This window comes from Calothrix sp. FACHB-168 (assembly GCF_963889195.1).
Taxonomy (GTDB): domain Bacteria; phylum Cyanobacteriota; class Cyanobacteriia; order Cyanobacteriales; family Nostocaceae; genus Aulosira; species Aulosira anomala_A.
Genome location: NZ_CAWPNJ010000030.1, coordinates 1 through 57,671 on the forward strand (window position 1 = coordinate 1; position 57,671 = coordinate 57,671).

General features: G+C 39.9%; 39 protein-coding genes. 18 read left to right on the plus strand and 21 right to left on the minus strand.

The annotated features are described in order from the left end of the window. Positions 1-738 precede the first annotated feature (738 nt). Both AACW45_RS18230 and hpsJ-A read left to right on the plus strand, forming a co-directional pair. Positions 739-1,566, plus strand: a complete 828-nt coding sequence (locus tag AACW45_RS18230; RefSeq protein ID WP_190628230.1) for a PEP-CTERM sorting domain-containing protein — start codon at positions 739-741, stop codon at positions 1,564-1,566. Positions 1,567-2,777: 1,211 nt separating this feature from the next. Beyond that, positions 2,778-3,503 (plus strand): HpsJ-like protein, cyanoexosortase A-associated, encoded by a 726-nt coding sequence (gene hpsJ-A / locus AACW45_RS18235; RefSeq protein ID WP_190628232.1) that lies wholly within the window; start codon positions 2,778-2,780, stop codon positions 3,501-3,503. A gap of 152 nt (positions 3,504-3,655) precedes the next feature. Here hpsJ-A and rpe read toward each other — a convergent pair whose 3' ends face one another. Then, on the minus strand, positions 3,656-4,363 hold the full coding sequence (rpe, locus tag AACW45_RS18240; RefSeq protein ID WP_096646755.1) for a ribulose-phosphate 3-epimerase: 708 nt from the start codon (positions 4,361-4,363) through the stop codon (positions 3,656-3,658). A gap of 247 nt (positions 4,364-4,610) precedes the next feature. Here rpe and AACW45_RS18245 point away from each other — a divergent pair, with 247 nt between their 5' ends. Together AACW45_RS18245 and AACW45_RS18250 are read left to right on the plus strand one after the other, a co-directional pair. Further along, positions 4,611-6,206 carry a S8 family serine peptidase gene (locus AACW45_RS18245; RefSeq protein ID WP_190628234.1) on the plus strand — a complete coding sequence of 532 codons (1,596 nt, stop codon included), beginning with the start codon at positions 4,611-4,613 and terminating at the stop codon, positions 6,204-6,206. A gap of 282 nt (positions 6,207-6,488) precedes the next feature. Further along, positions 6,489-7,817, plus strand: coding sequence for a serpin family protein (locus tag AACW45_RS18250; RefSeq protein ID WP_190628236.1), 1,329 nt, complete (start codon positions 6,489-6,491; stop codon positions 7,815-7,817). A gap of 180 nt (positions 7,818-7,997) precedes the next feature. Here the strand turns inward: AACW45_RS18250 and AACW45_RS18255 are convergent, their stop codons facing one another. Beyond that, positions 7,998-9,176 carry an AI-2E family transporter gene (locus tag AACW45_RS18255; RefSeq protein WP_190628238.1) on the minus strand — a complete coding sequence of 393 codons (1,179 nt, stop codon included), beginning with the start codon at positions 9,174-9,176 and terminating at the stop codon, positions 7,998-8,000. Between the two features lie 366 nt (positions 9,177-9,542). Between AACW45_RS18255 and AACW45_RS18260 the strand changes: the two genes are divergently transcribed. Together AACW45_RS18260 and AACW45_RS18265 are read left to right on the plus strand one after the other, a co-directional pair. Continuing rightward, positions 9,543-9,917 (plus strand): hypothetical protein, encoded by a 375-nt coding sequence (locus AACW45_RS18260; RefSeq protein WP_190628729.1) that lies wholly within the window; start codon positions 9,543-9,545, stop codon positions 9,915-9,917. 290 nt (positions 9,918-10,207) lie between these two features. After that, positions 10,208-11,632, plus strand: a complete 1,425-nt coding sequence (locus tag AACW45_RS18265) for an LCP family glycopolymer transferase (protein ID WP_190628239.1) — start codon at positions 10,208-10,210, stop codon at positions 11,630-11,632. Positions 11,633-12,016: 384 nt separating this feature from the next. On the opposite strand, the gene AACW45_RS18270 is transcribed toward AACW45_RS18265, so the two are convergent. Then, positions 12,017-12,169 carry a hypothetical protein gene (locus tag AACW45_RS18270; protein ID WP_190628241.1) on the minus strand — a complete coding sequence of 51 codons (153 nt, stop codon included), beginning with the start codon at positions 12,167-12,169 and terminating at the stop codon, positions 12,017-12,019. A gap of 451 nt (positions 12,170-12,620) precedes the next feature. Here AACW45_RS18270 and AACW45_RS18275 point away from each other — a divergent pair, with 451 nt between their 5' ends. The 6 genes from AACW45_RS18275 to AACW45_RS18300 all read left to right on the plus strand — a co-directional run bounded on the left by AACW45_RS18275 (position 12,621) and on the right by AACW45_RS18300 (position 17,963). Continuing rightward, positions 12,621-14,030 (plus strand): nicotinate phosphoribosyltransferase, encoded by a 1,410-nt coding sequence (locus AACW45_RS18275; protein WP_190628243.1) that lies wholly within the window; start codon positions 12,621-12,623, stop codon positions 14,028-14,030. Between the two features lies 1 nt (position 14,031). Further along, positions 14,032-14,634, plus strand: coding sequence for a nicotinate-nucleotide adenylyltransferase (locus tag AACW45_RS18280; protein ID WP_190628244.1), 603 nt, complete (start codon positions 14,032-14,034; stop codon positions 14,632-14,634). After that, the gene (locus tag AACW45_RS18285) at positions 14,595-15,341 is read left to right on the plus strand and encodes an NUDIX hydrolase (protein WP_190628246.1); all 747 of its coding nucleotides are present in this window, start codon (positions 14,595-14,597) and stop codon (positions 15,339-15,341) included. The genes AACW45_RS18280 and AACW45_RS18285 overlap by 40 nt, the downstream gene beginning before the upstream one ends. A 98-nt stretch (positions 15,342-15,439) precedes the next feature. Beyond that, complete coding sequence (locus AACW45_RS18290; protein WP_190628731.1) at positions 15,440-17,149, plus strand: NAD+ synthase; 1,710 nt, start codon at positions 15,440-15,442, stop codon at positions 17,147-17,149. Between the two features lie 345 nt (positions 17,150-17,494). Further along, positions 17,495-17,761 (plus strand): toxin HicA, encoded by a 267-nt coding sequence (locus tag AACW45_RS18295; protein WP_096646763.1) that lies wholly within the window; start codon positions 17,495-17,497, stop codon positions 17,759-17,761. Next, the gene (locus AACW45_RS18300) at positions 17,745-17,963 is read left to right on the plus strand and encodes a type II toxin-antitoxin system HicB family antitoxin (RefSeq protein ID WP_096646764.1); all 219 of its coding nucleotides are present in this window, start codon (positions 17,745-17,747) and stop codon (positions 17,961-17,963) included. The genes AACW45_RS18295 and AACW45_RS18300 overlap by 17 nt, the downstream gene beginning before the upstream one ends. A 606-nt stretch (positions 17,964-18,569) precedes the next feature. On the opposite strand, the gene AACW45_RS18305 is transcribed toward AACW45_RS18300, so the two are convergent. Then, entirely contained in the window at positions 18,570-19,481 is a 912-nt protein-coding gene (locus AACW45_RS18305) for a CAP domain-containing protein (protein ID WP_190628247.1), read from the minus strand. Positions 19,482-20,315: 834 nt separating this feature from the next. On the opposite strand from AACW45_RS18305, the gene AACW45_RS18310 reads away from it, so the two are divergent. The 3 genes from AACW45_RS18310 (at position 20,316) to AACW45_RS18320 (ending at position 26,011) form a co-directional block, all read left to right on the plus strand. Continuing rightward, positions 20,316-21,068: a peptidylprolyl isomerase gene (locus AACW45_RS18310; RefSeq protein WP_190628249.1), complete on the plus strand. Its 753-nt coding sequence runs from the start codon at positions 20,316-20,318 to the stop codon at positions 21,066-21,068. Beyond that, the gene (locus AACW45_RS18315; protein WP_190628251.1) at positions 21,065-23,986 is read left to right on the plus strand and encodes a peptidase domain-containing ABC transporter; all 2,922 of its coding nucleotides are present in this window, start codon (positions 21,065-21,067) and stop codon (positions 23,984-23,986) included. Before AACW45_RS18310 ends, AACW45_RS18315 begins: the two co-directional genes overlap by 4 nt. Before the next feature lie 114 nt (positions 23,987-24,100). Beyond that, complete coding sequence (locus tag AACW45_RS18320; RefSeq protein WP_190628253.1) at positions 24,101-26,011, plus strand: HlyD family efflux transporter periplasmic adaptor subunit; 1,911 nt, start codon at positions 24,101-24,103, stop codon at positions 26,009-26,011. Between the two features lie 342 nt (positions 26,012-26,353). Here AACW45_RS18320 and AACW45_RS18325 read toward each other — a convergent pair whose 3' ends face one another. The 13 genes from AACW45_RS18325 to AACW45_RS18385 all read right to left on the minus strand — a co-directional run bounded on the left by AACW45_RS18325 (position 26,354) and on the right by AACW45_RS18385 (position 48,225). Further along, entirely contained in the window at positions 26,354-30,073 is a 3,720-nt protein-coding gene (locus AACW45_RS18325) for a lectin-like protein (RefSeq protein ID WP_190628255.1), read from the minus strand. Positions 30,074-30,628: 555 nt separating this feature from the next. Continuing rightward, a complete protein-coding gene (locus AACW45_RS18330) occupies positions 30,629-31,573 on the minus strand; it encodes a S1 family peptidase (RefSeq protein WP_190628257.1) in 945 nt (314 codons plus the stop codon). 75 nt (positions 31,574-31,648) lie between these two features. Continuing rightward, positions 31,649-32,431, minus strand: a complete 783-nt coding sequence (locus AACW45_RS18335) for a S1 family peptidase (RefSeq protein WP_190628258.1) — start codon at positions 32,429-32,431, stop codon at positions 31,649-31,651. Between the two features lie 28 nt (positions 32,432-32,459). Beyond that, positions 32,460-33,062 carry a COP23 domain-containing protein gene (locus AACW45_RS18340; protein WP_190628260.1) on the minus strand — a complete coding sequence of 201 codons (603 nt, stop codon included), beginning with the start codon at positions 33,060-33,062 and terminating at the stop codon, positions 32,460-32,462. A gap of 71 nt (positions 33,063-33,133) precedes the next feature. Then, on the minus strand, positions 33,134-33,571 hold the full coding sequence (locus AACW45_RS18345; RefSeq protein WP_190628262.1) for a hypothetical protein: 438 nt from the start codon (positions 33,569-33,571) through the stop codon (positions 33,134-33,136). A 198-nt stretch (positions 33,572-33,769) separates the two neighbouring features. Then, entirely contained in the window at positions 33,770-34,186 is a 417-nt protein-coding gene (locus tag AACW45_RS18350; protein WP_190628263.1) for a hypothetical protein, read from the minus strand. A 453-nt stretch (positions 34,187-34,639) separates the two neighbouring features. After that, a complete protein-coding gene (locus AACW45_RS18355) occupies positions 34,640-35,122 on the minus strand; it encodes a hypothetical protein (RefSeq protein ID WP_199330935.1) in 483 nt (160 codons plus the stop codon). A 155-nt stretch (positions 35,123-35,277) separates the two neighbouring features. Next, complete coding sequence (locus AACW45_RS18360; RefSeq protein WP_190628265.1) at positions 35,278-37,845, minus strand: CHAT domain-containing protein; 2,568 nt, start codon at positions 37,843-37,845, stop codon at positions 35,278-35,280. A gap of 76 nt (positions 37,846-37,921) precedes the next feature. Continuing rightward, complete coding sequence (locus AACW45_RS18365; RefSeq protein ID WP_190628267.1) at positions 37,922-41,701, minus strand: two-partner secretion domain-containing protein; 3,780 nt, start codon at positions 41,699-41,701, stop codon at positions 37,922-37,924. A gap of 115 nt (positions 41,702-41,816) precedes the next feature. Then, a complete protein-coding gene (locus AACW45_RS18370) occupies positions 41,817-42,614 on the minus strand; it encodes a DUF928 domain-containing protein (RefSeq protein WP_190628268.1) in 798 nt (265 codons plus the stop codon). Positions 42,615-42,687: 73 nt separating this feature from the next. Then, entirely contained in the window at positions 42,688-45,087 is a 2,400-nt protein-coding gene (locus AACW45_RS18375) for a CHASE2 domain-containing protein (protein WP_190628270.1), read from the minus strand. 254 nt (positions 45,088-45,341) lie between these two features. After that, positions 45,342-46,541 carry a DUF1822 family protein gene (locus AACW45_RS18380; protein ID WP_190628272.1) on the minus strand — a complete coding sequence of 400 codons (1,200 nt, stop codon included), beginning with the start codon at positions 46,539-46,541 and terminating at the stop codon, positions 45,342-45,344. Between the two features lie 154 nt (positions 46,542-46,695). Beyond that, complete coding sequence (locus AACW45_RS18385; protein WP_190628274.1) at positions 46,696-48,225, minus strand: hypothetical protein; 1,530 nt, start codon at positions 48,223-48,225, stop codon at positions 46,696-46,698. A gap of 240 nt (positions 48,226-48,465) precedes the next feature. Between AACW45_RS18385 and AACW45_RS18390 the strand changes: the two genes are divergently transcribed. After that, a complete protein-coding gene (locus AACW45_RS18390; RefSeq protein WP_190628276.1) occupies positions 48,466-49,062 on the plus strand; it encodes a Uma2 family endonuclease in 597 nt (198 codons plus the stop codon). 40 nt (positions 49,063-49,102) lie between these two features. Here AACW45_RS18390 and AACW45_RS18395 read toward each other — a convergent pair whose 3' ends face one another. The 4 genes from AACW45_RS18395 to AACW45_RS18410 all read right to left on the minus strand — a co-directional run bounded on the left by AACW45_RS18395 (position 49,103) and on the right by AACW45_RS18410 (position 53,581). Beyond that, positions 49,103-49,681 carry a Uma2 family endonuclease gene (locus tag AACW45_RS18395; RefSeq protein WP_190628278.1) on the minus strand — a complete coding sequence of 193 codons (579 nt, stop codon included), beginning with the start codon at positions 49,679-49,681 and terminating at the stop codon, positions 49,103-49,105. A gap of 153 nt (positions 49,682-49,834) precedes the next feature. Beyond that, complete coding sequence (locus tag AACW45_RS18400) at positions 49,835-50,587, minus strand: TspO/MBR family protein (RefSeq protein WP_190628280.1); 753 nt, start codon at positions 50,585-50,587, stop codon at positions 49,835-49,837. A gap of 17 nt (positions 50,588-50,604) precedes the next feature. Continuing rightward, entirely contained in the window at positions 50,605-51,936 is a 1,332-nt protein-coding gene (locus AACW45_RS18405; RefSeq protein WP_190628281.1) for an aromatic ring-hydroxylating dioxygenase subunit alpha, read from the minus strand. Positions 51,937-52,567: 631 nt separating this feature from the next. Then, positions 52,568-53,581, minus strand: a complete 1,014-nt coding sequence (locus AACW45_RS18410; protein WP_190628283.1) for a zinc-dependent alcohol dehydrogenase family protein — start codon at positions 53,579-53,581, stop codon at positions 52,568-52,570. A gap of 121 nt (positions 53,582-53,702) precedes the next feature. Between AACW45_RS18410 and AACW45_RS18415 the strand changes: the two genes are divergently transcribed. Together AACW45_RS18415 and AACW45_RS18420 are read left to right on the plus strand one after the other, a co-directional pair. Beyond that, positions 53,703-55,964, plus strand: coding sequence for a tetratricopeptide repeat protein (locus AACW45_RS18415; RefSeq protein WP_190628285.1), 2,262 nt, complete (start codon positions 53,703-53,705; stop codon positions 55,962-55,964). 914 nt (positions 55,965-56,878) lie between these two features. Continuing rightward, positions 56,879-57,586, plus strand: coding sequence for a calcium-binding protein (locus AACW45_RS18420; protein ID WP_190628287.1), 708 nt, complete (start codon positions 56,879-56,881; stop codon positions 57,584-57,586). Positions 57,587-57,671: the final 85 nt, after the last annotated feature.

Sequence of the window (57,671 nt, forward strand, 5' to 3'; positions counted from 1 at the left end):
CACCCCCAGCCCCTCTCCCACCGGGAGAGGGGAGCAAGAGATTTAATTCCCCTTCTCCTGGGGGAGAAGGGGTTAGGGGATGAGGGCGAAAGTTTTTGTACAACACGCGCCGTATATAGCTTTTAACTTAAGTTGACACCAATGGGTCACCCCGCCCCTACAATTTGGGATAATTTATTTTTTGGAGTTCCCTTAGGTGAAAATCTAACCACACTTTACTACTGCGATAGAAAATTTCCGGATAAATTACCTTAAGTTTAAGTAAATTTTATATTCAATTGTGTTCGTTAACCCTTTCTTAATCTATACTTATCCAGCTTTGTAATATTTTTGGCGAAAAAACTGCCTTAAAGTTTTCATAAACTTCGAGATAAGTAGTTGATTTTACTGATTATTTTATATTAAAAAATACTGATTCCTGGTGAATTGTAGAAGTCTGGTTTGACAGTTTAGAAATCTCATAGATATCAAATAGTCTTTTTTAGAGGCTATTTGAAAAGTATTTGACTGTGATTTTAAGTTATTGATTCCCTCTACCAATAGGGTGCAAAGAATTAAATTCTCCTAGAGATAAGGAGATATACAACATTTTGCTAACGACAAGAAAGTGTGGATTATATCCTCATCAAGTCGCTAGCTCATCGATAAATAGTGCAAAAGTTTTGATTGTAGAGCTAATTTGTACCTAAAAGTACATTTAGCAGCCAATTTGATAATTTCGTGATGAGCAAAAGTGTAATGACTAAATTGAAAATCAGAAAAAAATTGTGGAAAGTTGCAACAATAACTTTTCTAGGTTTTGCAACTTTTCAAGCAGCAGATTCAGCACAAGCTGCAACTTTAGATCTCACCTCCCCCACAAGTAAAGGCGTTCTACCTACAGAAATTACTTCAGTCGGTGGAGTAGTTTTGGATATTGTTGGTGAGAATAATACAAGGGTAACTAGCCAATTAGGAGCCAGTCAATTATTCAGAGGTTATTACGATCGTGGTAACCCAAAAAACTATCGAGGTAATCCTGGTACTATTGGTATCGACAACAATTTTACAGAATCAATCATCAACAAACTTGGGGGAGGAATTAAAGAACTGGCTGTTCGGTTCACACTTTTTGATGGTGATTCTGGCACAGGGACAAAGGATAAAGATCCTGGTACTGAAAATCAACTACTTTTAAATAACATTGACTTTGGTTATTTTGGTCAAGTTAGTACTAAACAAACTGATGCTTTAGGAAATGTAACTCCTGGCGATCCAGGCGGTATTGGTTTCCGGAATAATAAATTAGATACAGGCTGGTTCTATGTTACGAATGCATCAACTCTGAGTAACTTTTATACTAGCCTTTTAAATAAACCGAAAGTCGTTTATCAACTTCGTGATACCGATCCTTACGACAACTTTTACGACTTTAAACAGGGAATTGATTCTACTTTTATTAAAGTTAGCCCAGCGCAATCTGTCCCAGAACCTATGACTATTTTTGGTACATTGACAGCTTGTGCTTTGGGTATCACATTGCGTCGCAAACAACAGCAGCAACAAAAAAGCACAATTAATACATAGTTGTGTTTACATTATCTATTTGTTCATATCTGTGATGGGTTGCGGAATATTACAGCAGTTTTCATGCATTTGAACCACAATCGTAGTAGGGGCACGGCGTCCACAATCTTCTCCTATATACAATAATCTTACTGGTGCCGTGCCCCTACAGTGTGGTCTATTTAGCTGAAAATTTCTGTAAGAGAAGATTTTGAATTTTGTACTTAATATTCCCGCCAATCTTTTTTTTGCAACGTTTCGTAATATAGTTTGGTTTATCTATACCAACTTACTTAAAAAGTCAATAAGTATAAAATCATACGAACGATCTAATATTTTCCTAGTCCCTCCAGATTTTAGCTAAATTTATCGAAAATTTATCAAAATTTCATCAAAATTTCTCCGTAAAATCTCTTATTTGTGTGTTGTAACTCTTATGTCAAGCGGATTGAGGATGTATAGCCAATAGATTTATTAAAACCAATGAAATTAAAGATTGTATTAATATTCAGCAAAATTCTTGATGAGAAATAGAGAATTACGTAAGAATAATTACAGGTCAGCTAGCATACATACTTACAATAATTACCACAACCAAGATAAAACAAAGATGAAGTACTTCACTAAGTGTTATCAATGGCTGTATCCTCAAGAAACAGAATTATAGTATCAGGGCTTGAAAGCGTTAAAACTTTTATTGATGAGTAAAGACTGTCATTAGCTTTTATACTTTTTACTCTAGGGCTTTTTACGCTAGGGCGATCGCAGTGCTGATTTTGGTGTCATACTACCTGTTCCTACTCTTGGAGTAGGGATGAACTAACTTTATGATGTTGCGGAGTTTTAAAGGTGATGGCTCTGTGGAAACAACTGCGAATTATGTTTTTGGCTCTAACTTTAGGTAGTGTCCTCTTCGTTTTAGTGAAGATTTTTTTGACAAAGCCAGTTACTAAGCCAAAACCAGAACAGTCTCAACGCGAATCTCGGAATGTTGCGTTGTGTAAAGACCACCTATGCATAGCTTCAAACTCTCAGACAGACAATAATGCTTTTCCTCCTAGCTACAGCTAGGAACATCAAGAGGTAAGAACTATTCAATGGTTTTTAATAAAAAGGTATCTTGCTAATTTTTTTGACGCAAATGTGTTATTGAAATTAATATCGGCAAAACCTGCTTAAAAAACCGGAGTTTTTCCTCTTTTCAGAGTTTTCTTTTTTACTACATTAGGAACATGACAAAATCAAGTAGTGATAAATTCATTCCCGCTTTAGTACAAGAGTTACAGGAGTTTGCTTTTAGCCAAACAGGCTCAACCAAAATTTTGCGAATCCTAGGTTACGGCTTACTCTTATTAGCCTTTTTCGATGTTGTTGAGATGTTGTTTCCACCGAATTTTATGAATCCTGCTTGGGAATTTCAAACTTTCGGATCTTTAGTTGAACGAGTACCCGTACCTTTAATTGGTTTCGCGCTAATATTTTATGGAGAAATGTATTCCCGCAGCAAATGGGAATTTCTCAGTCTGAAACTTTTCTCTTGGTTAACTTTATTATTAGCAGTAATATTTCTCTTACTTATACCTTTGGGAATTGGTAACACAGTTCGGCTGAGTAAACAAAGTGCAACCCAAATTACCACTGCATCCCAACAGCAATTAACCCAAGCAGCGCAGGTAGAACAGCAACTAAATCAAGCGACACCAGAACAAATAAATGAGTTTTTAAAGTCACAAGGACGTTCATTAGATGGTAAAAGTCCTCAGGAAGTCAAAACTCAAATATTGTCAGATGTTTCTAAAGCGAAAGCTCAAATTAAGACTCAAGCTGAAAGGACTCAATCTTCTCAACGTCTAAATTTACTCAAGAATTCTGTTAAATGGAATTTGGGAGCTTTAGTTTCAGCAGCTTTATTTTTTAGCTTCTGGAAAGCAACTAATTGGGCAAGAATTGGGAGATAATTTAAGCATTCAGTTTGATTTTTAATTTATTCAAAAATCAAATAGGACTTTGATAGGAATTGGCTGAGTTTAAAAAATAGGGTAGGCATGATTATGCGCTACCCTATCAGTATTTTTATGGTCTAGTTCAACTCAGTTTAATTCCCACAGGATTAAACTTTAGCTAATTCTGGAGATGGACGCTTGCTGTTACGAATAGCTGTAATTGCTTCAGCATAATCTGGAGCGTTAAATACAGCTGAACCAGCAACGATGGCATTAGCGCCAGCTTCTAGAACTTGCCAAGTATTATTAGCTTTGAGTCCACCGTCTACTTCAATCCAAGGATCGAGTCCGCGTTCGTCACACATTTGACGTAGCTGACGAATTTTGGGTACGACGCCGGGAATAAAACTTTGACCGCCAAAACCAGGGTTGACGCTCATAATTAGGATTAAATCGCAGAGTTCCAATACATACTCAATAAATTCCAAAGGTGTGGAAGGATTGAGTACAACGCCTGCTTTTTTACCGAGTTCTTTGATTTGTCCAAGAGTGCGGTGTAAGTGGGGTGAAGCATTATGTTCGGCATGTACGGAGATAATATCAGCACCTGCTTTAGCGAAACCCTCTACATACTTTTCTGGTTCCACAATCATTAAGTGGACATCTAATGGTTTTGTGGTCACCGGACGAATCGCCTCCACCACTAGAGGGCCTATCGTAATATTAGGTACAAAACGACCGTCCATTACATCAACGTGAATCCAATCTGCTCCAGCTGCGTCTACCGCACGAATTTCGTCTCCCAGACGACTAAAATCGGCTGATAGGATAGATGGAGAGATAACAATGGGCTTTTGAGATAGGTTTTGGGTCATGGCTAGTGGGTTTTGAAGCATCCTCGTCTGTAAGCATTGTAACAAAATATTTAGCAATCGCTCATAAATTTGATCCCAGGTTTATGGGTAGGGGGTAGGGGGCAGGGGGCAGGGGGCAGGGAGTAAGGGAGACAAGGAGGACAAATGACTATTGTACAGACGCGATTAATCGCGTCTCTAACAATTGACTATTGACAACTGACAACTGACAACTGACAACTGACTATTGACTATTGACTATTGACCAATGACTAAAAAACTAACTTGGCTATTTTGGGGACTGGGTGCTGCTTGCTTGAGTGCGCCAGTACTGGCTTCAGCTTTACAAAGTTCTTTGGGAACTAATGGTATTGATGCTTTAAGGCTGCATCAACCTCCTTATAATTTACGCGGTCGAAAAATTTCTATTGGTCAAGTGGAAATCGGTCGTCCGGGAATGTTTGGTTGGGATAAAGCAGTATCGAAAAATCGTGCTGTATCCCTAGCTGCGGTTTTTTTACGCAATGGCCCCGCTAAATCCAATAGTGGTGTTGACCCTCATGCTTATAATGTAGCTGGTGTGATGGTCAGTCAAGACAAAGCTTGGCCGGGGGTAGCGCCAGAAGCAAAACTGTATTCTTCGGCTGTTGGTTCAACTAAAAATATGGGTCAACCAGAAGAATGTTTATCGGCACAACATATTGCTTTACAAAATGGTGGTGATGTTCGCGCCATAAATTTTAGCTTTGGCGAACCACTCAACCGCGATCCGCGCCCAGAAGCTATTTTAGATGGCAATGCCTTACTGACTTTGTGTATTGACTGGTCAACTCGCGTCCATGATGTTGTATATGCGATCGCAGGCAACCAAGGTAAAGGCGGTATTCCTATTCCTACAGATAATTTTAATGCAATCAACGTGGCTTTTTCATCCCGCCGCGAAGGGATTTTTAATAAAGTAGATGTTTCTAATCTGGCGGGTGCTTACCAAGGGGTTAGCGGTAGATTGGCGGGGAAGGAATTTAATATTGGCGGGCGGCGGGCTATCGGTTTAGTGGCACCGGGTAGTAATATTGTCATGCTCAATCCTGATGGCAAAGTTAATAAAGTCACAGGTACAAGCTTTGCCGCACCTCACCTTACAGCCACGGTGGCGTTGTTGCAGGAATTTGGCGATCGCCAGTTGCGGACAAAACAACCTAACTGGAGTGTCAATTCTCGCAATCATCAAGTGATGAAAGCTGTATTACTTAATTCCGCAGAAAAAGTTAAAGATAGCGGCGATGGCTTGCGGCTGGGAATGACTAGGACAATAATTGATAAACAAAACCTAGACTGGCTAGCTTCTGATGCCTATTTAGATGACAAAATTCCCTTAGATGCCCAAATGGGAACAGGTCATTTAAATGCATTTAGAGCTTATCAACAATTTAGCGCAGGTCAATGGCTACCGACAAATCCCGTACCTGCGATGGGTTGGGATTACCACACAGTAAATACGCTTGCCCCTGTAGAATATGTGCTAGCACAACCCTTAAAAAAAGGGAGTTTTGTGGCGATGACTTTGACTTGGGATAGGTTGGTAGAACTCAACGATCGCAATAAAAATGACCTTTATGATATTGGCGATAATTTTCGCGATCGCGGTTTAAATAACCTCGACCTATATTTAGTCAAAACTGATGCCCAAAATACAGATGGTGGTACAGTTTGCTCATCTATCAGCCAAATTGATAGCGTAGAACACATTTTCTGCCCGATTCCTGCTGATGGAAATTACAAAATTCGCGTCCAGATGCGCCAACAAGTTAACGAACCCAATCAAGCCTATGGGTTAGCTTGGTGGACTGTACCTAAGAAGTAGGCAGAGGGGCAGGGGGGACAAGGGAAGGGGGACAAAGGGGACAAGGAGGACAAATGACAAATGACAAATGGCAATTGTACAGACGCGATTAATCGCGTCTCTGACAAATGACCAAATAGTAACTGAAATAACTTTTTTACAATTCTGAAAATTATTGACTGTTACCAAAACTGTAACCGCAAAATTCTTCTGCTGCTGAAATGCCATAGTTAACAATTAATAGGTCACGAGCGTCCTACTTGAAAGACGACTAAATAAATATATGGCGAGTGAGGTGGCAGAATGAATCGGCAGAAATTTAGTGGTATGAAAGAGACTTTCTTACAACGACGTTACGGGGTGAGATTAGGAAGACGTTACGTGCTAACGGCGGCTAGTGTTGTCCTTTTGGGTGTATTGGGCTGTTCTCAGGTTAATGGCGATAAGAGTGCCTTGGCTCAATCTCCTGCACCTAATTCCGAATCTGTTCTGCCAAAAAAAACAGCAAATCCTGATACAAAATTAGTCAAAGCTAATAATAAATTTGGCTTTAAATTATTTTCAGAAGTTCTGAAAAATGAAAGTAGCGACAAGAACATTTTTCTTTCACCTTCAAGTGTGGCGATCGCTCTAGCCATGACTTATAACGGAGCCAGTGGATCTACCCAACAAGCAATGGCGAAAACCCTGGAATTACAGGGAATGAATTTAGCAGAAATTAATTCAGCTTACTCAGACTTAAAACAGCTATTAGAAAATCCTAATAGCGATGTCAGATTGAATATTGCTAACTCGCTATGGGCGAATAAAAATGCTAAATTTCAATCAGACTTTATCCAGAAAAACAAGGATTACTATAAAGCCCAGGTAACTAACCTAGATTTTCAAGATGCATCAGCACCAAATATTATCAATAATTGGGTTAAAGATAATACCCAAGGTAAAATCAACAAAATAGTTGATAATATCGATCCAAATCAGATGTTATTTCTGATTAATGCGATATATTTTAAAGGTAAATGGAGCAATGAATTTGATAAAAGTCAGACTGCTACATTGCCATTTAACCTAGCATCTGGCCAACAAAAAAATCACCCGATGATGTCGCAAGATGGCGACTACAGATATCAAGAAAACGCGCAATTTCAGGCAGTAAGTTTACCTTATGGTAAAGACGGTAAATTCAGCCTATATATCTTTTTACCTAAACAAAATTCCAGCCTCAAATCTTTTTATCAAAACCTAAATGCAGATAACTGGGAACAATGGATGACTCAGTTTCGCAAGCGGGAAGGCTCGATTCGCTTACCCCGGTTTAAAACCGACTATGAAGTTACCCTCAACGATGCACTGAAAGCTTTAGGTATGGGAGAGGCTTTTAGCGACAAAGCAAATTTCTCAGGTATCGGTAAAAACCTTACCATTAGCCAGGTAAAGCATAAAACCTTTGTAGAAGTGAATGAAGAAGGAACTGAAGCCGCCGCATCAACTTCAGTCTCTATCGTGGCAACATCTGCCGTACAAAAACCAGAACCATTCAAAATGATTGTTGACCGTCCCTTCTTTTGCGCTATTCGGGATAATCAAACAGGTAGCGTTTTATTTATGGGTTCCATCATGGAACCGCAGTAGGATTTGGGCATGGGGCATTGAAACAATTTTGGATTTTGGATTTTAGATTTTAGATTGAAATCCAAAAGACGCTCGCGGACTCGCTAACGCTGCGCTATCGCAAATCTAAAATCTAAAATTCCTTGTCTTCCTTGTCCCCCCTGCTCCCTGCCCCCTGCCCCCCTGCCTCCTCTGCCCAGCTTAGGGTGATGTAGCTTCTGATACGCTCAGGGGATTATTCGCTTCAACTGTTGGGGAGACTTCTGGTGTAACGGGTGTAGTAATTTCCCCGGAATTGGCATACTCATGCGGATCGCTGCTCAGTGATTTTGGACGAATAACACTGATAGCGGTTTTAATCACTACAGCAGTGGGTACTGCCACAATTACACCCAGAAGTCCGCCAATTCTCGCCCCTGTGAGTACAGAAATTACTACCAAAGCTGGGTTTAAACCTGTAAAGCTCCCTAAAATCCGGGGGGCAATTAAATTTTCGAGAATTTGCTGAACGATAACTGCGGCCATTAAAACTCTTGCGCCCATCCAGAAATCTTGTAGGGATACCAATAAGGTAGTCAAGGCGATGCCTACAGAACCCCCAAAGGGCACGAGCGCCATGATACCAATGGTTAAGCCAAATAATAGACCAAATGGCACTTTTAGCCACAAAAATGTGGGAATTAGGGCTGATGCCATGCAGGTAGATAAAATTAGCTGGGTGATAAAGAAATTTTGAAAGCTGAGGCGTACTGTTTGGGAGAAAGGTTCGCGCACTTTTGTGGGTAGCCATTCTACCAAACTTTGCCAGAGTTCACCGCCATGTTGTAATAGATAGAAAGTCAAAATCATCGTCAAGACAAAATCTAGCAAGCTAGTGACTGTGACTACCGCTAGATTGAGAACTTTGCCGGCGATCGCTTGCAATTGTCCCTTGACGCGATCGTTAATTTGCGCGACTAGGGCATCAAGATTGATTGGTAAGCCGAAAACCTCTGCTTTTTCGTTTAACATCATTAACTGAGAACGCCCAGAGTCGATTAACTCCGGGATGCGTGCCACTAGTTGCTGCGCTTGGGTGAGGGCTAGGGGAAACAGAGTTACACCCAAGGCTAATAAAATTGATAAAGCCAAAAGAAACACTAAGATAGCAACCGGCTCTCGCCTCAACCCATGATGCTCCATCCAGCTAACGGGATAATTGAGCAGAAATGCTAATACCGAGGCTCCGACTAAAATAACTATTAAGGAGTGGAAATAATTAAAAATTGAGGAAATAGCCCAACCATTTAACACTACCAACGGAATGAATAACGCGATCGCTCCGATCCGCGCTATGGGTGTTAGCGTGTCCCACCAGTCTAGTAGCTTGCGTGTCTGCATCTTTAGCCGATTACAGGATAGAACTAAATAAAATCTTTCTTTATAGCTTATTATCTCTAACTACATCACTATTATTCATCCTCCTAGTTTAGGATTAGAATCAACCAAATGGAAAATTTTCAACCAAATAAAAATAATAATTTCCCTGCATCTGATTCTGAGGATTGGGGACAAGGAGAGAAGTCTGAGCGGAGGAAACCTCCGATGGCTTCGCCAACGTCTTCGACGAACAGAACTTCGGAGGGACAAAGGGAAGGGAGACAAGGGAGACAAGAAGAAAATATGAACGATAAATTCCCAATGCCCAATGACGCCACTTGCTTTAAGCCGGGAAACCCGTCCAACGCAGTGGCTCCCCCATGCCCCATGCCCAATGCCCCATGCCCCATGCCCAATACCAATGAAACCCCAAAAACCCAGCTGCTTATGCATTTAATTCCCGTGGTTGGCGTTTTTCCATCCCTGTGGACTCTTTACAGGCGTCAGGGAACCCGGGAACAAATAGCCACTAGTCGCCTGTCTATTACTTTGGCATTTACCTGGTTTGTGGCATACCTCTTATTAGCAACCGGGGCTGAAACTTCAGAATTTTTGGGCTTGCGCTTATTAATCCTCAATAGCTTTGTGACTTCCGGTTATTTTTTGGTGAGTCTGTGGTTGATGTTGCGCGTCATTCAGAGAAAGTCTCACAAATTACCGGGGTTTAGCCGTTTAGCTGAACGAACCTTGGGCAAATATTGAGTTTAAATTTTTAAGTAATAATTAGGTCAGTAGTTTTACTTAATTTTTTCGCAAGTTAAAGATTATATCATTAAGGATCTGGTCAAATTCCTTTATTGTTGTCATACTGCAATAACACATCATCATAATTTGTCGAAAAAAATAAAAAAGACTGCTATAAGTGTTGTGGTTAACACAGCAATCAACAAGTTAGCACTAATAATTAAGAATTAGCTAATATGGTTTGATTTGTCTGAATATTTATTAGTCTGCCAATGTACCGAATTTGATCAGTAAGTGTGAGGATGTCTGTGACCATTCAAAGAACTTCAGCAGAAGAAAACCAGTCAGGAAACGTTGCGAAAAACAGCAATAAAAAGATACCAAACTCTAAAACTGGGCGTTGGTTGTGGTTTTGGGTAGGGATGAGCGGAATTGCAATGGTTTCAGCCACAGCCGGGGCGCTGTTGGCCGTTTCTTTGACGAGTACGCCTTTACAACAAGCCCAACTTAGCCCCCAAGAAGAAGCTGTCTTCGATGGCGATCGCATTTCCGGAAGTGGGTTTAAATTTTCCCAGTTAACTCGTCCGGTGAATATCTTAGTCATGGGGATGAGCGTACTACCACCAGATATCCAAAATGCTCCCGAAGAAACCAAAAATTTAGGCTATCACCCCCAGGTAAACTCCTTTGATGGGTTGGCTGATGTCATGCTCTTGATCAAATTCGATCCAGAGACGAAAAAAGTGACTATGCTTTCTATTCCTCGCGATACCCGCACAGAAATAGAAGGACATGGCGTGAAAAAAATTAATCATGCCAATATTGACGGCGGGCCAGCTTTAACAGCTAAAACCATCAGCAATCTCTTAAATGGGGTAGCGATCGATCGCTATATTCGGATTAATGTTTTAGGCGTAGCTAAATTAATTGATGCTTTGGGTGGTGTGACAGTCTTCGTCCCCAAAGATATGAAATATCAAGATGAATCTCAGCATTTATATATCAATCTAAAAGCAGGCAAACAACATCTTAATGGCGATCAGACGCTGCAATTATTAAGGTACCGCCGTGATGAATTAGGAGATATTGGGCGGATTCAGCGCCAACAAATGGTGCTGCGTGCTTTGATGGAACAGTCACTTAACCCATCAACGGTAGCTCAATTACCAAAAGTACTGGATGTAGTTAAAGAACATATTGATACTAATTTAAATGTTGAGGAATTAGTGGCATTAGTGGGTTTTGGTGTCCGCACTAATCGCTCTAATATGCAGATGCTGATGGTACCTGGTCGCTTTAGCGAGAAAAATGAATATGATGCTAGCTATTGGTTACCAAGTAAACAGGGTATTGCTAAGTTAATGGCGCAACACTTTGGTGTAGAGTCACAACAAGCGCAAGAACAGCAAACAACTGAACCTGGTTCGTTACGGGTAGCGATTCAAGATAGTACGGGTGGCGATTACAATACTTTGCGTCCTTTAATTAGAACTTTGGAAAAGGCGGGATATCGCAATGTTTATGTCACAAAGCCTTGGACTGAACCCCTGGATGTTAGTAACATTGTCGCTCAACAAGGTGATGGTGATAGCGCCGCTTCAATTCGTGATTTGTTAGGATTTGGCGAAGTTCGCGTGGAAAGCACCGGCAATATCGCCTCTGATATTAGCATCCAGCTAGGTAAGGATTGGTTACAACAAAAAGCGCTATTAGAAAAATCTACTCAGCCATAAGCTAATACTCAACTCTGATTTGATCGAGTTGCTCTACTTAAATTAACATTGATTTTTGTTAAGCTCAGATTAAACTGCTGCAAAATGCAAGGGAGCATCCCAAATGTGCAAAAACGCCCTCACCCTATAAGGGTGGGGCTAGAAATACGAAGCCTGCCTTGGCAGGCTAAAAGTTTGATAGCCTGCCAAGGCAGGCTTTGTTGGTATAGCAATACCCTTCTAGGGTATTGCGTCAAAATTGGGATGCTCCCAAATGCAAACAGAGGATTTTGATGTTTAGGTTTTACCATACTTAATATTATTATCCTCAAATAAACAGGCGTGGGTCAGAACCTCACGCCTTTAGTTTATTAATAGTAAAATTGTCATCTCAGGCTAATCTCGTTACCAATAGTCTGCCATGCCTTTCTTGTAAGGATCGCCCGTAAACGGTTGAATACCAATTTCTGGATATGCGTCATCATTAGGGCCAAATATCCGCATTGCGGCTTCAGAAATAAACTGAGTAATGCTAGCAATGATTCTAGTAATAGACATAATGTTAGACTCCTGTTTTCCGAGTCGCTTTCTTTGGTTATGTCTCTACTTTAATTCTGATATTCTGGCTTTGCTTAAATTCTCAATATATCAACAATCTCTGCAATTCTTTTTCAGATATGTTTGCAATACTTTAGCTTATTTGCTGTTGCTACTTATGTTATCAATTCTAATTGTAAATTAGCTTTTTGTCTCAGCCTTGAAAGAACAAGATGCTGCTACTTTTTGCCGAAGAGTCATCTTTACATTTCATTATACTTCCAAAGGATAACTTTCGATATATTGCGCAAAAACTATTAATAGATATGAATTTAATGGCAAAAATTAAATTAATTAGCGGCTAAAGCTTCGGTTTTGTGTAGATAAATTGAAGACATGCTCTAAGGCTTGACAAGATTTATGGTAAAATCTACCATAAATGTAACAAGCATTCTTTTAAGGACGCTCCGGCATGACGACTTTCCCGGACTTGGAAAGATATACAAACAGTCAACAACAGCCAGAACTCAATGTAGCTGCGGTTGATTACAGCCTGCTGACTGATCTTTATCAACTAACAATGGCGGCTTGTTATGTAGGTGAAGGCGTAGAACACAAACCAGCCAGCTTTGAGTTATTTGTGCGGCGGTTACCAGAGGGGTTTGGCTATTTAATTGCAATGGGGCTAGCCCAAGCCTTGGAATATTTGCAAAAATTGCGTTTTAGCGAATCTCAGATTGCGGCTTTGCAAAGAACGGGGATTTTTGCTCATGCAAGCGATCGCTTTTGGGCGTTGTTAGCTGATGGCTGTTTTACTGGCGATGTCTGGGCGGTACCGGAAGGAACAGCCATCTTTGCTAATCAGCCGATATTACGGATTGAAGCGCCCCTTTGGCAAGCCCAATTAGTAGAAACCTATCTATTAAATACGATTAATTATCAAACTTTAATTGCCACCAGAGCCGCCAGACTCAGGGATGTAGCGGGAGAACAAGCGACACTTTTAGAATTTGGTACCAGACGGGCATTTAGCCCCCAAGGTTCATTGTGGGCGGCGCGGGCGGCTTTAGCTGGCGGATTGGATGCGACTTCTAATGTGTTAGCGGCGCTACAACTCGATCAGCAACCAAGTGGTACGATGGCTCACGCCTTGGTGATGGCACTGTCAGCAATGGCAGGAACTGAAGAACAAGCCTTTACAGCCTTTCATCGGTATTTTCCAGGTGCGCCCTTGTTAATTGATACTTACGATACCATCGCGGCGGCGGAACAATTGGCACAAAAAGTAAATTCCGGAGAGATGCATTTGACGGGAGTCAGGTTAGATTCGGGAGATTTGGTGAGTTTATCCAAAGCAGTGCGATCGCTCCTACCGGATGTGACAATTTTTGCTAGCGGCGACTTGGACGAGTGGGAAATAACCCGCTTACAAGCCGAGGGTGCGCAAATTGATGGTTATGGCTTAGGTACAAAGCTAGTTACGGGTGCGCCTGTGAATGGTGTTTACAAACTTGTAGAAATTGATGGTATCCCAGTCATGAAAGAATCCCGTGACAAAGCTACCTATCCCGGACGCAAACAAATATTTCGCTCCTTTGCTGGAGGGAAAATTCAAGTCGATAGATTAGGATTAGCTGCGGAAAGTGCTGTAGGGGAAGAAGCGCTACTGCAATTGGTAATGAAAGCTGGGAAGCAACTGCAACCAATTGAAGCGATAGAGAGAATTCGCCAGCGAACTGCGGCATCGGTTGCCAGTTTACCAGAGGAAACAAGGCAATTAAAGCATCCTGTATCGGTGAATGTGGAAATTTCTGCCGAGTTGCAAGAGTTGACACAGAAGACGAAGAAACAAACCACAGAGGCGCAGAGGGCACAGAGATAAGATGCAGAGAATTGCTTTGTTTGGAACTAGTGCCGATCCGCCAACTGCGGGACATCAGGCGATTTTGAGTTGGTTGTCGGAACGTTACGATCGCGTGGCGGTTTGGGCGGCGGATAATCCGTTTAAATCTCATCAAACTGCATTATTGCATCGGGCGGCGATGTTACGCTTGTTGATTGCGGATATTCCCTCATCAAGCCACAATATTGGTTTGGAACAAGAGTTAAGTAGCTATCGCACCCTAGAAACTTTGGAAAAAGCTAAAGTTCGTTGGGGAGAAGATACCGAGTATACCTTGGTAATTGGTTCTGACTTGCTAAATCAACTACCCCGTTGGTATCAAGTTGAAGATTTGTTGCGGCAAGTGCAATTATTAGTAGTGCCGCGACCGGGATATGCGATAGATGAGTCTAGTTTAGAGGGAGTGCAAAAGCTAGGCGGGAAAATTGCGATCGCCAGCTTAACTGGACTAGATATTTCTTCCACAGCTTACCGCGAACATGGAGATTCCCATGCCCTCACCCCCCCTGTAGTCGCCTATATTAATCGAGAGCATTTGTACAAATGCCAGGACGAAACCACAAAAAGTTTCCAACTCCGGTAAATCAACAACCTTTGGCTGATTTCAAGGTTGGCGTTGATAATGTAATTTTTTCTGTAGATACTGCCCAAAATCGACTGCTCGTGCTGTTGATTATGCGTCAGCAAGAGCCATTTTTAAATTCTTGGAGTCTTCCTGGTACCTTGGTGCGTCAAGGAGAATCTTTAGAAGATGCAGCCTATAGGATTATGGCTGAAAAAATTAGAGTGAATAATCTCTATTTAGAACAGTTATATACCTTTGGCGGCCCCGAGCGCGACCCCAGAGAAGCTAACGATAGTTACAATGTGCGCTATCTATCGGTAAGTTATTTTGCCCTGGTGCGGTTTGAAGAAGCAGAATTAATTGCTGATGGCGTCACGGGAATAGCTTGGTATCCAGTTAAACAATTACCCCAATTAGCTTTTGATCACGATCAAATTTTGGCTTACGGACACAGACGTTTGCGTAATAAATTGGAGTATAGCCCCGTGGCGTTTGAAGTATTACCAGAAATGTTTACATTAAATGATTTATATCAGTTATACACCACAGTTTTAGGCGAAAACTTCTCCGATTATTCTAATTTTCGTTCTCGTCTACTCAAATTAGGTTTTTTATGCGATACCGGAATTAAAGTATCACGTGGTGCAGGTCGTCCCGCTAGTTTATATAAGTTTGACGCCGAAGCTTTTGCGCCATTTAAAGATAAGCCTTTGGTATTTATTTAATTAAAAAGTCAAGAGTCAATAGTCAATAGTCCAAAGTCAACATACAAATGACTATTGCCCAATGCCCAATGCCCAATGCCCAATGCCCAATAAAAAATATGAAAATAGCGATCGCTCAACTCAATCCGAAAATTGGTGATTTAACCGCAAATGCGCAGCAAATTCTCCAAGCTGCGCAAAAAGCTGTAGCTTCTGGTGCGCGGTTATTGTTAACGCCAGAATTGTCTTTGTGTGGCTATCCGCCGAGAGATTTATTGTTAAATCCTAGTTTTGTTGCCGCAATGGGTACTACCCTGAAAAAATTGGCGCGAGATTTACCGCCGAATTTAGCTGTTTTGGTGGGAACAGTAGACGAAAATCTCAAAGTCCATACTACAGGTGGTAAACCTTTATTTAATAGCATCGCTTTGTTAATTGGCGGACAGGTAAAGCAAATTTTCCACAAGCGGCTGTTACCTACTTATGATGTCTTTGACGAAATCCGCTATTTTGAACCAGGTTTACAAGCCAACTATTTCACCTTGGACGATCTGCATATTGGCGTGACTGTTTGCGAAGACTTATGGAATGATGAGGAATTTTGGGGGAAACGCACTTATGCAGTTAACCCGATCGCGGATTTAGCAATTTTAGGTGTAGATTTAATTGTGAATTTGTCCGCTTCTCCTTATAGTGTCGGTAAGCAGCAATTTAGAGAATTGATGCTCAAGCATAGTGCGGTGCGGTTTCAGCAACCAATGATTTATGCTAACCAAGTCGGCGGTAATGATGACTTGATATTTGATGGTTGCAGCTTTGCTTTGAGTCGTCAAGGTGAAATTATCTCTCGCGCCCGTGGTTTTGACACTGATTTGCTCGTAGTAGAATTTGACGAAAAACAACGAGATTTTAAGCCAGGGAAAGTTTCGCCCATACAAGAGTCGTCAGATGCAGAAATTTGGCAAGCTTTGGTTTTAGGCGTTAAAGACTATTCCAGGAAGTGTGGTTTCTCGAAAGTTGTACTCGGTTTAAGCGGGGGAATCGACTCATCCTTAGTCGCCGCGATCGCAGTTGCAGCACTAGGTAAAGAAAATGTCTTCGGTGTACTGATGCCGTCTCCCTACAGTTCCGAGCATTCCATTAGCGATGCCTTAGCTTTGGGGGAAAACTTAGGTATAAAAACGACCATTTTACCCATTACCGAACCGATGCAAACCTTTGATAACTCCTTAGCAGAGTTATTTGCAGGGACGGAATTTGGGATTGCGGAAGAAAATCTGCAATCGCGGATTCGAGGTAACTTATTAATGGCGATCGCCAATAAATTTGGTTATCTTCTGTTATCCACTGGTAATAAATCGGAAATGGCGGTAGGTTACTGTACCTTATATGGTGACATGAATGGCGGGTTAGCAGTTATAGCCGACGTTCCCAAAACCCGTGTATATTCAATTTGCCATTGGTTAAACCGTCAGGGCGAAATCATTCCCCAAAATGTTCTCACCAAAGCACCCAGTGCAGAACTCAAACCGGGACAAGTCGATCAAGATTCGCTACCACCTTACGAAATTTTAGACGATATTTTAGAACGGCTAATTCACAAACACGAAGCCGCCGCCGAAATTGTCAGCGCCGGACACGATCCAGTGATTGTAGATCGGATAATTCAAATGCTAGCCCGTGCCGAATTTAAACGCCGCCAAGCACCTCCCGGCTTAAAAATCACCGATCGCGCCTTTGGTACAGGTTGGCGAATGCCCATTGCTAGTAGCTGGGCGGCGTTAAAAAATACTCCTCAAGTTCAAACCAAACCTATCCCGACAGTGTAGCAATCAAAGGGAGATAAGGGAGACAAGGGAAGGAGGACAAGGGAGACAAGGGGGATAAGGGAAGGGGGACAAGTCTAACAGGTTGCTGTAGTAGCCAAAGATAATAAAGATGCTAATCTGAGAATTCAGTAAAAAATTGTTTTTGGTAGCCAATAAAACTCTGACAAAACTCAAAATGTCAGACAATAAGAAACCACAGATTAATGCAGATAAAAATTAATACCCCATGCCCCATGCCCCATGCCCAATATCCAATGCCCCATTTTCAACTAAGACATGCTATAAACATCAGAACACTCTTAAATAAATAAGAGACTATAGAATCAGGAAAAGATTGTCAAACCAGTGAGTCAACCAGACCCGATCTTAGCAAAAATCCTAGCGGGGACTGCTGATACAGCAATTCCTTTCGCTCAACTCTGGCAACTGTTAAACAGACTAGGCTTTGATGAGCAAATTCGTGGCGGACATTATATTCTTACCAAAAAAGGTATTGCAGAAATATTAAATCTCCAACACAAAAACGGAAAAGCTAAAGCCTATCAAGTGAAACTTGTGCGCTCAGTCATTCTTAAGTACCAGATAGGAATTAAACATGAAATTTCGGTATGAAATAATTCTTTACTGGAGCGAAGAAGACCAAGCATTTATAGCCGAAGTTCCAGACTTACCCGGTTGCATTGCTGATGGGGAAACCTATCAAGAAGCACTGCAATATGTAGAAGTCATCATGAAGGAATGGGTGGAAATTGCCCAAAGATTAAAGCGACCAATTCCCGAACCGAAACAACGTCCGGTAACTGCCTATAATTAGCCAAAATGGCGTCAATAATTAAAGGTTTGTAGTGTTCGCGCAGCGTCTCGCAGAGAGGAATTTAGTCTTCAAATCAGGATTAAATTCCTCATATTAATTGGAAAAAAGAATGGGACAGATTGTAGGGGCATGGCATTACCCACCTGTATCAACTTAAGCTAAAAACCTTTCTCTATCTCGTTTCCAGCCTCTGGCTGGAAATGCATATTGCGAGGCTCTGCCTCGAAAGCTGATAAATTGAGGCGGAGCCTCAAGATAATCGCTCCCACGCAGAGCATGGGAGCCAGTTAGGATAAGGGTTTTGCATTAAGTTGACACCAATGGGCATTACCATGACCCTCCCTGCGTACCTGATTGAACTGAAATAGGCTGTATCACTAATAGGCTGTGTCACTACAGATACAATATCGCAGTGAAAGCCGCACGGACATTAATAGGGAACAAAATTCATGAATTAATTTGAGATTTTGAGTTTATACCAGAAGTTAAAATCTCAAATCTGCCGAAGGAACATTAATAGGGAAGAAAACAAACTTGAGTCTAATTTTAAGAAGGGGGCGGGTTTACCCCACCCTAACTGCAAAAGAGCATTGAAAACTAGATTAATTAGACAAGAAAGTTACTAGCATTTAAGCGAGAGGCGTTGACGTTTTCTAACACAACAAGTTTATCAAAGCCGCCTGCTTTAGTTTTACCATCCATGTCTAATTTGACAATAGTATCGCTACCAACTTGCTGGAATTGGAGGAAATCAGCGAATTTATTTTGGCTTTGGTAAGCTGAACTCGCCATAATTTGGCGCAAGTCAATCTTATCTTGACTGACGTTAAAGTCTGTGATGGTATCGCCTTTTTCTCCTAAGCTTTTATAAGCGAAGGTATCTAGTCCCGCACCACCAGTGAGTTTATCTATGCCTAAACCACCAATTAGGCGATCGTTACCACCACCACCATTGATGATATCGTTACCTTTACCGCCCCAAATTCTGTCATTACCAGAACTACCAGTTAGGACATCGTTACCGTTTCCGCCTCTAATTTCCCTCGCAAATACATTATTGGTTGGGGGTGTATTGATTGGGGGTGTGGGAGGAGTACCGGAATTAGATCCAGAATTGGGAATGTTAGTGGTGGGATCGAGATCGTCACTACCAAAGTTTTGTACCCAATATCTTTTATCCTCGCCTACACCGAGTTGAGTGTACCTGGGATTGAGGATATTAGCGCGGTGTCCGGGACTATCCATCCAGGCTTTGACGACTGCTTCGGGTGTTTGTTGGCCGAAAGCGATATTTTCTCCCATTGTTTGAGCTTGAAAGCCAACTGCTTTCATTCTGTCCCAAGGTGTGGAACCATCGGGGCCTGTGTGACTAAAGTAATTTTTCGCTGACATCAACTCTGCATATTTGTCAGCTGCATAGTTGAGTTCTTTATTGGCTTTGAATGGTGAAAGACCGTTCTCAATTCGGATATCGTTGGTTAATTTGAGAACTTGTTCTTCAAAGGTCAATGTAGCCATCTCAAAAATCCTCATAACGATTTGTTCGCATGAACTCCACAGCAAAACGAATTCTGCTGCAACTTTTGGTAGAGCAAACCTGAGGAGGTGTCAATTAGGTATCAATTCAGGTCGTGAGAGTATTGTGAAAATCTTGGATCAGAAACTTCAAAGTTACTGATGGGAGGGTTGTTTTTTTATTGCGACTTCCATAATTCGAGGTCTGTGGGTAGATTTGAGCGCTAGTGATTGAATTCAGACCCGTAGGGTAAATGGAAAATGATGTAAGCAGTAATACATCCGTCGCTTTCCCTCAGCATAAAAGACACTTGAGCGCGATCGCTCCTTGCCTTGTGCCGGACGATAAACTGTCACATTGCGTAGAAAGAAAATTTTATACTTAAAAATTTAATATGCATTGATGGCTGAGATATTGATTTTTCCTAGAGAAAATAGATCTTCACGAAAAGGCAGAGGGCAGAAGAAAAGAGGTTTTAGTTACGTTATATACTTTGGGTTATTTGCACTGTTCTACTTAGTTTTGAAACTACAAAACTCTAAGTATGTAAAGTGTATTAGTTTACTAAAACTTTAATAAAATTTCAGTGTCGTTAATCTAACCTTGTCAAAAATTACGCTGATAACAATATATAATGTGAAGTTTTAGCTAAGGTGGCTACAATCAAGGTAAAAATTTCATCAAGAATTTTGGAAAAAGTTCCGGATGTCATCAAAATTTCTTGCACAGAGAAAGAAGATACTAGTTAAATATTGGTATCTTTCAATACTCTCAGGCGAGAGATGATACAGATTTCTGCCCCAAATTTAGAGTGCTGAACGTGCTAGTCGGGAATTATGACGACACAAAAATTACAACTGGGTAACGAAAATCTCCAGACAGAACAATTACTGTCTTTGTTAAATCGTTATCAACTGTTACCACAGGTATTACGTGCCAAAGTGATAGACGAAGCGATCGCATCTTTTTCTTGTACTGAAGCAGAATATCAAGAGGCGATCGCCAATTTTCGGGAATATCACCAACTTACCTCACCAGAGAAAGAACAAGCATGGTTGCAAAAAAACCTTGTAACTCCACCAATTATGAGGGAGTTGGCGATTCGTCCCCGATTAATCCAAAAATTCCAACTTGCAATCTGGGGTAACAAACTGGAGTCTTATTTCTTGCAGCGTAAAGCAGATTTAGACCGGGTAACATATTCCATGATTCGCACTCAAGATGAAGGTCTAGCCCAAGAGTTATATTTTCGGATTGTTGAGGGAGAACATCCTTTTGCAACTATAGCTCAACAATATTCTCAAGGCTCGGAAGCTCAAACGGGGGGATTAATTGGGCCAGTTCCCCTATCGCAACCGCACCCAATAATTCAGCAAATTCTTTCTGTCAGTCAACCCGGTCAAATCTGGAAACCTCATCTGATAGCGGATTGGTATGTGATTATTCGTCTAGAACAATTAATACCAACAGAGTTCAATGAAAATACGCAGCAATATCTACTAAATGAACTGTTTGAAGCTTGGATCGAAGAAGAAATTAAAACTCGCCTAGAATCTGCTAACTATTGTGTGGAGTATCTTTTGGCATGACGCCAATTATCACCCAGACCGAAATTGTTGAATTTCTCAGCGCAACTCCCCCATTTAACATAATGGGATTTGATACCGTAAAAACCCTGGCCGATCGCTGTCAATTGTTGCAATATCGCCCCGGACAATGGATGCTGGTAAAAGACAGAATGCCAGCACAAGTCATGATAATTTATCAAGGACAAGCGCGGGTATTGGCTGAGGAGCGGTGGACTAACTCGCAAGTTAGTTTAACAGTTCTCGAACCAGGAGAGTTTGTGGGCTGGTTGGGCTTGGTGCGGGGGGAAAGTTGCGAAGCGGTAATGGCTTCGACGGAAGTAATTGCGATTACTCTTGAAGCGGGAGAATTTCAGCGTTTGCTGGAGCGAGAACCAGAATTTGCGGTATCTGTGCGATCGCGATCGCATATTAGCGAAGTTTTTGAACTCCTCAGTCAAGAAATCCAGCGTCACGCTGATGCAACTACCGATATTAAAGATTTAGCTCGGCAAGTTTGGCAAGATACACAGGTAATTAATTTACCGCCTGGTTCCGTAAATTCCCAGGATTTTGATGAGGAGCGTTTATGGTTAGTCAGTGCAGGTAGCATTGAGGGTATTGGGGGGAGCGATCGCTTACCTTTGAGCGACAAGCCACAAACTTGGCAAAACTCCACCCCAGTGCGCTTACTGGGGATTCCCTGGAATTATCCACCAGAACATATCGCTAGTATCAAAATTGCCCCGGCTCCTGAATATCCTCCCGATCCAATAGCCGAAAATCTCGCCCCAGCACAAACTATTTTTGTGGCGGGGAAAGGTAAAATTGATACCCCCTTAGCCTGTTTTCAGATGTTGCATCAGATATTGGGGGGTACTTTTCGCCGCGATTTAATTCGCAAAGTTGTCACGAATCAATTAAAAGCCAATCAGCAAATTACCTTACAGGTAGCTGGTGCAGTAGTGGAAATGATGGGTTTGCAAGCTCATTTAGTGAAAGTTCCGGTTCATGTAATTAACCGCTTGAATGCGCCAGCGATCATATATTGGCAAGAAAATCTCGCGCTGCTGTACAAAATTACTGAGCGAGAAATTGTAGTCGCTGCGCCGGAAATAGGGGTAAATTGTTATCATCCGGCAGAATTTGCGCAAATTTGGGGAGAATCAGGACAAGTATTAACGGTAGAAACAACAGAAAGCGATCGCCCAGAGAAATTCAGTCTGCGTTGGTTCATCCCTTCTATCTTGAAATTTCGTCTGGTACTGTTTGAGGTTCTGGTAGCTTCGTTTTTTGTGCAGATATTTGGCTTGGCAAATCCTATTGTTACCCAAATCATCATCGATACTGTCTTAATTCAAAAAAGCCTCGATACTCTCGATATTTTAGGGATTTTCCTGTTAGTAATTGGTGTATTTGAGGCGGCTTTGACGAGTTTGCGGATTTATTTATTTGCGGATACCACCAACCGTATTGATATCCGCTTAGGTTCAGAAGTGATTGAACATTTACTGCGCCTACCTTTGAGTTATTTTGAACGTCGCCGGGTGGGTGAGTTAGCGGGAAGAATTAACGAATTAGAGAATATTCGCCAATTTCTCACAGGAACAGCATTAACAGTAGTTCTCGATGCAATATTTTCGGTAATTTATATCGGCATTATGCTGTTTTACAGTTGGATGCTCACCCTGGTGGCTTTAGCGACTGTACCATTATTTGCGATTCTCACCACCTTTGTAGTACCGATTGTGCAGCAACAGTTACGCAAAAAAGCCGAACGCTATGCGGATACTCAATCCTATTTAGTAGAGATACTCACCGGCATTCAAACAGTTAAAGCTCAGAATATTGAATTAAAATCTCGTTGGCAATGGCGCGATCGCTATACTCGTTACATCAGCGCCGGCTTTAAAAATGTCCTCACCTCCAGCACAGCTAACTCTATTAGCGGATTTTTAAATCAATTTTCCAGCTTTGTTTTGTTGTGGGCAGGCGCGCATTTAGTCATATCCAATCAACTAAGTTTAGGACAGTTAATCGCCTTCCGGATTATTGCAGGTTATGTCACTAGTCCCCTACTGCGGTTAATTCAACTTTCCCAAAGCTTCCAAGAAGTCGCTTTATCCATTGAACGGCTGGGTGATATTTTAGACTCAGAACCCGAAGTTAAAGCTAGCGATCGCCAAAATATTCAACTCCCAGAAATTGCTGGTGCAATTAAATACAATGGCGTTTCCTTTGGTTTTCACCCCGAAGATAGCTTAAAACTGATCAATATCAATTTAGAAATTCCTCCCGGCACCTTTGTTGGTATAGTTGGACAAAGTGGTTCCGGGAAAAGTACTTTGACAAAATTATTACCCCGACTATACGAACCTGTCGCCGGACAAATTCAAATTGATGGTTATGATATAAGGAAAGTAGAGTTAAACTCCTTGCGTCGTCAAATCGGTATAGTGCTACAAGATACCCTTTTGTTTGAAGGCACAATTCAAGATAATATAGCCTTGATTCGACCAGAAGCAACTACCGAAGAAATCATCGCCGCCGCCAAAACTGCTGCTGCACATGATTTCATCATGGCACTACCGGATGGTTACAACACAATAGTTGGAGAAAGAGGTTCCGCCCTTTCTGGGGGACAACGCCAACGGATTGCGATCGCGCGTACCGTTTTACAAAATCCTCGACTACTGATTCTCGATGAAGCCACCAGTGCTTTAGATTACGAATCTGAACAACAAGTTTGTCGGAATTTAATGGAATTTTTTCAGGGTAGCACCGTTTTATTTATTACCCACAGACTAAACACGGTGAAAAACGCCGATACAATCATCATCATGGATAAAGGTGTAATTGCGGAGCAAGGAACACACGCTCAACTGATGACGATGCGAGGGCGGTATTACTGTCTGTTTCAACAACAAGAATCGCAGTTATGAGAACACTTCACCTGCAATCAATCACCAAAGTTAGAGGAGAGATAACTATTGACAAATGACTAATGACAGTTGACTAATAACCATTGACGTACTGACAACTACCAAGTAAGAACCATGCCAGATTTATCTTTGCTGCTAGCTTGCACACAATGTTCCGATGTTCCAGCAAAACCTACTCAGCACTGTCAAGATATTCGGATTGATGAGACTACTCCAGCAAAATCTGATATGGGTGATTGTGTTAGCAAACCAGAAAGCATGGAGTTAGCTTTTTCACCACCTGTGAATCAGGAAACGAGTACCAAGAAACCGCAGGAAGTAGAGCAAAAAAATTTACAAAACCAACAATTACTAACAGAAAATAACGATTATCATAATAATTATGCCGAAGCTGTAGAATATCGTCCCGTAAATATGGAAATGCTCCTATCTACGGGCGGTTTTTTATGTTTGTTTGCTATTGGCGGCATATTTTTAATTTGGAAACGCTTTCCCGAAGCCCAGCGTCAATGGCAACTTATGTTACAAGGTGATGCGGGTATTTTCGGTTCTGGATTACCTATACCCAAAGAAAAGGAAGCAAAAAAAGAAGAGTTCGATCAGCCTGTCATCCTCCAACAATCTCGCGCTTGGTCTCATGCTATTGTGTGGAGCATAGTTGGAGTCAGTACTTTTGCTGTCGTTTGGGCTTCTACTGCCAAAATTGACGAATCTGTTCCCGTACAAGGGAAACTCGAACCTAAAGGTTTTGTCAAAGACATTCAAGCGCCAGTAGGGGGAGTCATTGACAAAATCCACGTTCAAGAAGGACAAAGAGTCAAAAAAGGCGATTTATTAGTTAGTTTCGATCGCACTACAACGCAGGCGAAATTAAAATCCCTGGAAGCAGTTCGCGCCAGTTTGTTAGCAGAAAATCAGTTTTATCAATCGCAGATGCGTTCGCCTACAACTAATTCTAGTACCGCGCAATTAAAAGCATTACCGGAATTAGCGGCGTTAACAGAAAATCGGGCTGCATTAATTCAGGAAAATCAACTTTTTCGTGCCGAATTAAACGAAGGTTCAGGAATCCGCGACTTAAACCCCCGTTCCCGCCAACGCTTACTGACTAGACAATTAGAAAGAGAGACGCGGATTGAGTCGGTACGCTTGGATAGAGAACAATTAACCCGCCAGTTAAATCAAGTTCAAGCCCAAATAATCAATGCGAGAAGTAGCCTGAGAACCAATTCAGAAATTGCCAATAACCTAGAAAGTTTAGTAGAAAAAGGCGCATTTGCCCGTTTACCATACCTAGAAAAGCGCCAAGCCGCCGATGCTAGCCAAACCGAAGTCAATCGCCTTGTACAAGAACAAGAACGGTTAAAATTAGCGATCGCTCAAGGACAAAAGAAACTCGAAAATGCGATCGCCCTTTCCCAAGAAGATTTACTCAGCCGCATCGCCGACAACGAAAAACGCATCGCTGATATAGATAGTCAACTTACCAAAGTAATCATTGAAAATCAGAAAAAAGTCCAAGAAATTAACAGCCAAATCAGCGAACTTCAGTTAAATATGAAATATCAAGAACTGCGCGCCGCCGATGATGGGATTGTTTTTGATTTAAAACCTCGTAGTTCTGGATATGTTTATAACAGCAGCGAAACCATTTTAAAAATTGTCCCGCCAGACAATCTAGTTGCCCAAGTTTATATCACCAATAATGATATCGGTTTTGTCAAAGCCGGAATGCCTGTTGATGTGAGAATTGATTCCTTCCCTTACACCGAATTTAGTGATATTAAAGGACAATTAGTACGAATTGGTTCCGATGCTTTACCCCCCGATCAAACCCATCCTTATTCTCGTTTCTCTGCCGAAATTCGTTTAGATAAACAATCATTGAATGTGAACGGTACAGAAGTGCCTCTACAATCAGGGATGTCTTTAAATGCCAATATTAACCTGCGTAAACGGACTGTTATGAGCATTTTTACAGACAAGTTTTTAGGCAAAGTTGAAAGTTTGAAATATACACGTTAGTTGTTTTTTAGCAGATAAGATTTATGTAGGGGCACAGTATTGCCCATTGGTGTCAACTTAAGCTATAAATAGCCTCTCGAATAGCTTTGTCACCCGCCTTGGAATGAATTCCAAGGCTAATAGTTCAAGTCTACTGAAGTAGACTAGGGATTTGTGAGAATTTTTAGTCATCTTCAGATGACTTTTGCTATGAGACTAGGAATTCATTCCTAGTCGGGCTATAGGGTTCACGTTAAGTTGACACCAATGGGCAATGCCATGCCCTCTAGAATATTATTGATGTGCCGCCAACCCTATTTAAATAGGTATCAACAAACATCAAATATGATTGCTACAGAATTGCTAAATTACCAAGATATCAGCATGAGTCATGGCTAACCCAGTATTGAGAGTAGCTATGCGAACTTGTGCGACTCCACCCAAACCATCTTGGTCAAAGAAAAGTGCGCCATTGGTATTGTTATAAATAAATCGATGACTAGTAGTTGTAGCAGCTGTGCCAATAACAAACTGTGTTGCGGCTATTGTACCAAGAATTAACCCGCCACCAAAACCCACAGCAGAAACAGCGATCGCATCATCAACAACGCTGAAATCGGTAATTCTGTCAATACCTTCACTGCGAGAATTGAAAGTAAACCTATCTGCACCACTACCACCAGCGAGGGTATCGTTGCCAGTACCGCCAATCAGGGTATCATTACCACTATTACCAATGAGGTTATCATTACCTGCGTTACCAATTAGGCGATCGTTCCCAGCCTTACCAATGAGGTTATCATTGCCAGCGCCACCATCAATAGTATCATTGCCTTCCCTGCCATAAAGGAAATCATTAGCTGTGCTGCCAACTAAATTGACGGTATTAGCAATTTCAATAATACCTTTGCGGTTAGCATGTTGAACATCATGGTTCCAGCCAGCGCTTGTCAAATAAACGAAATCCCGAATATGGTCAGCACTTGGCAAATTAGGTAGCCAATTTTGATAAGCACTTTGTTCACCAAACCAGGTAAATGTTCCTTCTTTAGCAGCATCAGAAAGACCAATCCAGGGAGTTTGACTAGCATACTTTCCAGCCAAAAAAGTTTGTTCTGCGGCATCATTAATAGTAACGAGACTACCACCAAAACTTTGGGCTTGTACTTGCGCTTGACCCCAACTACCGGATTTTGATAACAAATAGGTCTTACCACCAAAAATAGCAGCGTCGCTCGGTTCATAAATAGTAGCGATCGCTTGATTGTCTCCTAAAATAGCATTGGTAGGCGCACTCAGATTGACAAAAAAGCTTTCTTGTGTAATTGTGTCAGCATCCTTGAGGATAGTTACACTAATTGTCTGTACGCTCTGACCTGGGGCAAAGGTCAGCGTTCCACTAGTAGCTTTATAATCACTGTTTGCGATCGCTGTATTATTAGACGTACTGTATTTCACAGTTGCAGTACTACTGCTGTTACCATAGCGCCGCACAATAAAAACAGCTTCTTTCGTGCCATTGCTAGCTTCAACAATACTTAAATCTTCAATCACTAAAATTGGCTTAGTGGGGTTTTTAATTTCAATAATGCCCTGGCGATTAGCATGTTGAACATCATGATTCCAGCCAGTATTTGTCAAATAAGCGAAGTCCCGAATATGGTCAGCACTTGGTAAATTTGGTAGCCAATTTTGATAAGCACTTTGTTCGCCAAACCAGGTAAATATCCCTTCTTTACCTGCATCAGAAAGACCAATCCACGGTTCTTGAATGGCAAATAAACCCGCTAAGAAAGTTTGTTCTTTGGCATCATTAATTGTGACAAGATTACCTTGAAAGCTTTGAGCCTCCACTTGCGCTTGACCCCAACTACCTGGGGAACTCAGGAGATATATACTATTGCCAAAAGTGTAAATTGTTTTGGCAGTCATATCTGGAATGGGAACAGATAAAGCAGTAGGAATCTCAATAATACCTTTGCGAGTAGCATGTTGAACATCATGATTCCAGCCAGTATTTGTCAAATAAACAAAGTCCCGAACATGGTCAGCGCTTGGCAAATTGGGCAGCCAATTTTGATAAGCACTTTGTTCATCAAACCAAGTAAATGTCTCTTCTTTACCTGCATCAGCAAGACCAATCCACGGTTCTTGAATTGCAAATAAGCCAGCCAAGAAAGTTTGTTCTTTGGCATCATTAATAGTCACAAGATTACCACCAAAACTTTGGGCTTCTACTTGCGCTTGACCCCAACTACCTGCTTTTGATAATAAATAAGTGCGTCCGCCAAAAGTAAATACATTGCTGAATTCAGTAATTGTGCCTGTAGCTTGATTATCTGCTAAAATTGCATTGGTTGCCGAACTCAAACTCACAAAAAATTGTTTACCACTGATTGCTTCACCATCATTACGAATAGTGACATTAATCAGTTTTTCTTGTTCTCCAGGATTAAAAGTCAGAGTGCCACTGGTATGTATGTAACTGGTTCCAGCTAAGGCAGTATTAGGGGCTGTCGCATAATTTACTGTAATCGGCTGACTACTACTCCCAAAGACTTTCACCTTAAATTGCGCTTGTTTCGTACCACTTGCAGGCTCAATAATTCCCAAGTCTTCAATTACTAAAATCGGGGTAGCAGGGTTTTTAATTTCAATAATGCCCTGGCGATTAGCATGTTGAACATCATGATTCCAGCCAGTATTTGTCAAATAAGCGAAGTCCCGAATATGGTCAGCACTTGGTAAATTTGGTAGCCAATTTTGATAAGCACTTTGTTCGCCAAACCAGGTAAATATCCCTTCTTTACCTGCATCAGAAAGACCAATCCACGGTTCTTGAATGGCAAATAAACCCGCTAAGAAAGTTTGTTCTTTGGCATCATTAATTGTGACAAGATTACCTTGAAAGCTTTGAGCCTCCACTTGCGCTTGACCCCAACTACCTGCGGAACTCAGGAGATATATACTATTGCCAAAAGTGTAAATTGTTTTGGCAGTCATATCTGGAATGGGAACAGATAAAGCAGTAGGAATCTCAATAATACCTTTGCGAGTAGCATGTTGAACATCATGATTCCAGCCAGTATTTGTCAAATAAACAAAGTCCCGAATATGGTCAGCGCTTGGCAAATTGGGCAGCCAATTTTGATAAGCACTTTGTTCATCAAACCAAGTAAATGTCTCTTCTTTACCTGCATCAGCAAGACCAATCCACGGTTCTTGAATTGCAAATAAGCCAGCCAAGAAAGTTTGTTCTTTGGCATCATTAATAGTCACAAGATTACCACCAAAACTTTGGGCTTCTACTTGCGCTTGACCCCAACTACCTGCTTTTGATAATAAATAAGTGCGTCCGCCAAAAGTAAATACATTGCTGAATTCAGTAATTGTGCCTGTAGCTTGATTGTCTGCTAAAACCGCATTGGTTGCCGAACTCAAATTCACAAAAAATTGTTTACCACTGATTGCTTCACCATCATTACGAATAGTGACATTAATCAGTTTTTCTTTTTCTCCAGGATTAAAAGTCAGAGTGCCACTGGTATGTATGTAACTGGTTCCAGCTAAGGCAGTATTAGGGGCTGTCGCATAATTTACTGTAATCGGCTGACTACTACTCCCAAAGACTTTCACCTTAAATTGCGCTTGTTTAGTACCACTTGTAGGCTCAATAATTCCCAAATCTTCAATTACTAAAATCGGGGTAGCAGGGTTTTTAATTTCAATAATGCCCTGGCGATTAGCATGTTGAACATCATGATTCCAGCCAGTATTTGTCAAATAAGCGAAGTCCCGAATATGGTCAATTGCGGGCAAATTTGGTAGCCAATTTTGATAGGCACTTTGCTCGCCAACCCAAGTAAATATTCCTTCTTGGCTAGCATCAGAAAGACCAATCCACGGTTCTTGAATGGCAAATAAACCAGCCAAGAAAGTTTGTTCTTTGGCATCATTAATAGTCACAAGATTACCGCCAAAACTGAGCGCTTCTGCTTGGACAACACTCCAAGCACCTGGGGCGGATAGAAAATAAATGCTATCGCCAAATGTGAAGAGTTGTTTAGTTGTGAAATCTGGCATATCTCAATCCTCGATAGATGAACAAGGGGTATCTATCACTGGATTCTGCTTGATACAAGCAAACACTAATTGAATAAGTGATTTTTCCCCTCTATCTCTGTATCGGGTGAGGTAGGAAAAATCATGCACCCTGACAAAATAATGTTTCAGTTAGCTTATTTTTAGCTTCACCCTCTTCTATCCTTTGGGAAGAGAAGAATACAGCAGATTGCCAATTGGTGAAGTACAAATTATCGTTGATTGTAGGGGCACTGGCACTGCCATGCCCCAAAGCGCGTACCTCATTTACCTGAAATATGCTGTAAATGTATAGGAATCCGCTTTGATTCCTGAAATTATTTGCGTAGGGAGGGAACAGGGAACAGGGAACAGAGAACAGGGAATAAGGAATCAAAGTATACTGAGTTTTTTTCAAAAATCAAATATGAATCCTATAGTAAATGTAGGTTGGGTTGAACAGAGTGAAACCCAACAATACCAAAATTTTCGGGTGTTGGGTTTCTTAGCGTTAAGTTGACACCAATGAACAATGCTGTACCCTAAGTGTTGCGTTCATCAGCGAAAAATATTTAAAACACGGTTAACCGCATCAATTCCCTGGTTGATAGTCTTTCCAGTATTGTCAATTACATTAATACCTTGGTTGACATCAGCTAAAACATTATTAACATCATCAATGACATCACGACTATCGGGTTGTGCTGAAGGCGTATAGGCTACAGCCGTATTTGGTGCCTTTTGAGAATCTAATTTTAAGGCTAAATCTAATTTTTGTTGAGCAGCCAAATTTAAAAAAGTATTGATAGGAATTGCATAATTAAACCCAGGTTTAATTAAACTAGCAATGTTTTGCGCAGTATCGGGGCTTAGTTGTCCTTGTCTAGTTAATAAATCGGGGTCTTCTGTATCTCCTAATCCGTGAATCCCCACTACACGACCGCCACCATCAAATACCGGGCCTCCACTCATTCCCTTACGAGTAACATTAGTGTAAATCATTTGGTAGCCTTCTATCGGTTGGTCTAATGTTCCTGATATTTGTCCAGATGTAAATTGACGGACTAATTGTTTAGTGCTTCCAGGTGCAGGCCATCCAGAAATAAACACTGAGTTACCAACAACAGCTTGTTGAGAATTCGCAATTTTCGCAACTTTGTAGTTTTGATTGCTACTAAACTGTACAACAGCCATATCAACATTTGGTAAGCGGGTAATCTTAGTTAATTGATAGGCTTTTTTATCAGCAGTGACAACTTTATAATTATCCCGTTGGGCAACAACATGATAAGCAGTCAACACATGATAAGTATTATTTTCTTGAGAAATAATTACTCCCGAACCATGTCCTTGTTCTCCTTTAATTAAAACTGTAACTTCACGAGCTATATTATTAATTTCTTCTCCGGTCATTGCGAAAGCGGCTACTGGTTGCATGATTACAATAGCGCTAACAACAGTTGTACCAGCTAAAATAGCTGCAAGATTCTCTTGATATTTCATGATTTTTCCTCTAAGAAGTCTAAATTTTCAACATTCAATTAATGAAAAGATAGTTAACAAAATATTAACCATCATTTATGAACACCTTTGACTAATAATTGACTTTGGTGCCATTTTCAAAAAAGTTTCGATGGGCACAGCCCAACTCAGTGCGCTCATTTGTTCTTGTAGAGATTTACTAGGGATTTCCTGATTTTGAAATATATAGGGATTACCCCACAATGGATAGGCATGTATAGCATTAATTCCTATAACTTGACCTTGACGATTTAAAACTGGGCCGCCACTCATACCTTTTTGAATTTCATTGCTATATCCAATTTGCAACCCTCCTTTTAGCGGTTGGTTTAACAAGAGTTTGATTCTACCTGTAGTGAATAAAAAATTTGGTGATTCTAAAGGAAAACCAGCCGCAAATACTTCATTGTCTACTGATAATTTTCCCGACTTGTGCAATGAGGCTACTTGATAGTTTTTAGTTTGGCTGCGAAATCTTAATAAGGCTAAATCCTGCCCAGAAAATTTAGCAGCTTCTATCACAACAGCATGATAAATCTGACTATCAGGCGTTTGAATGCGATATGGTTTTCCTTGTCCTGAGATTAATACATGGTCGTTAGTTAAAACTGTATAATCTTGTCCTTGCTTATGAATTAAAATTCCTGAACCCCAAGCATCTCCTGAAAAAACTTTAACGGTAATTGATTTAGCATGTTTATGCAATTGCGCTGTTGATAGTTCTGGTGCAATACAGAAATTAGCTACTGTTAAAGTCGTGTTTTCAGCTAATATCTGCTCAGGGAACTTAGCTAAGTAAAAGTTCAGACAGATTGTCAGTATTAACAAACTTTTATTCATCTCTCATCAATTGTTGGTATTTGCAAAACTACCAAACTCTTTCGGGAGAGATAACTTCAGGTTGAGCGCTAGGGATAGGAGCGGATGTTGATTCTTCTGAGGTAATATTCAACAACTGATTAACATCAATATAATTAGTATCAGTTGGAGTATTCCTTGACGAACCAAAACTTTCATAGACAACAGTATTACTTTTACCTTCACTAATATCAAATAATTGTTGTAAGACACGGCTAGCATTTGCACCTGGTTTGAGAGTGAATAACAAACCTTGACAACCACCACCTTTTGCGCTGGTCACACAAATTACAGCTTGGCGATTCATAATACCTGTGGTGATGTAATTTAACATCCCATTATTTTTGTAGGTTTGAAACCTTCTAGAGACTTCTTGACAACGTTGTTCTGGAGTATAACCAGCTGCTGCAAAATCCCAGGACTTCCAACGAATTACCGGGACGTTACGAGATTTAGTCTGTGCATAAGTAGTGAGTACTCCTTGCGAATTGCGATCGCAAAAGAAGGTAGTACTTTGAGCTAAACTTGGTTGATGGCAACTAACAACAGTCGCTAAACTCGTAAATACAGCCAAACTCAAGGCTTTGGCGCTGGATTTTACAGTTGTATTCATATCCTGGCTTAATAACGCTACTAATCCTTTATCGGGTTAACTTTGAAAAACCATGCATTGAAGATTTAAACCTACCAAAGCCTGTCTGGGTTTTCATCTTGGGGATTTACCTCTTGATTGATTTGGGGAGACTCCTGAAAGTTGTTGTACATTGGCGAAGTTTCCGAGGTTTGGGGAATATTGGAACTGGTATCAGTGGGTATATTTGGCACTTCGCTAGGAGATGAGGAGTCAGGTAGCGGTGTGGTGGGTGTAGGAATTGGTGATGTATTTATATTTGGCGCACAATCTCCACTTTGCGCTTGCACAACAGAGCATATGCCACGTTTTAATATTTCATCTAATAACCCTCTTAACTCTATTGCTTGGCTTTTTTGGGGAATAGTTAAGATGCCGACAATACATAATAAAGTGGTGATTATTTTTGTTGTATTCATCATGGCTTGTGATAAAAAAATGATGGTTGCGATGATTTTGATGAGATAAATTCCCGAATTAGGGACTTCCAAGAAATAAATTATCCAATCTTGTGGGGTGGGCAGCGTTCGACTGAGCGCTCACGCCGAAGTCTTGCCCGCCTTTGACTATGGGCGGGCGAGACGCCCACCCCACAATAAATAGCTGTATATTTTTTTATTTGGAAGTCCCTTATTGAAAAAATCGGGAATTTATATTTTTACTTAGTCACACATCAAATCAAATGACTATTAACCGATGGGAATGACGAAAGAGCGAGAGCAACCTCCAGCGACAGGATTAACAAATAACAAACTAACTTTGTCTTTGAATACTTCTCTAGGTACTTCATAACGCAATGTAAAACCACCTTCATGGTTGGTTTGTGTCTGAGTTAAAATTCTTTGCTCAGTTCTTTTACGAAACTCATGATAATAGGTTTCTTGAACTAATACAGGAGTATTTGCAACTGGATGTCCATTTTGGGTAACGTGGAAACGAACAGCAATATTTGTACCACGAGAATATGCAGATTGACCGGGTTGAACATTTAAATTACATCTGCTAGTTTGAGCCATTGCGGGATTGATTGAGAGTTGATTAATCAGACCGGCAACAGGTAAAGCCATTAAGGTAGTTAAGGCAATAGAAGCTGAACGACGAATCATTTTTAAAGTCCTTTGTTGTAAGTTAACAGGGTTTTTATCCCTTCATTAACTTAATCGGGTCAGGTTAGATTTTCCATGCAGGTAAATTGAAATTTTGTTTTTAATAAAATCTATGGTTACTATTGTAATTTTCAAAAAAAATAGGGTAGGCAATACCCACCCTAATATGCTGTAGTTTAAAGCAGCAGAAATGTATAATACAAATTTAAATAGTATTAATTGCACATCAATGTATTCTAGAGGGCATGGCATTGCCATGCCCCTACCATTCTTTTTTGAATGGGTATAAATATATAGATATAATTTTTTGAAAATAAGTAAATCGGTAATAGCACAAAACTATTTTACTAAACGTAAATAGACTTGAAACCCTTACCAATGACAAATGAGAAATGACAAATGACAAATGACAGCCTTTTCCAGCTATCTTGAATTGCACCATTCTAGGGATAATTATCTACCAAATGCGCCTATGCCGTAGTAACAATAATTTGCTCTACATTTTGCCATAGTGACTTTAATTTGAAATTTACCACTCCAACGAGGACGGACTCTGACAGCTGGGTAATCATCGTAGCCAGTGTCAGAATCGATGAGGTTTCCATCTTCGTCATAAAGTCGCAAATCTATATCTCGACAATCTTGGTCACATACTCCAAGGATCGCATAATCGACACCTCGACGCAGATTTAGAGTTATATAATCACCTTGATTGCTACTGAGTTGATCGACAAAAGGATCGTGTGTAAGTTCGTAATTACCGCCTAAGTTTAAACCCACAGCCGCACGGATGAGTTGATCGCGGACGCTATTTAGCCAATACTCATGGTTAGCAAGTGCGATCGCTGGCGTAAAAACCATAGCAGTAGACACTAACCCCATTATCCAGTATTTTGAGCCTAAAATCGCCTGATTAACCTTATTTGTATAAAACATCGTTTCCCTTCTGGTGTTTTTACTTCTGTATCTATATCGGGATAAATACAGATTTCCATGCACACACACTTCCAGGAAAAGACCCCCATATCCGTAGGGGCGGGGTTTCCCCACCCTTCTTCCGTAATTACGAATTACGAATTACGAATTACGAATTACAACCAATTACCCACAAGAACATAAGGTGCCCATTGGAATGGAGAACTTTCTAATTCCGCAAAAACGCTAAGTTGGGCGCGTCGCAATGCTTCAGCTTTACTTACTCCTGTTTTTAACTGCTTATAAAATTCACGCATAATTTTTTTCGCTGATGGATCGTCTGCTACCCAAAGAGATGCTAAAGTACTACGTGCCCCAGATTTAACTGCAACCCCGGCTAACCCTAAAGCAGCTTGTTTATCACCTTTAGCAGTTTTGCAAGCACTCAAAACCAGTAATTCTATACTCTCTGGTTTGGTATTATCTCTAGTTCTCAATAAATTATCTAGTTCATTAACTTTCAATAACTTATCCCAGGTGAGAATGTAAGTTTCTTCAGAATTAGAACTAAACTGTCCGTGAGTGGCTAGATGCACTACTGAAAAAGGCTCAGATTTTACCTTTGTTTCTAAGTTAGTTGTAGTAAAACTTGCATTATGAAGTTCTTGGTTTTGCGCAAGTTCGCTGCGAATTTCCGCGATTTCACTTTTAACATTTGGTAGAGCAATAAAAGTTTTATCACCTACTTTAAGTTCTTCACTAACTCCACCAATTAAGGCATTTAATTTCACCTTTTTTAATGGCTTGGGTTCAACTAGCTGTAAACTGGGAGCCAAAGCTATAGCATAATTTTGAATTAAATATTTTTGCTGCTCTCTATCGTACAAAATCGACATGGGGATATTTCGCAAAGCACCATCTAAGACAAATACTAAGGTTTTGATTTGGTTAGTTTCTAACTCGGCTTTAGCAGGTCGAATTAACCAATCATAAATCTTTTCGGATAATTCTTTAACTTCATATTTGCGATTATCTATCGCTAAATTCCCTCTTAGCTGCCTAATGGTTTCTTCTACTTGAATTTTAGAGATATTAGTTGTGTAATATTTGATTTTTTCTTTGGATAATTTAACAATCGTTTCCACGCGATCGCCTAAAATAATTGGATAGATAATGGCGGTAGCTGGTTCATCGTCAGCTAATTGATCAATTGGTGTAATCGGGCGTAAACAAGATGTACGTAAAAAGTTATCAATCTCAGCAACTTGCAAAGATTCTATGACTTGGCGGGCACGGTTTAAATTATCAGCTTGAGAATTTTTTTCTTGCAAGAGTAAGTCAACAAAATCTCGATACACAGGTTCTATATTCTCGCGGAATGAAAACTGAGTACTTTGATTCATCGCGATTAAATCAGTACGCAGTGATTGTAAAATCTCCCATGATTTCTCATAGAATTTCATGGCAGTTTTTCTATCTTCACTTTTAATATAATTTCCTAGATGCCATAACCATTGATAGGTAATATCTGGTGCATTAATACTTTGAGAAATTGATAATGCTTGCTGAGTGAGTTTTTTAGCTTGTGTTAAATTTCCGGTTTTTTGGTATGTAACTCCTAAAGTACCTAGCGCGTAAGATTCGCCGCGCTTATCTTTGAGGCTTTGTGCTTCTTTAATTGCTTGTTGTAAGATTTCAATAGCAGATGGAAAAGTTGAGGGTTCATACTCGCCATATTTAATTAAACTTTGAGCAAAGTTAATCTTGGCGTATACAGATGTTCGGCTAACTGGTAACTCTGCAAGCTGATATTTAATTTGTGGTAATAATTGCCCTACTTGCTGCCAATCTTTTTCATCTATCAGCAGACTGATTAAATTTAATTTGGCGTTAATTCTGGTAGTTGGGGTTGCTGATGGGTTGATGGCTTGTTGATAAGATGTAATTGCTTTTTCTGTATAGCTTTTGATGCTATTTTTAATTTCTTTATTTTCTAAATTAATTTGGATATCTCTTTGATTGCGGTATGTGTTTCCTTGACTGAGGCGAATATCACTTATAATTTGTGCTGATTTGACTCTTTCTGCGACTTGCAAAGCTTCTGTTAATTTTTGTTCGGATTGTTGAAAATTACCGACTAGGCGGCGAATATTTCCTAAGTTGAGTAATCCGGCAGCTTTGACGGGAGAATCTGGTAATTTATTCAGGCTGTCTGCAACGGCAATTAAGGTTTTATCTGCTTGCAAATATAAGCCTAAGTTTTGCATCGCTTGGGCTTGATTAATTTGATTGCGAATTAAGGATTCTTCATCTTTTAATTGTTGATAAATCTTGGCTGCGGCTTGCCAATTATTTAAGGCTGCTTCTGCATTTCCTTGAGATAATTGTAGCCGTCCTTGAATATCTAAAGCTTGAGCGAGGATTTGTGAGCTTTCTGGGGTGGAAAGTTTTGCTAGTAAATCTAGGCTTTGAGTAATGGCTGTTTCTGCTTCTTGCCACTGTCCTAATTGTTGGTAGGCTAAGGATAGGTTACTCAATGTCATAGCTGCATTGAGTTTATTTCCTTGGTGATTAAATGTCGCTAATGTCTGTTTTAAAATGTCTATGGCTTCGGCATATTTTCCGGCTTGATAGAGGATTTGGGCTGGGGTTTGTTGGGGTGGATTAATGGCGAAGCTGGGGGAGAGGAAGATACAGAGTGATGCGGTTAATAGGGTGAGGAGGAGATGTTTGAGAATTTTCATTGTGGAGTTGGGGAGGGGAGTTTTAAACGCAGAGGTACGGGAAGTTCGCGCGGAGGTACGCGGAGGGTTGGAGGGTTTAATTTTTTGGGTTGTTTAGTGCTGTGTTGCAAGTTGCTGGTTGTTGGGAATGATGATTAGGGTTGGTGGTGGGGAGGTTGGCGCTGAGGGTGAGTTGTCCTTTTTCGTTGATTAACCAACCTGTGGCTTCAATGAGGGGTTGGGGGATTGTGGAAATTGCGGTTTGGTTATTGATGGATGCTGTGGGAGAATTTTCGGTTTTGGGTTTGAGTCTTACCCAATCGACTTGAACTGTGTCGGGATTTAAAATGTCTGTGGGGTTGCTGGGTAAACCACCTCGTCCTGTGATGATAAATTTACCTTGGGTTTGGGTAGGACTGTAACAACCTTCAGCGATTTGGGAATCTACGGGTACTTGTGGTAAGGCGGCTAAACCTCGGCTGGGGTCGATACTATTGATGACGACTTCACCATTTTGTCCGAGACGGGAATCGGCGGAAATATCAACTTCTCCATTCCCGCGAAATTGGGAAAAATCGCCGGGGTTTCGACCAGAAGGGGAAAATTGGGCGATAAATGCCGGGGCGTTAATTGTAATATTACCTCCAGGCCCAGCATCGGCGTTGGCGAGGATGTCGCTATCTTCTAAAACCACAAATACTTGCGATCGCACATCAATGTTACCACCGCCGCCAGTACCGTTAAAGACGCTGGTTGTGATTTCGCTGCTGTTGCGTAGGCGGATATCTGTGGCTTTGATGTTGATATTTCCACCACCAGAAAGGATGGAGGTGGCTGTGATTTGTCCTTGGTTTCCTTGGATTTGGTCGGTAATATCAATAAAGATATCGCCGGCGTTCCCTGTTCCCTCGCTGAGACTATTTAGCCTGCCGGTGTTGGTAAGGAATAGGGAATTGGCTTGTACTTGAATATCGCCGCCTTCTCCTGAGCCAAGTGTGGCGGATGATACATCTGCCCTATCTGTAATTGCTAAATTATCAGTTTGTAGGAGGATTCCGCCGGCGTTACCAGTACTATCTCGTTGGGCTACAGTATAAATCTTACTGTTACCACTGGCTGTGATTGCATCTGAGGCGCGGATATGTAAAAATCCTGCATTTCCAGAACCCAGGATATTAGTAATGATGTTGCTTTGATTTTCGAGATTTAGTTGGCGAGTGTCTATAAATATTGTGCCACCCGAAGCTTTACCAGTACCACTTGTAGATGCTCCTGCATTATTAGCAATATTGACTGATTCTGTAGCGCGGATAGTTAAATTACCAGCGTTACCTTGAATATTGCTTTGTGTATTACCTGCTTCCAGGCTTTCAAAGAGAAACTTACTCATCTCAGGAGGTAATAATTCTATCTGTTGTGCGACTTCCGCTAATTCCGGATTTTGTAAAAACTGATAAATGCTGGGAACATCAGTACTACTAGTAGTGATAAAGCTATCTTTAGCTAACATGTTCAACTTTTGAGTTTCAATGTATACGTTACCAGCACTACCTGTACCAAAAGCAGATGTAGATAGCTGTCCACCCTGAATTAAATTGACAGAATTATCCGCATATAGATTAATATTGCCTCCATTGGCTGTACCTACAGTTTGAGAAGTAATATTACCTTTATTGCTAATTGTTAATGTCCCCGTAAATAGATTTAATTCACCTGCGTTACCAGAACCTATAGAGGTACTAGAAAGGAAACTTAAATTGTCTATATTAATTGATTCTTGAGCGCGGATTGTAACTTTACCACTAGGATATAGAGAAGCAATAGAGCTAGAAGCTAAAGAAGAGCGATTTTGTAAATTTAGATTTTTTGTCTCGATTGAAATGTCACCTGCTGCTCCATTACCTTGCGGTGAAACTGAAGTTATAGCTCCTTGATTGATGACATCTATCGATTCTCTGGCTTGAATTGATAAATTTCCAGCTTTAGATCCAACTCCTAAAGTAGCAATAATAGCAGCATCCTGAACTAATAATTTTTCTGTAAATACAGAAAGATTACCTCCATTGTTTGTCCCTATGTTTTGGGTACTTATTCCCGAACCATCAATCACACCTGTACCAATAATATTAATAGAGTTTTTGGCATTAATTGTGAGATTACCTGCGGTTTCTTGATTTATAGTTGAAATTCCGAGTAATGCTCCATCTAAAATATTGAGTGTTCCTGTCTCAATTTCTAGATTGCCTCCTGCTATAGCACCAAAGTTGTTACTAATTAATTTACTTCCTTCCCCAATAATATTGATGCTTTCTACAGCAGTAATTTTCATATTTCCCACCGTAGTTGCAGCAGAGTTATTAGCACTTAAAATTCCTTGATTCAGAGTGAGATTTTTAGTATTAATTCCTAGATTACCTCCCAGGGAAATAACATTGGCATTAATTGTTATATCCCCTTGCTGTGTATTTAGCTGAATTTGACCACCATTGCTGATAATTTGATTATTCACGAAAATGTTATTACCAGCTTCGGCGGTTATTCCCACACCAGGGAAATAAGTAATTACTGGTGCAGAGAATGTGATATTTTCTGTGGCTTGTAAGGTGACGTTAGCTAAGGCAAAATTAAAGGCATTCGCTAATATTTTCGTGTTACCATCACCACCAATATCGGTATCACTAAAAGCATCAGCATCAGTTAAATTTAAGGTTTCTCCACCAGCAGCGACAATTTCAATATTTGTCGGATCTAATAATAAAGTGCCAATATTACCGTTAGTAGCATTGGTGTCTACTAAGCCGTTGTAATCTAAAGATTGCTTACCAGAAACTTCGACAAAGCCACCATTACCAGAATTTACACCACCACGGGCGCTGATATTACCGTAAAATCTGGTATTGTTATCGCTCCAGACTATGACTCTACCACCATTTCCATTATCAATTGCATCGGCGTTGATGCTGGTATTTTTACCAATAAATGTGCTTGAGGCGTTGGGAACTGTACCTTTTCCTTGAAAATCTCCGCCAATCAAGACTGTACCACCACCACCAACGGCAGAAACCTCTATTTTGGCATTATCTAATAAGCCGATGCGATCGCCAAATATTTCTACTCTCCCACCAGGCGCAGTTATGGTTCCTGTGCTGGTAACTGTGTTTCCTAATAATGTTAAACTTTGTCCTGTACCTACTGTTAAGTTCCCGGCGTTGCTAATATTCCCCTGTATCCCATTCTGCAAACCAGGACGGATTTTTAATGTCAGTAGGGGTGGTGCTTCGGGGTTGGTAGTATTGAATTCTAAGCCGTTGTCAAATACTAAGCTTTTGGCGGTACTGGCGAAAAAGGAACCGCTAATGTCTAGACGCGCATTTTCACCAAAAATAATGCCGTTGGGATTGAGCAAAAATAAGTTAGCATTGCCCAATACGCCAAGTGTACCGAAAATCTGCGAGGGGTTGTTTCCGGTGATGCGCGTCAGAATGTTGGTGACGCTGTGGGGATTTTGGAAGTAAACACCCCTACCCGCATCAATGTTAAATTCCGAGAAGCTGTGAAACAGGTTTGCACCACGTTGGGAACCGCCTGTAATTTGGTCGATTTGGGGGTTGAGGGATTCTACTTTGGTTCCTAAACTATTATCGGGGATGACTTGGGCAAAAGTGCGATCGCTGATTGTAAATATTGTCCCCAGAAAAGTTAAAAGGGCGATGATTAAAGGATTTTTTAGCATTGGTAATAAGGGTTTGGTATTTTTTGCACGCACCAGACGCAGAGATTTAAAAGTGAGATTTATTGAAAGCGGCGGGAAACTCCATCCCCTTGTGGGTGGAGAGGGACAGCCGCCCCGCCGCTTGGGGCATTGGGCATTGGGCATTGGGCATTGGGCATTGGTAATTTCTGCACCATGCCCCATGCCCCATTCCCCATGCCCAAAAACTCCATCCCCGTTCGGCTGACGCTCACGGCGGAAGCCTTGTGGGTGGAGTTTTTCATTCGGTAAATTTGTAAGTTTCGCGAAATTTAGCGTTAGAAATATCGGCTAAATTCACGGTTTTTAATAATTCCAACCAGTCTTGATGAATGATTTCATCCTTGGGGCGATCGCGGTGGAATTCTGCTAATATAGTCAGGCTGTCATACCAGAGATTATTTTCTGCCAAAGTTAAATAATCATCTGGTTTAATATTCTGTTTTAATCCTACCTGTTGAATATAACCATCTACGGAAATATATTCTTCAGATATGGCTGGTTCTTCATTACAATAAACTGTCAAGATCCACTGATATCTTTTACCATTTTTTAAGGCATATTCTGGCTTATTTGGCAATTGCAAGTTGATAATACCAGCTTGACCGGAAAGGATTAATTTTTGGCGAAAAAATTTCTGTTGATTATCTATATCTTGGATTGTAAATTCAGCAAATCTGGCATTAGTTGGTAATTCTGGAACGTAAACCCAAAAAGTAGGAAATTGAGATAAAGTTCTTTCTATAGTAGATTTTTCCATTCCTTCTTCTGTAAATGCTGGTACTAAAGCAGTAATTTGACTCAATTCGCTAGGACATTCACTACGTCCGCCGATTCCCCTCCTTCTCCCCTTTGGTGCGCCGTTGTTGGCTAACTTTCGTCTTTGAAATGTCTGTAATTGTTGGCGATTATTGGGTTGTTGAGTAACTGAATTATTCTCGGCTTGGGCTAAATTTGGTGTAATTGTTAAGGGAATACCTAATAAAGGTAAGCAACAAAAAAATCTAATTATTGGCAATTTTAAATTTTGAATATTCATGATATTTTATTTTTGTTAAATGAGGGTAATTAAAGGTGGGTGTCAATGCTTATAGACGCGATGAATCGCGTCTCTACAATTTTCCTGCTTGTCCTCCTCTTTGAGGCTGATTTAATAAATAAATAACTAAAAAATGAGTAATTATAAATACTAATAACGCTGGAATAAATGGTATCCATCCTGCTGAGAAAAAAATTCGTAAACAGATAGCCCATAAGCTGAAAATGCCGATGGATACTAGCAATATTCTTTGAATAAATGTAAAATTACATATAGCTAACCATGCTCCAAAAATAGACCATAACCACACCCATATCGCTTCTATTTTTAAAGGACACCACCACAATAAAGGTCTTTCTTTTAAAGCTGCACTGATAATTTGACTTATCATCTGTGCTTGAATAAATACTCCTGGTGTTTCTGCTATTAATGGTTGTGTAGAATTACTAAATGGCGTTTTCCATAAATCCTCATTGGCATTAATTTTGTTACGTGCAGTAATCCCAATGAGTATCAAGCGATTTTTGAGTTCATCAATAGGGATGCGATCGCGTAAAATATCTTTGAGAGAAATTTTTTTAGCAATATTATCCGGCGTTTCTTGGGCACGATAATTTAGTAAGATTTGATAACCTAGATAAGGTTGCACATCTAAATCTTGATAACCGCTACTGTGGTTGGTTAATTTGGGAAATATTACATCACCAATTTTTAATTCCCCGCTTGGGGTTACTTCATATTGTTGATTTTGTGGATTTAAATAGTGCAATGCTAATTTGAGTGCAAAAGCATCTTCAGCTTGACACAAAGATGTTTTGTTTTGAGTCATATTCATTAGCTGACGACGAATTGTATGATGCGCATCTTCTACAGCATCACTAAAACCAATTCTTGTGTCTGGAACATTGGGTGGTGGTGCTATTCCATAGGTAAAACCATCATCTTGAGTTGCGCCTTTACAGATAGTATGTAAACGATTGTCTTTTTGAAATCGCGTGGCTATATCTATATATTTAGGATCTGGGGGAATATCGCGATAAATATCTAAGCCAATTGCTTTTGGTTGATATTTATCTAGTTTTTGTAATAGTTCAGCTAATGCGCGATCTGATAGCGACCATCGCATATCCATTTTCTCATTTTCTTGATAGGTAATATCTTCGTCACCAATCGTTACAATTAAAAGGCGATCGTCTGGTTGTTCTGGTAAAATTTGCGATCGCATTTGCATAAAATGGTCAAATGCATGTAATTCTGAAGGTTGCAATAAGCCGATGTAACGCACTCCCATGACTAAGTTGGTGACGATGAAACTTACCAAAATCATCGTTATCAGGGTACGTTTGCGGTGTGGAGTTGTTTGTCTGGTTGGTTGTTGGGGTGGTTGCCAAGTTGATAATTCAGTTGGAGAATTTTGACAAATCACTGGTAACCAACTAGCGCAAGGATGCTCGTTTTCTAATCCTTGCAATCTTTCCCTCGCTCTGCGTACCGCTAGCGTCAAAGATTCACCCTGCGCTAATTCTGCTAAAAAATACTTGAGGAATTCCTGTGCGACTATATTCGGTACATCCTCGCGCATGACGATAATTTGCGGGATGTGTAATTTAGCCAATTGTCGCGCCAAGCCTAAACCATCGCAGGAATTAAAAATTGCTAGCTGTAAACCCTGCTGAATTGCTTGAGATAAGGCATACTCTAACTGAGAGATGTTTAAACTGTGGTTTTCTGGATTTTGATTAATGTAAATCTTGGCTTTGCTGTCTTCTGCTTGACTAGAACTATGTCCAGCAAAAAATAATATATCCCAACTTTGCTGCCATAATTTATCATTAATAGTTTTGCGATCGGGTTCTAATAAGAATGTGGGTGTGATATTCGGGAGTTGGCTTAAGAGATTTTTGTCTGTATTAATATCTATTCCCCGACTATCTCCCAAAATAGCCAGTACCCGCAATTGATTGCTAGATGTTGGCGATTTACCTGCTACCCGCTTTGATTCCAGCAAACTTAAAACTACTTCTGATTGGGGATAATCCGCGACAAATTCCCATAAATGCCAAGGTAAGCGCCACAATAAATCATTGCTAGCTTCAATGACAATCCGTATCTCTTCTGTATAATTTAGCAATGTCCGCAATTTTCTCTCTATATCGCGGAAGGTTTCAGCATTTAGCCAAGAGTTGATTTCTCTTCGTAAGCGTTCACATAAAGTATATAAATCATCTTGGGAAATGTTAGTTAAACCGGCGCTATCAATTTCAATTTTGCTATTGCGGCTTAAACGTTGAGCTAAAGCGCTGTATAAATGTTTCCAATCCCGATAACAGGTAATAATTTCTGGTGCTGGTGGTAAACTGCCAAATAATTGTTGCAATCGTACGCCATCAGTTTCCCATAATTCAGCAGTAATTGAGGGAAATCCCGCCTCAAAACTACCTAGTCCAAAATTGAAGACAACGCGCTTACTCATTGCTAATTCACTATGCAGCTTCAGATTTACCACACATAAATTCAGTGTTAACAATGAGAATCAAAGTAATAAATATTCTCGATTATTTGCTAACCCTAATTTTCCCGTGAGATACTTTTAACCTATACAAGTATATATACGTGTTTTTGGGCGAGAATTTTATGAAGAATAAAAGGCATTACATGAAGATTTCGTCAAATTGCCGAAAAATTAAGACTATACAGTGAAAAGCCTGATAAATCACTACTTGCAGCTTAATTATCATCCTCAATCGCGAATTCTTCTACAAAACTGACATCAGCGATCGCAATTTGAATGTAAAAATTTGTTGCCTTTTCACAGCGAAAATACGGTAATTGAATATAGCTATCTTGTTCTCTAGAAGTCACCGCAGAAAGCTGTTGTGATGAATCTGACAATAAAGCCAAAGTTAAAAAAGCCGGTAATTGTTTTTCACTTCCATAAGGATGCGCTTGTACCAAAACCCCAACCCTACCATCTGCTTCGGGAGTTAGCGCTACTAACAAAATTACAGCTTGCTCTTTGATTTGCAACTGCAAATTTAACAGCTTGGCTTGTTTAATATGTGCGGTATTTCTCACAGTCACTAATTTTGGTTCTGTGGTGAAAAATTCACTCACCGAACACCATCCAGCTTTCATAGACTCGGTAAAATCATTTTTTAACCAATGATGGAGATTTACTAACATCTTTTTGGCTGTTGTCGCAGTGCGATTCATATAAAGTTGTTCTCGCCATTCATCATTCGCTAATAATGCACCCCACTGAGTAAAGGGAATATCTAAACGGGGAGAATAAGGCGATGGCTGACTTAATTTATCGATCAGGGATGCGGCTGTTGTTGGCGATAATAAAGGTAAAGATGGTATATTTGCTGTCTCTGCATCGCAAATTTCTCTCGCCAACAAAATAATATCTAAATCAGGAATCAAATCATGACTCTTAACTGAGTAGGTGCGATAAATTGGATCGTATACACCTTTTTCTTTGAGAGTTTTATGAGTGATATAACCCCAAAGTCGCAGCCAATTCTGTTCTAAGTTGATTTGTACAGGTAAATAATAACTAGCTACAAAATTAGGAATATCAACCCATTCTTGCGGTACAGAAAATTCTGCTGTATCTACTGCATCGTGAGGAATTAATACCAATCGCCTTTCCCCAATAGTTATCGCCGTACCATTAACTAATTCCCAAATACTCGCTAATTCTCTCGCGCTGGGAACTAGATAACTAGAGTCTAACTCCCAATTTTCTTTTAACCAGCGTAAACAGCCATGCAAACAAAGATGATTTATATAAGCATAATGACGAGCCGTTTGATTAGTTTGTAAATTTGTTGCAGCTTCTGCTTGTTTAATTTCAGTTTCTTGACAATCTAGCCAGATATTTTCATCTGTGTAAAGTTGAAATGTTTTACCGTTGATATTCATTGTTAATTTCCTGAATAAATATAGGATTCATATTTGATTTTTGAAAAAAACTCAGTATACTTTGATTCCTTATTCCCTGTTCTCTGTTCCCTGTTCCCTGTTCCCTCCCTACGCAAATAATTTCAGGAATCAAAGCGGATTCCTATATAAAATTCTAATTATTACCAAAATCAGCAGTCTTTAGCCAGTCATCCATTAAATATGCTACTTGCTTGGATGCTATTCCTTCACTAGCTAAAGGCATATTAATTCTAGCGGCAATTTGTGTGACTATATCTAAATTCAGAGTCTCCTTGCCTAATTTTAACTGACGCTCAACTTCTAGCAACGATAAATTGCTTAACTTAGCTATTTGCTCTACATGCATTTGTTGTAGCCAAAATAAGCGCATAATTTCTCGCAATGGAGATGCTAAGGCTTGCAGAGAATTATGCAATAAATTATGCATTAAGCTGTAATAAAAGCCATCCAGATATTCTTGTAAATAAGTTTTTAAATCATTCAGCTTTTCCGAACTTAAATCTATTTTTAAATATTCCTTAGCCCATGTTCCTAAATGACTTAACAATTCCCACAAAGTTTTTTTGTAACGCCGCCCAACAGTAGATTGATTAGCACCAATTTCTACACCGATTTTTTCTTGAGATAAATTTAATCCATGCAAAAAGAGAGGAATTCTTTGTGCTTCTGGTTGCAAACGATCAATTTGGTGAGAAATTTGTTCTCTTAATTGATGAAGATACTCCCTAATTTCATAACGCAGGCTATCATTTCCTTGAATAATTGAATTTTCATCAGGGATTAAATCTAACCATGTTAAAGTTTCTGCATCTTGAGAAATTGGTTCATCTAAAGAAACTTGAGCGAAATCAATATAATTACGAATTGCTTTACCAATTTCTTGTAGCCATTGCTGAATAACTGTTCCATCTACTGTTTGTGGCTGGGGTAATAACTGTGGCAATTGGCGAGAAAACTGCTGATAACGGCTACAAATAGCATCAAAAGCTTGAGGTTGGGGAGAGCTAACATTAATCAATCCTGCATCCTTCGCTTCTTGAAAACATTGCCAGACTAAAGTGTAATGTAAAATAGTCACTTCATTAAGTCCCAGACGTTGTAAAACCGTAACTACTCGCGTTTTAGTCACCCTAGCCGCTAATCCTAAATCACTTCTTTGAAATGTTCTCAAGCCTTCGATTTCGCGCAATTTATCGCAGAGAAAGCCTGTGATTCTCTTATTAACATATTTGGCGAATTTGTAATACCATATATGTAATTCTAAATTTTCATATTCTGGATATTTCCACAAATTATCTAAACATTTTTCTGGCGCTAAAGCACTAGTTAAAGAAATTTGCAATAATTCATGGAATAAAGTATCACGATCTAAATCTACTCTCGCCGATATTTTGACGATATTTGTTCTAGTTTCCCAAGCCGCTTTATAGCTAAATCTTGATAAAAAAGCGCTCCAAACTCTTCTATTTAACTTTTTTTGTGGGTCATTTTGAAAATTATGTAAAATAATTTTTACCAGTTCTGGTTTACTAATATTAGGTTTTTGGTTAACTAAATTATGAATATATTGTTGTAATTGTTGATCTACTTGCCAAAAAATATATTTTTGTCCTTTTGCATCTTCTTTTAGCAAAGGGAATGTAAAAAATTCTGCAAATATCATTTAACCTGTCTCCTGTTAACCAAAGTAAAGTAGTATATATTTTTTTACCTAAATTTACAGACGATTTCCTGCATAATTAACTATAAATGCCAATTATGCCTTAATCACTATATTGGGACAGAAACCAAAAATCATGCACTGCGATCGCAAAATTGGATCATCAGGCGAACATCAGGAGCAAGGGAGACTCTATACTAAAATTAGCGATCGCTAGATTATGCCTATACAGGAAGTGTTGTTATGAGCATCCCAGTTGTAGAGCAATTCACCGCAGAAAAACTGGTAACTCTCAAGGATGTTTCGTGGGAGCAATTTAAAGGAATTGAAGCACAGTTACAGGACAACCGCAATGTCCGACTGTCTTATTTGTCAGGGATATTAGAAATTATGGCTCCGATTGGTGAGAAGCATGAGAAAGTGAAAAGAACTTTTAGCTATCTGCTAGAAGCTTACATGAAATACAAAGGAATCCGGTTTTACGGTCGTGGCGGATTTACACTGGAAGAACCAGGGTATGCTTCTGGTACACCGGATGAGTCTTATAGTATTGGTACAGAAAAAGAAGTACCTGATATTGTGATTGAAGTTATTGTATCTAGCGGTACAATTAACAGAACAGATTTATATAAACCAAAAAAAGTGCCTGAGGTTTGGTTTTGGAAATCTCACGAAATTAAAATATTCCGTCTGACTGAAGATGGCGAGTATCAAGAAGTCAACCGGAGTGGGTTTTTTCCAGATTTAGACCCTGCATTACTGCTACAATATATTGCTATGCCCGATCAATATGATGCGATCGCAGAATTTGAGAAGGTGATTCGCAATCAATTAGTTTGAAAATGGGCATTGGCTGAGTTGAAATTCTGCCTGCTTGTCTTTACTTCCAGACTAATTGCAAACTTAAAATAAATCCAGGTAAGACATCTTCTCCTGATAATTCTGTTGGTGATTCTAATAATTCTTTTGCTTTACCCAAATGATAAATTTCGACTTGACGCATTTTGGGATTAATTAACCATCCTAATTTCACGCCATTATCTATATATTCTTGCATTTTTGTTTGCGTTTCTGACAAACTATCGCTTGGTGACATTAACTCTAAAACAAAATCTGGTGCAATCGGTGGGAACTTTTCTTTCTCTTCCAGTGTAAGTGTGTTCCATCTATCTTTTTGAATCCAAGCAACATCAGGAGAACGATTAGCACCATTTGCAAGTTTAAAACAGGTGGAGGAATCAAAACATATTCCTAGTTGAGTTTGGCGATTCCAAATTACAAAATCAGCATTAATTTCTGAGTTGCAATTTCCAGTTTCTCCACCTGTAGGTGACATAATCAAAATTTCTCCATTAGCGTTGCGCTCAAATTTAACCTCAGGGTTTTCTCGACAAAGTTCATAAAATTGATTGTCGGTAAGTTGAATGATGCGGTTCAAGTTGACGGTGATAGCTGACATAGCGCTGATATGGGTGATGATACCAACATTTTAGAATATGGAATTATAGAGCGATCGCTCTTGGTAAATTCCAGATTCCTCTTGCTTTTCTGGAGAGCGATCGCTTAATTTAAACTGATGTGACAAAAGATAATCAGAATCAACCTGGCATCATTAACTTACCACAGGTGTTCTTTTTAATGGATACAGTGGCTCAGAGCCATTTAATTGCCAAATCCTCAATACTAATACAGCAGCGACAGTCAGCCACACACAAGAAAATGATAAAATCATCCCCGCTACTGGATTAGTTTGCCAATAAATTGCTGTTACTACTAAAGCAGATAACCAAGGGCCGAAAATAACTACAGGAACAGCTGCGCCTAATCTGCGTTCTACAGTAAAAATTGTATTCCAAGTATCACCAAAAGCCAGATGTACGACAAATAAAATGAACGGTAAAACTAAAAATTGGTGGTTCATTTCTTGCCAAACCAAAACAGAAGAAATTACCCGCAATACAGCAATTATCATCCAGACTATTGGAAATACTAACGGTGCAGGAGACCATTTTGGTCTAATTACTTGGTCGTAAGTCTGACGAGAACGGGTATTATCTAAAAGCGAAAAAATGCGCGAACGGAGACTGAATACAGCAAACAATAAGCTAGTCAATACAGTACTAACCCAACTAGGAACAGCAGAATTACTATCAAGTAAATTGACTAATTTTTCCATTCCTAGTAACACCAACAGCATAGTTACTATTTGTAAGATAGTCCCTAGTTTATAAACTACAACTGCGTTGATATCTAGTTCTTGTGTATTAGCTATTGCTGTATTTGCAGATTGTTGATTTGCAACTTTTACCCCCATCACTGTATTCACAAATTTTTCCAGAATTCCCATGTTATTTGATTGATTCATCACCAAATCCTTAACTTCTATCTCTGCGCATGGATGTAATCTACAAAGTAAAACTTCGGAGTTAGCCAGAATTTTAACCCAGCATAAGCTCCTAAACTCAACAGTGCTGTGACAATTAGAGGTAAACCCAGCTGCAATTTTAGCGAATCTTCCAGCAGCGCCACAGCGCAAACAGTAATAGCAAAGTAAATTAACATTCCTATCTGCAAGCGTTGTATAACTTTCAGCGCTCGCCGACAACTACTGCAATGCTGGGTATGCTGTTTGTAACGATCTAAAACTTGTTCTCGATTGTCATTAATCTGCCGAATTTCGGGAATGCTAATCCCTACTTCATTCCAAGGTAACTGTCCCTGACAATATTTATCAAACCAATTGCGATATTCAATTACTAACCTATCTGCACTTGTGGGTAGGTTAAAAGCAGTTTTCCAGCTTTGAGACGATCGCGTCTGTTGAAGAAAATACTCTTGCTGTTGTAACAGTATCATATCTCCATCAATTACTTCATTGCGTTCGCTAATATGATCCCACCAACGAGGGCGCAGACGGTGAAGTTTTTGGGCAAAGTTTCGCGGAAATTGGGCAATAATCCGAGATTTACCTGGAGATACGGGGATGCAATAGGTGACAAGTCCTATCTGCTTTCCAGAGTTATCAAACTTGATTGTATACTCTAAGCGACAAGGCGGTTCAAAGATAATTTTGGTTTCAAACCTTCCCTCAGCACTAGCTTCAATCAAATTGGGAGTTGATTGGACAATTTTAATCGGTATTGGTCTAGCTTTAGCGCGATCGCCTTGGATGCCATGATGGGCAAATGGCACATGACTCGGATCTGCTACATTTTCAATTAGGATTTGCCAATCATATTCTAAATCTCGCACGTAAGAATACCACACAAAACCTTTAGTAGCATCTACTTGTGGTGATAAAGGTAAAGGTGTATTAGCTGCTTTTTCTCTAGATTTTACATCCGGCCAAACCCAAAGTAAACCCTGTTCTTGACGTACTGGTAGGGTGACAGCACATAAATTTTCGAGATTTTTGCTCAACAATTCGGGATTTTCTGCTTGGGGAATATGAGTGCATATTCCTTGCTCATCAAATTGCCAACCATGATAGCTACACATTAAATTTCCCGTTTTCTCATCAATGCGTCCCTCACTTAGAGGTGCAAGGCGATGGGGACATTTATCTAAAAAGACGCGGAAAGTTGCAGATGATTTGGGTTTCCAGATAACTAAACGCAGTCCTAAAAGTGTAACCGCAGTTGGTTTTTCTACAAATAAATCTTCAATTGGTGAGAGCGGATACCACTGTTGAAAAAAGTTAAATTCAGGTTCCATTTGACTCATACTTTGATTAAAGGAAATTTGTGCCAGTTTCTTTGGCTAAACCACATCTATTTTGAGAACCATAGTTTTAAAAGTAGTGGGAGCATCTTGCTCCCTGATCTTCGTAGCGGGCAAGACTTCGGCGTGAGCGCTCAGTCGAACGCTGCCCGCACTCCAGTTTTAAAAATGGACGAAGTTTATCTTTATTTCAAAATAGTTGCTTAAGATAATTATATATCTATTTAACATTCTTAAATATCAAAAAAACAAATAATTTAGATACATCAAAATTTCAGGCAGTTTAATCTTTATTTTTATCTGGTTTTCATATCTATTAAAATCAGGATTTTTTAATTATTTTTATATTTTATAATATAATTTATGAATATTAATATCTATATAATCAAATTAAATATGACCTATATCATAATTTTAATTACTGCTAAACAATGTTCTAATTTCACCAACCATAGATAATTGCTAAAGTTACAGATTGAAAAATCAAAAACTCCACACATGTATCGGATTAGTAGGGGCGGGTTTATTTAGATCATCATTGATTGGCGAAGATATCTGTAAACCCGCCCCTACTGACTAATGACTAATGACCAATGACCAATTTAATTACGCCGACCCAATTATCTTAATCTAGTTCAATCACAACTTTACCAAAGTGAGCGCCACTTTTGAGATAATTATATGCAGCTTTCACTTCAGAAAAGGGAAAGACTCTATCAATAACTGGCTGTAATTGATTTTCTTGAATGGCGTGATTCATTGCCTCAAACATTTTGCGACTGCCCACATAAATACCTTGAACTGTTATACTTTTAACGAGTATGGGCATCGGGTCAATCGCATCATTTCTTCCTGAGAGTACGCCAATTAAGCTCACACGCCCGCCAATACGCACTGCTTGTAAAGATTTTGGTAATGTACCTGTACCGCCTACTTCCACAACATGATCTACACCTGTGCGATTAGTTAGTTCGTAAACTTGCTTTTCCCAATCTGGGGTTATTTTAGTATTAATTGTTTCGTCTGCGCCTAAATTCTTCGCTTTAGCTAATTTCCCATCGCTACTAGAAGTTATAATGACTCTGGCACCGTATAATTTAGCAAACAACAGCGCAAAAATAGAGACTCCACCTGTACCCAGAACTAAGACGCTGTTACCTTCAGTAATATTACCTTTGGTAACTAGGGCATGCCAAGCTGTCACGGCTGCACAAGGTAAAGTTGCACCTTGAATATAGGAGAGATGGTCAGGTAAGATAACTAAGCCATCTTGGTGTAAAACGACATACTCAGCCAACATACCATCGATAGCACCGCCTAAATCAGACTTCATCGCTGCTCTGGTTAAAGCGCCAGCAATCCAATCTTGAAAGAAAGTACCCGCGACGCGATCGCCAATTTTGACTCTGGTTACTCCTGGTGCGATCGCCACAACTTCCCCCGCGCCATCAGATAGGGGAATTAAAGGATATTTTACCCCCGTACCATAAGCCCCTTCAGCCACCATTAAATCACGGTAATTCAGAGATACAGCTTTAACTTTAATTAAAACTTGTCCCACACTTAGCTGAGGTTCTGGGCGATCGCTGAATGTGAGTGCATCAATTCCCGTATTACTTGCTAGTACATATGCTTTCATCACTTTACTCCTGGGTAAAAAGCAAAAAAAAAGATAATTTTGCTAATTTTTCGTAATCGCCAAAAATCAGCTTGTAGATCCACATCGTGAATCAAGTAAAACCTAAAACTAAAATTCCTCTATGACTATTGCTTATTCTCAGTTCACAGTTCCGTCACTTTCATTTGCACTATTATTAAGCGCTGTCAGTGTTCCCTTTTCATCACGAATATTAGATCGACTGAAACAGCAACGCGAGCAACAACAGCAAAAATTACTCGAACAAATTACTCTTCTCGATTCTTTACTTGCACAAGATGATTCTGATAGTCAGACTGAGAAAGCAATTAGGCAACTGCAGCAAATTCTACATAATTCCCGAAAAATTGCCAAGCCAGAGTTTAGTTTAACTCTACTTAATACTATTATCAATACTTACGATACAACCGATTGGCTGTTAGGGAAAGTAATTAACAGAGTCAAACCACAGCACAAAAAGTCAGCAACAAAGCTAATGATGTTAGTGGTACACCTCACTCAAATGTTGGGACAGCCTTATTTGCCAGAAAAGACGATAATGTTAACCAAGCTTGCTAATTATTGGCAAAGAATTGGCGAACAAAAAGCCGCTTTGCACTTGCTAGCAGCAGCATTCAAAATTAGTCAGCTTGCACCCAGATTAGAATTGCAAATTAGGTTACTAGTACCCATAGCTCAAGAATACCTAAAACTCCAGCAAACTGCTCAAGCAGAAGAAATTCTAGCAAAGTCACTGCAGATTGCGCAACAAATTCAGCCTGAATATCAAGCAGATAAAAGTATAGCACTAGCAGATATTGCTAGTGCTTATATAAAACTGGGTAAAATAGATGTGGCTTTAGAAATTGCCAAATCTATTCCTGAGCTATACTATCGTGCTTATGCAATTGATTTAGTGGCATTGCACTTAGCAGAAACTAATCAATTAGCCGCAGCTCTAGAACTAGCACAAACGATAGAAATAGTTGAAATTAAAGGACAAAGATTATTAGAAATTTCTCTCATTTATGCCAAAAGAGGAGAGGAAGAATTAGCCAATCAGGTATTTGCAACAGCACTCGCTGGATTTACTCCAGAACAAGAATATGCTAAAGGAAATTTAATTCAAATTTATGCACAACGCGGACAAATAGATGCAGCTTATTTAGTAGCATCACAGCTAAAAAATCCCGAAGTTTTAGCATTAACTTTAGGCATTATCGCCATAGAATATATGAATTCTGGCAAAAAAGAAGTTGCTGACAAAGTTATTGCCCAAATTCTCACCCTGATTCAAACTTCAGAAACTGCCGAGCAAATGGGCAGCATTTATAGCATATTAGGAAATGCTGTTGCTGCTAAACAATATCAGCTAGCTTTCGATTTAGTTATTGCTGTTAAACATCCTAATTTCATGGATAAAGCAGCTTGGATGTTATACATTGGCGAAGCTGCAATTCAAAATGGAGAATTAGAAATTATATTAAGATTTGCGCAAAGTTTAGAACCCAGCTATATTGATGAGCGCAATCAGTTATTGCAGAAAATAGCTGTAGTTTACGCCCAAACCCAGCAAATGGAAAAAGCCCTAGCTTTAGTAGAGCAAATCGATAATTCTGGGACTTTACCCTATCAAATCGAGACTTTAGCCGTAATTGCGACAGTTAATGGTAAAATTGCAGAAAGCGATCGCCTATTGACACAAGCGATCGCCGATGCGAGAAAATTAGAATTAAAACCCCAAGCCTTAGCCTTGACGATAGTTGCGCGAGAACTGTTAAAAATCAACAATTCCAAGCTAGCAGATGAACTTTTAACAGCAGCCATACAATTAGCTACCAGCGAACAAGATACAGCTGTACGCGAATCTCTGCTATTAAAAATGGAAGAATTGTTGATGACAGCACAACAATATCTCGCAGCTTTACAAGTTTTACAAGCCAACCCCACAGACACCCAAGAGTCGAAATTAACCTCACTAGTTTATTTACTAGTAGATAATGGCAATGAAACAATTGACATCCCCGAAATTTACCAACAAATCAAAAATCCTGAAATTAGAACTACTGGCTTAATTAGCATTGCTGAAAGTTATATCCGCCAGCAAAAAAAGCCTTTAGCATCAGAAATTCTCGACTTAGCTTTTGCAGCTGCTAAAACCATCCCCGGTGAAGAATCCCGCGTTTGGACTTTTGGCGCAGATGCCAATGGTTTACCAACTACTATTGTTGAAGATGACTATGACAGAGGTAGTTCTTTAGAAAAAATAGCGCTGTTCAAAGCTCAAATTGGCTACTATCAACAAGCTTTACAAATCGCCCAAGTGCTAGAAGATAAAGCAACTCGCGATAAATTATTAACAAAGCTAGCAGAATATAAAAAATAGTTAACTCCTCTCTTCATTCCCAATTCTTAAAACCTAGTTTTGTAGGGTGTGTTACGCCGCAGGCTAACGCACCTTTAATTTTTACTCGTGGGTTTACAAGATAATACCAATTTGAAACCATGCTACAGATTCTAGGTAGATAACAATGTTGCGCTATCTAAAATATATTAAGGCATCAAGTAAAAATAAGTAGTGCGTTCGCGTAGCGTGTCCGTAGGACAAACATCTTGCTCGCGCGGGCAAGACTTCGGCGTGAGCGCTCAGTCGAACGCTGCCCGCACTACAAATATTAAATTGTTCAACTTATTTTTACACGACTCCTAATGTCAGAGGTTGTTTGAAAAATTTTTAATTGCGTGGATTCCGAAATCAAAAAGTTGATATTAAATGCGATCGCAGTCCATATTAACTCTTAATTTTCCCAATTTGCTTATAAATGTCTCAATGTGCTATAGTTCAGATAAGAATGGAAAATCCGTCCTATATCTCCTAAAAAACTATGCTAAGAGAGTAATTAGGAGATTTAAGTACAAGTACGAAGCAAGCTAGAAATAGCTAATTCAGGGGAATTACGAGCGTTCCTACCAGATAATCTCTGCCACAAAATTTAAACAATCTTTAAAGAATGTCTTGAGTCTTTTTTTAACTATGGGCAACTTAGACTTTGAAAGTTGAAAAACGGCATCATGCCTTGAGAGGTTGTTTAAACGGTAGTTAGCTGCAATTTTGCGCACCGAGCAATCCCTCCAATCTTACTGAAAAAGAGGGGGATAAAACAACCCTAGCTATTGTCCACAGGGTAACAAGGGTGCGGATTTAGGGGAATCTAGAACGACTAATCAGAGGATTTTGAAAACACCCTCAAAGACTTACTTAGCGACAACAAGCATTTCTGAAAATCCAGGAAATTACCCATGTTTGCAGCAAATAGTACAAATATGCAGCCTTTAGACGCTAAAAATAGCAGTCTTGTTAATCCCACTCCAGCAAGTATATTAGACTCCAGCTTGGATCTGAGCGTCCTTAGTACAGACAATCTATTTACTAGCAAGTCTAGCAGTAGTGATGCAAGCTTATCAGATTTGACAATCTATCAAAAATCATCGCCGTTTCAAGGTAGTGAATATACTCAAGAAAACACAAACGACAGCTTGAAAGTATACAACACTGATGATGTCCTCATCACTAGCAACGGCGATGATAACCTTATCGGTACCAGCAGTAATGATATCCTCGAAGGTGCTAACGGTAATGACACCCTCATAGGTATGGGTGGTAACGATCTTTTGTATGGTGGAAATGGTGACGATCGTCTTGACGGTTATGAAACTAGTGGTACAGAATATGACACTCTAGTTGGTGGTGCTGGGTATGATACTTTCGTAATTGGTGGTGACTGGGGAGTTTCATACCAAGGCGATGGTTTTGCCATTATTACTGACTGGAATGGGCAGAACGATTATATTGAAGCTATTGGTAGTTCTAGTCAATATACACTAGTGTCAGAAAACTGGTCTGGTAGTTTGGCTTCTGATACGGCGGTTTACTTTGGTGATGATTTGATTTGTGTGATCCAAGACTCAACCGATGTCAACTTTGAGCGGGATTTCCAATTTGTCTAAAGGGGCTTAGGGGTTAGGGGCTAGGGCGTGTTTTCATGTTTGGTTCTCATACCAATCCACGTTCTAATACGTAATAAAGGTAGGG

Coding starts and splice junctions, on each gene's coding strand:
- AACW45_RS18375 (WP_190628270.1), bottom strand. CDS start 45,087: ATGAGTAAGCGCGTTGTCTTCAATTTTGGACTAGGTAGTTTTGAGGCG.
- AACW45_RS18285 (WP_190628246.1), top strand. CDS start 14,595: ATGCCAGGACGAAACCACAAAAAGTTTCCAACTCCGGTAAATCAACAA.
- AACW45_RS18305 (WP_190628247.1), bottom strand. CDS start 19,481: ATGGCTACATTGACCTTTGAAGAACAAGTTCTCAAATTAACCAACGAT.
- AACW45_RS18405 (WP_190628281.1), bottom strand. CDS start 51,936: ATGGAACCTGAATTTAACTTTTTTCAACAGTGGTATCCGCTCTCACCA.
- AACW45_RS18280 (WP_190628244.1), top strand. CDS start 14,032: ATGCAGAGAATTGCTTTGTTTGGAACTAGTGCCGATCCGCCAACTGCG.
- AACW45_RS18335 (WP_190628258.1), bottom strand. CDS start 32,431: ATGAATAAAAGTTTGTTAATACTGACAATCTGTCTGAACTTTTACTTA.
- AACW45_RS18380 (WP_190628272.1), bottom strand. CDS start 46,541: ATGAATATCAACGGTAAAACATTTCAACTTTACACAGATGAAAATATC.
- rpe (WP_096646755.1), bottom strand. CDS start 4,363: ATGACCCAAAACCTATCTCAAAAGCCCATTGTTATCTCTCCATCTATC.
- AACW45_RS18350 (WP_190628263.1), bottom strand. CDS start 34,186: ATGATTCGTCGTTCAGCTTCTATTGCCTTAACTACCTTAATGGCTTTA.
- AACW45_RS18395 (WP_190628278.1), bottom strand. CDS start 49,681: ATGTCAGCTATCACCGTCAACTTGAACCGCATCATTCAACTTACCGAC.
- AACW45_RS18385 (WP_190628274.1), bottom strand. CDS start 48,225: ATGATATTTGCAGAATTTTTTACATTCCCTTTGCTAAAAGAAGATGCA.
- AACW45_RS18390 (WP_190628276.1), top strand. CDS start 48,466: ATGAGCATCCCAGTTGTAGAGCAATTCACCGCAGAAAAACTGGTAACT.
- AACW45_RS18330 (WP_190628257.1), bottom strand. CDS start 31,573: ATGAAATATCAAGAGAATCTTGCAGCTATTTTAGCTGGTACAACTGTT.
- AACW45_RS18260 (WP_190628729.1), top strand. CDS start 9,543: ATGCCCAATGCCCCATGCCCCATGCCCAATACCAATGAAACCCCAAAA.
- AACW45_RS18270 (WP_190628241.1), bottom strand. CDS start 12,169: ATGTCTATTACTAGAATCATTGCTAGCATTACTCAGTTTATTTCTGAA.
- AACW45_RS18315 (WP_190628251.1), top strand. CDS start 21,065: ATGACGCCAATTATCACCCAGACCGAAATTGTTGAATTTCTCAGCGCA.
- AACW45_RS18245 (WP_190628234.1), top strand. CDS start 4,611: ATGACTAAAAAACTAACTTGGCTATTTTGGGGACTGGGTGCTGCTTGC.
- AACW45_RS18415 (WP_190628285.1), top strand. CDS start 53,703: ATGACTATTGCTTATTCTCAGTTCACAGTTCCGTCACTTTCATTTGCA.
- AACW45_RS18355 (WP_199330935.1), bottom strand. CDS start 35,122: ATGTTTTATACAAATAAGGTTAATCAGGCGATTTTAGGCTCAAAATAC.
- AACW45_RS18370 (WP_190628268.1), bottom strand. CDS start 42,614: ATGAATATTCAAAATTTAAAATTGCCAATAATTAGATTTTTTTGTTGC.
- AACW45_RS18410 (WP_190628283.1), bottom strand. CDS start 53,581: ATGAAAGCATATGTACTAGCAAGTAATACGGGAATTGATGCACTCACA.
- AACW45_RS18300 (WP_096646764.1), top strand. CDS start 17,745: ATGAAATTTCGGTATGAAATAATTCTTTACTGGAGCGAAGAAGACCAA.
- AACW45_RS18275 (WP_190628243.1), top strand. CDS start 12,621: ATGACGACTTTCCCGGACTTGGAAAGATATACAAACAGTCAACAACAG.
- AACW45_RS18340 (WP_190628260.1), bottom strand. CDS start 33,062: ATGAATACAACTGTAAAATCCAGCGCCAAAGCCTTGAGTTTGGCTGTA.
- hpsJ-A (WP_190628232.1), top strand. CDS start 2,778: ATGACAAAATCAAGTAGTGATAAATTCATTCCCGCTTTAGTACAAGAG.
- AACW45_RS18400 (WP_190628280.1), bottom strand. CDS start 50,587: ATGAATCAATCAAATAACATGGGAATTCTGGAAAAATTTGTGAATACA.
- AACW45_RS18290 (WP_190628731.1), top strand. CDS start 15,440: ATGAAAATAGCGATCGCTCAACTCAATCCGAAAATTGGTGATTTAACC.
- AACW45_RS18230 (WP_190628230.1), top strand. CDS start 739: ATGACTAAATTGAAAATCAGAAAAAAATTGTGGAAAGTTGCAACAATA.
- AACW45_RS18255 (WP_190628238.1), bottom strand. CDS start 9,176: ATGCAGACACGCAAGCTACTAGACTGGTGGGACACGCTAACACCCATA.
- AACW45_RS18250 (WP_190628236.1), top strand. CDS start 6,489: ATGAATCGGCAGAAATTTAGTGGTATGAAAGAGACTTTCTTACAACGA.
- AACW45_RS18360 (WP_190628265.1), bottom strand. CDS start 37,845: ATGAAAATTCTCAAACATCTCCTCCTCACCCTATTAACCGCATCACTC.
- AACW45_RS18365 (WP_190628267.1), bottom strand. CDS start 41,701: ATGCCCAATGCCCAATGCCCCAAGCGGCGGGGCGGCTGTCCCTCTCCA.
- AACW45_RS18420 (WP_190628287.1), top strand. CDS start 56,879: ATGTTTGCAGCAAATAGTACAAATATGCAGCCTTTAGACGCTAAAAAT.
- AACW45_RS18320 (WP_190628253.1), top strand. CDS start 24,101: ATGCCAGATTTATCTTTGCTGCTAGCTTGCACACAATGTTCCGATGTT.
- AACW45_RS18325 (WP_190628255.1), bottom strand. CDS start 30,073: ATGCCAGATTTCACAACTAAACAACTCTTCACATTTGGCGATAGCATT.
- AACW45_RS18310 (WP_190628249.1), top strand. CDS start 20,316: ATGACGACACAAAAATTACAACTGGGTAACGAAAATCTCCAGACAGAA.